The following is a 57,671-nucleotide window of genomic DNA, read 5'->3' as shown; positions in this document are numbered from 1 at the left end:
CAGTGCGGTAAAAAGTTCGCGGGGAGTGGCCGGCGACGAGTGAAGCGCGGAAGAGGCCGGTTTTTGAGTCATGTGAGCTACTTGTGATTATAAAAAACGTTGAAGCAGAACTGAATTAATAAGCGGAGCTGTTTGTCTGACGCCGGCGATCTGCCCAGCGGTAAATCTGCTCGAAGCCATCGACTAGTTGCTGCGGTTTATGGGGAGGCTGTATCAGCGCCACCACTTCGGCCGAGGGGCCGATCAGTGCAAAATGGCCGCTGTGGTCCACCAGTAAACCACCCTCCGTTTCACGCTGCACAAACACCGCTCCCAAACTGGTCGCCAGGGCGCGGGTTATGTCTATATCACCACTGTAACCGTGGAAATTTTCACCAAAGAAGCTCGTATAATTTTTTAGAACTTCAGGCGTGTCGTGTTCTGGGTCGGCGCTGATCAGCAGGTAACGGGGCTGGGGCAAGGCAGCAGGCAGCAACTTGTTGGTCTGGCGCAGGGCCGCCATGGCTACCGGACAGATGTCCGGGCAGTTGGTGTAGCCTACAAAAGCAAAGGTCCAATGACCGCGGAGATTTTCACGGGTAACGGTCTGGCCGTTTTCATCGGTGAGTTTAAATTCAATCACCGGCCGCGGCTGCTCGTACACATAGATATTGGCGCTGGCCAAGTCCGGTGGCTGTTCGACCGGTGCTGGCTCCGCCAGCCGATACCGCGCTATCGAAAGGCCGAATACAGCCACCACCGCCAGTACCAGCAGGATTAACGTTGTGCGAATCTGGCGGGTCATCGGGGCTCCATATTTAAGCGTCAGATAAAGGTATAGTGATCAACCAGTAACACGACAAACAGTGCCATCAGATAGGTGATGGAATATTTGAAGCTGTCCAGCGCTACGCGCCGATCGTCATCGCGCAGCAAGCGTATCGCATACTGCAAAAAGCGCGAGCCAAGCACAAGGGCGCCGACCAGATAAATCATGCCGGACATTCCAGTCACAAACGGTAGCAGGCTAACCGCAAGTAGAATAAGAGTGTACAGCAGGATGTGCAGTTCCGTGTAGTAATTACCGTGGGTCACCGGCAGCATGGGGATGCGGGCCTTGGCGTACTCTGCCTTACGATGAATCGCTAATGCCCAGAAATGTGGTGGCGTCCAGGCAAAAATAATCAGCACCAGCAGCAGCGCGTGGCCGTCTACCTGCCCGGTTACCGCGGTCCAACCCAGCAGCGGCGGCATGGCGCCGGGTAGCCCGCCAATCACAATATTCTGCGGCGTGGCCCGTTTCAGAAACAGCGTATACACGCCGGCATAACCCACCAGCGACGCCAGTGTCAGCCAGGCCGTCAGGCTGTTCACCAACAACATCAATATCGCCATACCGCTCAGCGCCAATACGCCTGCGAATAACAGTCCTTCAGCAGCAGAAATCCGCCCTGTGGCTACCGGACGCTTGTGAGTACGCGCCATAACAACGTCCACTTTCTGGTCCACCACGTGGTTAATCACCGCGGCCGCGCCAGCCAGTAACGCAATGCCAGCATTGCCAAACACCAGAACCTGCAAAGACGGCAGACCGGAAACCGCCAGCAGCATGCCAATGACCGACGTGAGAATCATCATCGCGACGATTTTGGGCTTGGTCAGCTCCAGATAGTCGCGCCAGTGCGCAGCGGTACGGTTACCGGCCGAATGGCCGACAGAATTGTCGACAGAGTTGCCTAAAGAATTGCCTAAAGAATTGCCAATAGCGTTGGCCGGTACCGGCAAGACGTTCGCTTGCTCACTCATGCCGTTATCTCCTGATGCTTTCCTGAATTCATCGAATTGTTTTTAGCGCCCGACAGCTGTGCCGGCAAGCCCTGGGACAACTGACGTTGATGCCAGATCAGCTGAATCACGCTCAGCAACAACAGCGCCCCGGTGGCGTTATGGGCCACGGCGACCGCCAGCGGAATGTAGAGAATCACATTAGCCAGGCCCAGCGCAATCTGTGCCAGCAGAACAACCGCTACCACAGCCACTGACTGGCTTAGGCCATTGCGCCGGCGCCGGGCCCACAGCAGCGCCAGTAGCACGCTGAAATAAACCAGCACAGCAGCGGCGCCCAGGCGATGGCTGACATGAATAGCCACCCGTCCCTCAGCGTTAAGCTGGCCTCCCAAATAATTGGGCCCAACGTGCTGGGTTATGTCAAAGCCGTGGGTAAAATCCATTCCCTGCGGCCACCACTGGCCTCCGCAGGTGGGTAAATCAGTACAGGCCACGGCGGCGTAGTTGGCGGCTGTCCAGGCACCCAAGGCAATCTGCATAATCACCAGCAGCAACCCGCCATAAAGCCAGGGGCGAAGCCCCGAGCCCGAACGGGCAGACTTCAACACGGCTGTTTGCGCCGACCCGCCCCGAACACGGCTGCGTAGCCTTAACACCAGCAACGCTAGCAAACTCAGGGTGGTAAAGCCTCCTAGCAAATGCAAAGCCACCACCTGGGGCCACAATTTCAGGGTAACGGTCCACATGCCAAACGCGCCTTGTAGCACAATAAAACCGGCTATAAACAGGGGCAGCTTTACCGGGACATTCAGTTTGCGCTGGCGTACGGCGTAAGCCGCCAGTCCGAACACCAGAAGGCCCAGCATGCCGGCTGCATAGCGGTGAATCATTTCGGGCCATCCTTTGGCAACATCCACCGGAGTTTCCGGAAAGCGCACATTGGCGATGGCAATGCTGGTTTCGCTTTGCGGCACCGTCAGAAAACCGTAGCAACCGGGCCAATCGGGACAGCCCAGGCCGGCGTGTACCAGCCGGGTCCAGGCGCCGAGCATGATCACCACCACGGCCAGCCCAACGGCCAGCACGGCCAAGCGCAACATCAGACGAGGTACCGTTATGGATTCGGCATTGTCGGCGTAATTTTTTGTCATCATCACCCGCCTTAGCCGATTCGCGAAATTTTCAGCAGATGTTTCAGGTCATCCAACACATCACCCCCCGGCACACTTGCCGGGTAGCGCATCATAATGTTGCCTAAGGGGTCTACCAGCAGCAGTTGTGGCGCCTGGGATGGCTCCACGCCCGGCGGCCATACGGGAGTTTGTGCCGGCAACGGCGTAAAACGCTCCATACGCTCAAAGTCTGCCGGCCAGCGCTGGGCCAGAGCCGGTGGCAGGCTTGTCAGGGCCGCACCACGGCTGACCCGTGTGGCGTATTTGCCGAGCGCAATGCTGGTTTGGCGTGTGGTGTACAGCAGTTGTTGGCAAACCTCTGTGCAGTTGTCCGCCACCACCAGCAGCAACCACGTGGCGCTGGTTTGCGTGGGGCCGAAACGGGCTGCCAGCGGCGTGCCCTGCGCGGTTTGCAACTGCAAATTGCTGAGCGGAACAAGGGGCGTCACCAGAGCACCGTTGTTGGTGTGCTCAGTCGGATTGAGCCAGCCGCCATAGAACATCGCACTGGCCAGAATAATCGGGCCAAAAACCACCGCCATGAGCAGCAGAGCCATGCGCCGCCCTTTGCGTATCTGCTGCGGGCTCATGGGCTTGGGCGAAGCTGTCTGGGAATTCTGCTGGGCCACCGTTGTTGTCATTATTGGCTCCTGAACGGGTCACGGCTGTTGGGGTTGATGTGTGGCTAATCTGCGGCTTTACGGTAACTAGCCACCACCGTCAATATAGTCAGCATTAGCGCCAACGCAAACCACTGGGTGGCGTAACCGTAATGGGTTGCGGCGGCCATTCGGTCTGGCGCCCAGTCGGCCCGCAATGCGCCCGGCTGGTTCTGGTCAGCCAGGCGCAAAATCAACCCGGGCAATTCTGGCACCACGTCTTGCGCCACCTCCGGAGGCAAGCTTTGCACTCGCCTTGGCCAACCACTGCCTGCCTGAACGGCCGCCAGCAACGGTGGTTGGGGAAAGTCTGCCAGGCGTCCGGAAATCTCTACCCGTTCTTGTGTTGCCGAGGTTTCCGGTAACTGCTGACGGGTACGCGGTGCAATTACCCAGCCGCGATTAACCACCAGCGCCGGCCCCTGAAGTGGATAGAACACCGTTAACACCTCGTATCCAGCCATGCCATCGCGGGTGCGATTGTCCAGCAGCCAGGTGGTGTCGCCGTATGATCCGTCAAGCTTCACAGGTCGACCCGCATCCAGGCCCTGCTCTACCAGCTGCGGCCAAGCCAGTTCGGACGTCTGCTGTTGCCACTGGCCCTGCTGTTGCTGTTTGAACTCGGCACGCTGCAATTGCCATACCCCCAAACCCAGCAACAGCGGTAAAAATAGCCCGCTAAACAGCATAAGACGCCAATCCCAGTGCCAGTAACGTCGTGAGCCCTGCGAATTACCCATGCTTTGCTATACTGAACAGACCGACTAACCAAACGGACCTGTACATGTTAAAAATACTCATTGTTGCCCTGCTACTGGCGGTGATCGTCAGCCTGTTCAGCGGCCTGTTTTTTCTGATACGCGACGGTGGAAAAACCAATCGCGTTATCAATTCCCTCGCGCTGCGCGTTGCCCTGAGCGTGCTGTTGCTGTTGGTCATTCTGTTGTCACTCTGGCAAGGCGGCTTAACGCTGAATCCTACACCCTAACTTCAGCTCTGACAAAGCAGATGAGCGATGTCAGATCACGTACACAAACACAAACAGCATCAGCCAAACTACGTCGACAAAGTGCCAGTACCAGGCCGCCGCCTCGAACCCGAAGTGATTGTCAGCGCTAAAATGACCTTTGCTAATGCGAATTAGCATCACAGTCAGCATGATGGTGCCCAAAATCACGTGAGCACCGTGGAACCCAGTCAACATAAAGAAGGTGCTGCCATAAATCCCGGACTGTAGGGTCAGGTTCAGCTCCTGATAGGCGTGCATGTATTCTTCGGCCTGAAAACCCACAAATGCCAGCGCCAGAACAATAGTGGCGCCCAGCCACAGCTTCAGTTTTTTACGGCTACCGGCCTTTAACGCATGATGGGCAACGGTAATGGTGAATGACGAACTCACCAATAAAATGGTGTTTATCAACGGCAAGCCCCAGGGCCCTATGATGCCCTTGGGCGCTGGGTACAAACTGGGGTCAGGCGTGTTAATCAGCGGCCAGGTCGCCTGAAACCCTTCCCACAACATATTCGAGCTACCGCGATCGCCCTCACCCCCCAACCAGGGAACGGCAAACACACGGGCGTAAAACAGTGCGCCAAAAAACGCCGCAAAAAACATGATTTCAGAAAAAATAAACCAGCTCATGCCCCAGCGAAAAGACCGGTCCATTTGTGGGCTGTGAAGGCCAGCACGACTTTCACGCACCACGCTGCCAAACCAGCCGAAAATCATATAAGCCATCAATAACAAGCCCACAGTAAAGATCATCCAGCCACTGCTGGTACTGCCACCCTGACCGCCGTCGACCATAATAGTGGCTGCGCCGAACAGCGTCGTACCCAGCCCAAACGTAGCAATAATCGGCCATTTGCTTTGATCCGGTACGTAATACTTCTGGTATTCCGACATGATTAACGCACCTCCGGTGGTGTGGAGAAGGTGTGGTAGGGCGCAGGTGAAGGCACCGTCCATTCCAGGCCCTCCGCGCCGTCCCAGGGATTGGCCGCCGCTGGCTCACCGCCGCCGCGGGCACATTTCACGACAATAAACAGGAACAGAAGCTGGGTAGCCCCGAACAGGAATGCGCCTATGCTTGACACCATGTTGAAATCGGCAAATTGCAGGGCGTAATCCGGAATTCGCCGCGGCATACCCGCCAGCCCCAAAAAGTGCATGGGGAAAAACGCCAGGTTCATACCCACGAACGACAACCAGAAATGGGTCTTGGCCAGGGTTTCGTCATACATGTAGCCGGTCCACTTGGGCAGCCAGAAGTACGCAGAAGCAAAGATGCCAAAGATTGCACCGGGCACCAGCACGTAGTGGAAATGCGCCACCACAAAGTAGGTGTCGTGGTATTGGAAATCGGCCGGAGCAATGGCCAGCATCAGCCCGGAAAACCCACCCACAGTGAACAAAATGATGAACGCGATGGCGAACAGCATCGGGGCCTCGAAGGTCATCGAACCACGGAACATGGTCGCCACCCAGTTAAACACCTTAACCCCGGTGGGTACCGCAATCAGCAAAGTGGCATACATAAAGAATAGCTGGCCGGCGACGGGAATACCCACCGTAAACATATGGTGGGCCCATACCAGGAACGACAGCAGCGCAATGGCGCACGTCGCGTACACCATAGAGGCATGGCCAAACAGCGGTTTACGGGAAAACGCCGGAACTATGTGAGAAATAGCGCCGAACGCCGGCAAAATCATAATGTACACCTCGGGGTGCCCGAAGAACCAGAATATATGCTGGAACAGCACCGGATCGCCGCCACCGGAGGCATCAAAGAAGCTGGTACCGAAGTTGATGTCCATCAGCATCATGGTCAACACGCCTGCCAGCACCGGCATAACCGCCAGCAAAAGAAACGCGGTAATCAGCCAGGTCCATACAAACAGAGGCATTTTCATCAGGGTCATGCCCGGCGCACGCATGTTCAGAATGGTGGAAATCACGTTGATGGCGCCCATAATCGACGACGCACCGGCAATGTGCAGGGCAAAGATAAAGTAAGTGGTGCTTGGAGGGCCGTAAGTGGTCGACAGAGGCGCGTAGAAGGTCCAGCCGAAGTTGGGGCCGCCGCCGTCCATAAACAAAGTGGATACCAGAATCAGGAAGGAGCAGGGCAGCAACCAAAAGCTCCAGTTGTTCATCCGCGGCAGCGCCATGTCCGGTGCACCGATCATCAGCGGTAACATCCAGTTAGCCAGGCCCACAAAGGCCGGCATCACCGCACCAAACACCATAATAAGGCCGTGCATGGTGGTTATCTGGTTGAAAAATTCCGGCTGTACGATTTGTAGTCCTGGCTGGAACAGTTCAGCGCGGATGACCATGGCCATGGTGCCGCCCAACAGAAACATACCAAAACTGAATATCAGGTACATGGTCCCGATATCTTTGTGGTTGGTCGTGAACAGCCAACGAGTCCAACCCTTGGCTGGGCCGTGATGATCGTGGTTCTGCCCTAAAGAATGCTCTGAGGTGTGAGCGTCTGCAACCGTACTCATAATATCTCCCGTAACCGCCGTTTCATTCTTGTAGGGGCCTGGGTTGGCAGCTTGGCGCCGCCAACGGGTCACTGTTGTTGCTGGTTTTTGTAATCAAAAATGTCCTTGGGCGTAACCATATCGCCCACGTTATTACCCCAGGCGTTACGCTCGTAGGTGATGATCGCCGCAATATCGACTTCGTTGAGCTGCTTGCCAAAGGCTTGCATGGCGGTACCGCGCTTGCCGTTGACCACAATATCGATATGGCCAGCTATGTCGCCGACGGCGATAGCACTGCCACGCAGCGCCGGAAACGACGGCGGCAAGCCGCTACCATCGGCCTGGTGGCAGGCGGCACAAGTGCTTTGATAACTTTTCTCACCGCGCTCCATCAGTTCGGGCATGGTCCATTCTTTCTGGGTCAATTCTTTTTCTTTCTCGGCCGCAGCGCGCTGCTCACCAATCCAGGTCTGGTATTCGGCCTGCGGCACTGCTTCCACCACAATGGGCATAAAGCCATGGCCTTTGCCGCACAGCTCGGTGCACTGGCCGCGATAAGTGCCCGGCGTATCCACCCGGATCCAGGCTTCGTTAATAAATCCGGGAATCGCGTCTTTTTTCAGACCAAATTCAGGCACCCACCAGGAGTGGATGACATCGTTTGCAGTCATCAGTAACCGCACCTTTTGGCCCACCGGCACTACCAACGGGTTGTCAACTTCCAGTAGGTAATTGTCACCTTTGGTCTGGCGGTTATTAATCTGGTCGCGGGGGGTGCTCAAACTGGAGAAATAACCGAACTCGTCGTCCAGGTAATCGTATTTCCATTTCCACTGATAACCGGTGATCTTGATGTCCACATCGGCTTCGGTGGTGTCATACATATCAATCAGCGTAGTGGTGGCCGGAATCGCCATAGCCACAAGAATAACCAAAGGAATGATGGTCCAAAGCACTTCCACCGTGGTGTTCTCGTGGAAGTTCGCGGGTTTGTGACCGCGAGACTTACGATGGGCGAAGATCGACCAGAACATGACGCCGAACACTACAACACCGATAACAACACAGATCCACAAAATGGTCATGTGCAAGCCGTAAATGTCGTTGCTGGTCTGGGTAACACCAGGGCTCATGTTCATGGTCCAGTCCGCCATGGACATCACCGGGAACAGAGCCAAGCCGCATAGGGCAAAAGCCCGTTTTGCGCACACACGCATATTGCGTCTCCACATGGATTATGATTGCCGGGTAAAAGACTGCTTTCGAATATCTCAAATACCAGTATAGACACGTATAACGAAAAAGCTAGCAAACAGCTGAAATTCAACAATGTTATGATACCAGCGTTTTACCGCCGTGACTATTCTGGATAGCCGTTTATGAAGCCCTTGCACCGTTTAACCCGCCTGGATCGCCGATTATGGGCGTTGGCGTGGCCGTTGATGCTCACCAATCTTACCGTGCCGATGCTTGGTCTGGTAGACACCGCCGTGCTGGGGCACCTGCCAGATCCGCAATATCTTGGCGCCGTGGCTGTAGGCGCCAACCTGTTCAGCATTCTGTACTGGACCTTCGGCTTTATGCGCATGGGCACCACCGGTTTGGCGGCTCAGGCCTGGGGTAAACGTGACGAGCACGAGCAGGTGGCACTGCTGTTGCGCTCGCTGTTGCTGGCGGTGGCCATCGGTCTGTTGCTGATTGCTTTTCAACAGCCATTGATACACACAGGCCTGGCGCTGATGAACCCCAGCGCCGGCGTGCTGGAACTGGCCTCCGAATACGCCGCCATACGCATCTGGAGCGCGCCGGCGGTGCTGTGCCAGTACACCTTGGTGGGCTGGCTGATTGGCACCCAGTATTCCCGCGGCCCAATGATCATGCTGGTGATGGCCAACGGCGTGAATCTGGTGCTAGACGTGCTGTTTGTGACCGGGTTCGGCTGGAACAGCCGCGGTGTGGCCATGGCCACGGTGATCGCGGAATACGGTGCGGCGCTGATTGGTTTGGCAATCGTGTTACGGCGCATGCCCGAAGGCCAGCGCATGACCCGCGCGCTGATCGGCACCCTTGCAGACTACCTGCGCATACTTCAGGTAAACCGTTTTATTATGGTGCGCACCATCGCCTTGCTGTTGGCGTTTGCCTTTTTTACCGCTCAAGGCGCGCGCCAGGGCGACGCTATTCTGGCCGCCAACGCGGTACTGTTTACTTTTCTGCTGGTTATTTCCAACGCTCTGGATGGCTTTGCAAACGCCGCTGAAGCTCTGATCGGCGAGGCCGTCGGCCGTGGCAACCGGCGCCAGTTCAAGCGGGTATTCGACACCGCCCTGCGCTGGTCGGTTTGGGGTGCCTTACTCCTGACAGCGCTTTTTGTGCTGGGTGGCCAGATGCTGATCGGGTTATTAACCAGCATCGAATCCGTGCAAATTAACGCCTGGCAGTATCTGCCCTGGGTGTGGCTGCTGCCTTTCACCGCGGTGTGGGGGTTTCTGTTTGACGGCGTTTTCATTGGTGCCACCCAAACCCGAGCCATGCAGAACACCATGCTGTTTGCCGCCCTGGGCGTGTATTTGCCGGTGTGGTGGCTGACCACCGGCTGGGGAAATCACGGGTTGTGGTTTGCGATGATCAGTCTGATGCTGGCGCGAGCCTTGAGTATGGGATTGGTATACCTGCATTTTAATCGTCAGGGGCGCTGGTTTCGTAGTAATGAAGGCCCATAACAGCTGCCCGCAGCCAGATTAAATTGTTGACGCCCTGGCCGGCAAGGCTGAAATAGTCGTCTACACTTTATTAACATCACAGGCTTCACCCTGCGCCTGACCAGGCCATTTGCCTGCACAACCCATATACCCGTGACCTGAACGGGAGGCGCCTTGCGATCCTTTTACGTATCGACACCGGCAACCGTGCACATGACTCCGAAAGCAGTTCTGGACATCATTGACACTGCAAGGTGCAGGGAAGCCCGCTCAGGCGCTTTTTTGCGCCACCTGCAGCTGCGTGCCCAGGCGCTGCCAACGTGCATCAGCTTTAACAGTCGAGCGCCGGCTAGCTGCCTGTTCCAATTTTCGGTGGAATACATCGAAACGGCCCCGCGGCTGATTCACGCGGTTGACACCTGCGCCCGCGACGCCGGCCACGAAGGTCTATTCACGCCCTTTCTAGACGCCGCCGCCCGTTTTTTCACCAACCCGTCTGTGCTTCTTAGCCACTATATAGGCCTTGACGGGCTTCTAATCAGCGCCTATCTGTGCCACCGCCTGATGGAAGATATGTACGAAAATAACCACAGCTTCCGCCGCAGCAAACTGGTGGATATGGAGGCCACACGGGCCAACCTGCTGGTACACGAACTCATTGGTGAGCCGTTCGCCAATGAGTTGGACGATGCCGTAGTCATCACCGTGTGGCAGATTGCCGGCAGCCCGGACTACTACGATCTTAACCTGGACCCGTTTGTGGCACAGGCCAACAACGCGGCCTGGGACTCAATGCGACAGTATTGGGAAAATCTGCTGGTGCGTAACCACATCCGCTTTACCCTGGGCAATCGCCGCCGGCGCTAGCCTCTTCGACATTCAGCATTTGTTATATCGCATACATTGCCTTGCGCCTGACGCCCAAGCCGTTAAGCTGTGCGTTGTTTTTTACCTGCCCCGGGGCCAAAACCATGCTTGCCAATACCGATCTTGGAAAACTCATTATCCGCCTCACTTTGGGCGGTCTGCTGCTGTTTCACGGCATCGATAAACTGATGAACGGTGTGGGCTTTATTGAAGCCCAGCTCGTCAGCCATAACCTGCCGGCGTTTCTGGCCTGGGGCGTGATTATTGGCGAAGTACTGGCCCCGTTGATGATTATTCTGGGTTTTCATACCCGCACCGGCGCCCTGTTGATTGTGGCAAACATGTTGGTGGCCCTGGCACTGGTGCACAGCCACCAGTTGATGCTGCTCAGCAGCAACGGCGGGCTGCACCTGGAACTGCAGTTTTTCTTTCTGATGAGTGCTGTAGCCGTGTTTTTCCTCGGCTCAGGCCGCTACACCCTGCGCAACTGAGTGCCAAACGAGGATTCCGTGTCTGCTGAAGCCCCGCTGGAACCTGGCCACTATTGCCACTTTAAAGGTAAAGGCTGGAGGGCTTGTCGATATGGAAGCAACTCGTGCTAACCTGCTGGTACACGCGTTATTTGGCAAACTTGGCCGTGCCTGACTCCACCCGGCCCCGGAAGATTCTGCTCAATCGAAAGGCTCTGCCCAATAGAAAGGTTCGTAGCCAAAATGAAAAAACAAACCGTTTTGCTGTTGGCCTGTTGTCTTCTACCGACTTCTTTACTGGCAGATGAATTGACGGTCAGGGTTCAGCTTGCTGATGGCGCAGCGCCGGTCGCGGGCGCCGTTGTGTATTTAAATGACGGCAGCAAGCCCTCTCCCGTGCGGTCAGAAGTGTCTCAGAAAAACCGCATGTTTCATCCCCACGTGTTGATTCTGCCTGTAGATTCTAGCGTGGACTTCCCCAATCAAGACAACACTCAGCATCACGTCTATTCTTTTTCGCCGGCGAAAACCTTTAATCTCGAACTCTATGCTGATAAGCCCGAAGCACCGGTTGTGTTTGATCAGCCCGGCATTGTCGAGCTTGGCTGTAATATTCACGACCATATGCAGGCTTTTATTGTTGTCGCCGACACCCGTGCCATCGGCCAAACCAATGAGCAGGGCGAGGTAACGATCACGCTAGACTTCGGCGACACTCAGGTACCCGGCTCGCTGAGCCTGAATATCTGGCACCCACGCCTACCAGACAACACCAGGCCGCTGGTTCGGGAAATTAATACTGCCAGCCTGACAAATCCCAGTATAGAAACCGTCAGCATTGAGCTTACGCCCGAGCCACGCATCGAGGGCCCGATGGATGATCTTCAAAAGCGATTTCAAGAACTTTGATGGGCGGGCGGACTAACCGCATAGGGTTTCGCGGTCGCCTGGTTACGGCCATGGTTGCTATGGTCGCCCTGGTAAGCCTGCTGATCGGCGCGCTGATGATGGTGTACCTGTTCGAAGACGAAAAACGCCGTGCCCTGGAACAACTCACGATTGCCGAGTGCCTGACCACCGAGGTGATTGAACGCCGCACCGACCTCGAGCTCTCCCGCCTGGATGTCGTTGTCCGCGACTTTGGTTTTCGTTCTGCCATTGCCAGCGGCGATCCCGCAACCCTGAGCAGCGCTCTGGAAAACCACAGCGGGCGCGTAGACGCAGACTTTGCGCTACTGCTGGATAGCCAGGGACAACTGCTGGCATCTACGCTGACACAAACGATACCCGGCATTACCGAAACGCAGCTGGCGACGGCGACGGCGCGTAAAAACGGTGCTGACCGTTCACTGCTGACCATTAGTCAGCGCGGCTATGAGGTGCTGGTCATTCCTGTAGAAGCACCCGGGTTAAGAGCATGGCTGGTTGCCGGTTTCGAGCTGGATCAGGAACTGGCAAATATCATCGCCCTGCTCAGCGGCAGTTCGGTTATTTTCCGAGCGAGCCCGAACGGCCCCGGCGGTTTCACTAACTTTGCCGCGTCCTCCGATATCGACAGCGCCTTCTTTTCTCCTATTTCTGCAAATAAATCAGATTCTTACGTTTCCGGATGGACACTAGCTATGAGTTTATGGCCGAAGCCGGCGCCGGCGTATTTATTAACCGGCAATGGCTGCTGGGCGCCGAGTACCGACAGAAGCCGGATAACATGAGCTTTGCCCGCGAAGACGACTGGAGGGACCTGTTTGTTGCCTGGGTACCGGACCGTAGGCTGGCCGTGACAGCAGCGTCCGTTAATCTGGGTGATGTCGCAGCCCTGAAAGATCAGCAGGGTGTTTATCTGTCTCTGCAGGGGAGTTTCTGATCATGCGCCTAGGCATAATGACAACCCTCTTCGCCGCTCTTGTTGTCTTGGCCAGCCTTGTTCTAACGGGCTGCCAAAGCTTTCACCGCGAACCCGACAACAGCCTCTATCTTCAGTTAGGCGAGCGCGCAGGCATTGCGGATGTGGTGGAGGATCTGCTGTATCTCATCGTGGATGACACGCGAATTAGTCATCAGTTCAAGGGCATAAACGTTGCGCAGTTTCATCGCCACCTGACAGACCAATTGTGTGAACTCAGTGGCGGCCCATGCGAGTATGCAGGGCGCGAGATGCGCGAATCACACGCGGCCATGGGGATTACAGACACCCAGTTTAATGCCCTGGTAGAGAACCTTATTCTCGCTATGGAAGAAAACGATGTGCCAACAGCGGCGCAGAACCGGCTGATTAAAAAACTGCTACCGATGTACCCGGATATCCGGCATCTTTGAAAGCCCGCAGTGAAAAAAAGTCACAAAAAGGGCTATAAAGACAAAGGCAGCAAAGACAAGTGCAACGAAAACGAGGCACGACACCCGCATGACTGAAAAAAAAACAGATATCCTTCCGGGCCGCTATCGGCACTACAAGGGCAAAGATTACGAAGTGATCGACATTGCCCGCCACAGCGAGACCGAGGAAAAATTGGTGGTCTACCGCTGCCTCTACGGCGATTACAGCCTTTGGGTGCGCCCCCTCAGCATGTTCCGCGAAACCGTAAACGTTGCAGGCGAGCAGCTTCCGCGTTTTGCTCGTATCGACCAACCCTAAACGTTACACAAGCCCTTTGACTAAGCTGGCAAATTACTGCACATTACCGCGTTTTCATAATCTCAGCCATCGCAAGAAGGCGAGATAACTCATTACGCGTACCCGGAGTTTGCCATGAATGCCGTTGTTGCTGCGGTGCTGATCATGCTTGGCCCGCATTCACGTTGTTGTTGCCCTGATAGTAGGCGCCGTTTCCGGCGGCCTGATTGCCGGAATGTCGCTGAACGACACCATTGATGCGTTCAACAATGGCCTGGGCGGAGGCGCCAAAGTGGCGCTGTCTTACGCTACCCTGGGCGCCTTTGCGGTTGCTATCGGTAAATCTGGTCTGGCCAACCTGCTGGCCGACAAAATCCTCGCCAAAGTCGGGCAAAGCAAAAGTAGCAGTACGGCTGTGAAAAGCGTGCGCTACATTATCATCGCCATTCTGGCGGCCATTGCGCTGTCGTCCCAGAACATCCTGCCGATTCACATTGCGTTTATTCCACTGGTGGTTCCGCCGCTGCTGTATGTCATGGCCAAGCTGAAAATGGACCGCCGTATGGTCGCGTGCGCACTTACCTTCGGCCTGATTACCCCGTACATGTTCATACCCGTAGGTTTTGGTGGTATTTACCTGAATGAAATTCTGATGGCTAAAATCAGCGCCAACGGTGGCGATATCGAAGGTCTGAGCGTCATGAAAGCCATGGCTCTGCCTGCCCTGGGTATGCTCTGTGGCCATCATTGCCTTGGTCGGCACTGTGGCGGGTGCATTGGGTGACGCGGGTTCGCCAGCTTCTGACTCGACACTCGGGCCCACCGCCGGCCTGAATGCCGACGGCCAGCACAATCACATATGGGATTCCGTAGTACCCACGTTCCTGCACTTCAACCTGCCCTTGCTTGGCTTTGGGTGGGTTGCCGCAATGGTTCTCTAAAGGTTGGGGGTTTGGGAGTTTTGCCTGTTGCAGCCTGCGAATTGTGGGGGCTGCGATGAGGGTGGTTGGAACAACTCGGTTATGCCCGCAGCTTAAGGACAGATTTCGGAACCCAGGGACAGATTTGAAATCTGTCCCTTTGAACTTGGGAACGGGAGACCGGGGACGGATTTGAAATCCGTCCCCTTTGCGGAAAAACTGGCTGTGTTATTTGCCAGCATATCTCCGCAGTCAAATGGGAAGGGTGTGGGGTGTCTTTTCTGTCGGGAAAAAGATGTCTGAGCGCAGCGAGTTGTTTTTCCCAGAAGAAAAGACACCCTCCACCCTCCACCCTCCACCGCAAAATCAGGCTACATAAGCTCCTGCCCAGCCACCTAATCCCCACCTTTAAAGAACACCACCTGCTTTACCGTATGGTCGTCTTCGTTTTTGCGCCTGTTCACGCGGGTTTGCAGTTCCGGGGCAGCCGGAGCTTCTATGTCAGAGATGCCATCGGTGAAACCACAGGCAATACATTCGCGGATTTGTTCGTCGGCGTCGTCGGTATACATGGTGATTTTGTCCATCTCCGCACAGCGGGGACAAACAGCGCCGGCGATGAAGCGTTTCGGGCTTGGCATTTTATAACTCCACATTAAATGGCCCTGCCGGCTTTGGCCGGCGGGGCGGGTTGCCTATGGTAGATGGAGTCAGGCGACTTGCGGGCTGATGCCGGTTTGCTGCAACAACGCGTCTACCTCGGGTTCGCGGCCGCGGAAGGCTTTGAACAGCTCCATGGGTTCTTGTGAACCGCCTTTCTCCAGAATATTTTGCAAGAACGACTTGCCGGTTTGCGGATCGAAAATGCCGTTTTGCTCGAACAACGAGAACGCGTCCGCCGCCAGCACTTCGGCCCATTTGTAGCTGTAATAGCCCGCTGCGTAACCACCGGCGAAGATGTGGGAAAAAGAGTTGGGGAAGCGATTAAACTCTGGTGATTCCACCACCGCAATTTTCCTACGAACCTGGCGGTGCATATCCAGCGGATTGGTTGGCGCTGTGTCGACGAACTCGGCGTGCAGGCGGAAATCGAACAGCGAGAATTCAAGCTGACGCACCAACCCCATGCCCGACTGGAAGTTCTTCGCGGCTAACAGCTTTTCCAACATATCCTGCGGTAGCGGCTCACCGGTTTCGTGGTGGGCCGCAATCAGCGCCAGCGATTCCGGGTTCCAGCACCAGTTTTCGAGGAACTGGCTTGGCAGTTCGACCGCGTCCCACGCCACACCATTAATGCCCGACACGTCCATTACCTCCACCTGGGTCAGCATGTGGTGCAGACCGTGGCCGAACTCGTGGAACAGGGTGGTGACCTCATCGTGGGTCAGCAGCGACGGCTTGCCGTTCACCGGTGGGGTGAAGTTGCAGGTCAGGAAAGCCACCGGCAGCTGCAGGGTGCCGCGCAGGTTACGCCAGCGTACCCGGCAATCCGCCATCCAGGCGCCGCCACGTTTGCCCTGGCGGGCAAACAGGTCTAGATAGAACCAGGCAATGGGCTCGCCGTTACGGCTGATGCAGTAGGCGGTGGCGTCTTCGTGCCAGGTTTCTACCTCTGGCTTGGCTTCAATCTGGATATCGAACAGCTTTTCTGTCACGCGGAACAGGCCAGGCACCACTTTATCCACCGGAAACCAGGGGCGCAGGGCTTCCGGGGAAATGTCGTAGCGCTGTTGGCGCAATTTTTCGCTGCAGTAACCAATATCCCAGGCCTGCAAGTCGTCCAGGCCATGTTCGTCTTTTGCAAAGGCCTTGAGCTCGGCGAATTCCTGCTCTGCCACCGGCTTGGCTTTGTTCGCCAGATCCGTCAAAAAGCCCAATACTTCATCGGTACCGCGGGCCATTTTTGTGACCAGAGAGCGCTCGGCAAAGTTATTAAAGCCCAGTAATTGTGCCAGGGCGTGGCGGCGTTTGAGTATTTCTGCCATTACCGGGGTGTTGTCCCAAGTGCCGGCGTCTGGCCCCATATCGGAAGCGCGGGTAACAAAGGCTTCATACACTTCACGGCGCAGCTCGCGATTGTCGCAGTAAGTCATTACCGGGTGGAAGCTGGGGAAATCCAGAGTAATGACATAACCATCCAGATCTTTCTGTTTGGCCGCCGCTTTAGCGCCTTCCAGCGCACTTTCAGGCACGCCGGTCAGCTCGCTTTTATCGGTGATTTGCTTGAACCAATGCTGGGTGGCGTCCAGAACGTTGTCGCTGAAGCTGTTGGACAGCTCCGAAAGCTCGCGGGCCAGATCGGCGTAGCGCTTTTTCTGATCATCGGGCAGATCAACGCCGCCCAGGTGAAAGTCCCGCAGGGTGTTTTCCACTGCTTTTTGCTGGGCTTCGCTGAGTTTGCTGAAATCATCGCGGGCTGCCAGCTTTTTGTAGGCCTCGCACAAAACCGCATTCTGGCTCAGCTCGGTGCTGTACTCGGTGAGCTTTTCCAGGCAGTTTTTGTACACTTTGCGCAGGTCGTCGTTGTTCATCACCGCGTTCAGGTGTGAGATTACCGACCAAGCGTTGCTCAGTTTGTTCTCAAGCGACTGCATGGGCTGCACCAGAGTGTCCCAGTCGGGTTCTTCGTTCTGCGCCAGGCTGTTAATTTTCATGCGATTTTCACTGAGAATCTGGTCGATCGCTCCTTCCATATGCTCAGTGCGCACGTGTTCAAATTTGGGTAGCAAGTCGTTGGTCAGTAGTGGATTATTCATCGTTCCCCTTCTCAGCGGTTCAAATGTCGGGTAATTTGAAACAAACATCTAAAGGACTATGTAATGGCGAATGTACGTTCTCACAAGGGTAGCACGCCACAATTTGGCGAGCGCACTTGGGTAGACCCCAGCGCAGTCGTGATTGGCGATGTGATTACCGGCGAAGATTGTTCAATATGGCCGATGACGGTGGTGCGCGGTGACATGCATAAAATCCGCATTGGTGCGCGCTGCAGTGTTCAAGATGGCTCGGTGCTGCACATCACTCACGCCAGTGATTTCAACCCCGGCGGTTGGCCGCTGATTATTGGTGACGACGTTACCATCGGCCACAAGGCTCTGCTGCATGGCTGTACTGTGGGCAGCCGGGTGCTGGTAGGCATGGACTGCATCATCATGGACGGTGCAGTGGTGGAAGACGAGGTGATTATCGGCGCGGGCTGCCTGGTACCCCCGGGCAAGCGTTTGGAGTCCGGCTACCTGTATGTGGGTTCGCCGTGCAAGCAGGCCAGGGCACTGACCGACAAGGAACGGAGCTTTTTTCCGTATACCGCCAGCAACTATGTAAAGCTCAAAGACGAGTATCTGGCTGAGGCAAGGGATTACCCGTACTGATAGAAATAGAAACGTTTAGAACCTGAAATAAAAAATACCGTTGTCAGCTCCCGCGCTCAGGGTAGAGTTTCCGCAGGAATTTGTTCTGCCGGAGTGTCGGTGCGGCATACCGGGTCGCGAATGGCAATTTCCACTCGCCGGTTCACGGCCCGGTTTTCCGGGCTGTTGTTGGGCACCAGCGGGTTGGTTTCAGCACGGCCGGCGGCCACCACCCGATCGGCAGGCACATCACGGCTCAGAACCAACTCGTGTACCACCGACACCGCCCGCGCCGCTGAAAGATCCCAGTTGGAACGGTAACGGCTGCTGGCGATGGGCCTGTCGTCTGTATAGCCGGCCATTGCTTTGTATTTCTCAAGGTCCATTTCAGCGAACGACAACAGCAGTATGAAAAACGTCAGCAGCAAAGTGGCCAGGTCGGCAAAGGTCACAATCCACGCTGGCGCACCGGCGGCGCCTGCTTTTTTGCGCTTGGGCAGGGTTGCAAGAGCTAGGCGGGCCAAGGCTCAGGCCCCCTGCTCGCGTTTCAGACTGTCGCGCTGCTCGGGGTTCAGGAACGATGACAGCAGTTCGGTCATTACCCGTGGATTTTCACCTTGCAGGATTTTTTGAATTGAAGTGGCAATCAGAAGTTGGTTGCGCATTTCGTCTTCGGCTTTTAACTGCAGTTTATCCGCCAGGGGCAAGGCGATCAGCTGGGCAATAAAAGCACCGTAAAGCGTGGTCAGCAGGGCGATCGCCATAGCCGGGCCAATAGAGGAAGGGTCATCAAGGGTATTGAGCATTTGCACCAAGCCTACCAGAGTGCCAAGCATTCCTATGGCCGGAGCCGATTCGCCGATGCCACGGAACACTCTTTCTGCTACCTCGTAACGTTCGGAGCATTGCTGGTCGGGTGGTTTTCAAGGCCCAAAATGCCTTCTTTACGCACCACCATGGCCAATATCACCACCAGCACCCCGGAAACCAGTCCTACCAGCGTCAGTATATCCATAGGTTAACCTTCGTTTTAACCATTTGCTTCGCTTGAGTTGCGCCTGGTTTCGTCTGATTTAGCCGTGTGTAAGCGCACGCAGACTGGCAATAACCGGAGCAGTTTGCGGCCGCACCCCGCGCCAAACTTCGAATGCTTCGGCCGCCTGCTCTACCAGCATGCCCAAGCCGTCATATACGCGCTTTGCCCCATTATCCAGCGCCCACTGGTTAAATGTCGTGTTTGTAGCAGAGTACATCATGTCGTAAATCACCGTATCAGCGCCGAGCAGCGTTGCAGACAGCGGCGGTAAATCGCCCTGCAGGCTAGCACTGGTGCCGTTGATGATGACATCAAAATCGCCGGCAATACTGTCGTACGCTTCGCTGCCAAGCCAGGTAATACCGGCAACGTCAGCAAAGAGCGCTGCCAGATTCTGCGCTTTGGCCGGCGTGCGGTTAGCAATCACCAGCGTGTGCGGCTGTTCAAGTAACAGTGGCACTAGAACACCGCGTACCGCGCCACCAGCACCCAATATCAAAACACGGGTGCCATTTAATGCCACTTGGTGATTGTGCAGCAAGTCTTGTACCAAGCCTGCGCCGTCGGTGTTGTCTGCCACCAACACGCCGTTGTCCTGGTACAGAGTGTTGGCCGCGCCAGCCTTGAGCGCGCGGGCGCTGTGCCGGCCAGCCATCTGCCAGGCCGCTTCCTTAAACGGTACAGTCACGTTCAGGCCTTTGCCGCCGCGCGCAAAAAACTCGGTTACGGTGTTTTCAAAACCGTCCAGGGGCGCCTGAATCGCCGTGTACTCCAGCGCTTCGCCGGTCTGGCTGGCAAACAGGCTGTGAATCCGCGGCGACTTACTATGGCTAATGGGATGACCAATCACTGCATACAGATCATTGTTCATTGTCGCCCCTTCAGGAAGCTGTGAGCCAGTCGCGGCCCGTCAGAAAGTGCTCCAGCAGGCGCGCTTCTTCACTACCGGGTGCCGGCGCCTGATTATAATCCCAGCGTACCAGAGGCGGCAGCGACATCAGAATGGATTCGGTGCGGCCGCCGGACTGAAGCCCGAACAGGGTGCCGCGGTCGTAAACCAGGTTGAACTCCACGTAGCGGCCACGGCGATAGAGCTGAAACTGACGCTGAGCGTCGCTGTAGGGCTGATTTTTGCGGGCCTGGACAATGGGTTCGTAAGCGTCAATGTAACTGTCGCCGATGGCGCGCATAAATTCGAAATCGCGGGCAAAGTCACCGGTGTTGTGATCGTCAAAAAACAGCCCGCCCACGCCGCGGGGCTCGTTGCGGTGTTTCAGAAAAAAGTACTCGTCGCACCAATGCTTGTAACGTGGGTACACGTCGTCACCAAAGGGCGCACAGGCGTTCGCGGCGGTGCGGTGCCAATGCTCGCAGTCTTCGTCAACGCCGTAATAGGGGGTTAAGTCATAGCCGCCGCCAAACCAGTACACCGGTTCAGCGTTTTCCGGCGTAGCGATAAAAAATCGCACGTTGGAGTGGGAGGTCGGCACGTGGGGGTTGTGGGGGTGCATCACCAGCGACACACCCATAGCTTGCCAGGGCGCGCCTGCCAGATGAGGGCGGTGGGCCGTCGCCGAAGGCGGCATGGTATTGCCCATCACGTGGGAAAAGTTCACACCGCCTTTTTCAAACACCTTGCCGCTGCCGATCACTCGGCTAATACCGCCGCCGCCTTCCATGCGATCCCAGGCGTCGTGAATAAATTCACCGCCACCGTCGGTCACGGCCAGGCGCTGGCAAATGGTGTCTTGCAGCTGTAACAGATAGTGTTTGACCGCCTGCGGGTCTGGTTGCTGTGGCATGTTTTCTCCTAACGTAGCTGCTGGCCGGTAACGATATCAATTATACGGCTGGGTTGGCGATTTCCACCCAGCGCACCGGGCACCACCCAGTCCAGCTGGCCATGAAAATAGCCCTGAACTTGCCAGGGTGAACGGGCCGGGGCACGGCCCGCGGGGTTGCACGAGGTGGAAACCAGCGGGCTGTCTACAGCGTTGCATAGGGCTTTGACCACCGGATACGCACTCACTCTTACCGCAATCGAGCTGTGCTCGCCACGTACCCATTCGGGCACCTGCTGGTGCACATCTGGTAACAGGCAGGTAACGGGACCAGGCCAATGCTGTCGGGCTCGCTGCTGAAGGTCTTGCGGCAGGGGGTTCAGCAAAAAAGCAATCTGTTCGACCGAAGCCGCCACCAGAATCATGCCTTTGTGCACGGGGCGCTGTTTCAGATCCAGAATGCGTTGCACCGCAACCTGGTTCCAAGGGTCACAGCCGAGACCCCAAACAGCTTCCGTTGGATAGGCGAGCACGCCGCCCTGGTGCAGAGTGCGGCGAGCGCAGTGTAATTGCCAGTCGGTCAGCGGGTGGTCTGTTGCCATAGGGGAGTCGAGCCTGAATAAATCACTGTTGGCACCGGGTTCAGGCAATGCGGACATATCCGCCGGGCGCCGCTGTGGCCAGACCCTGAAGTTCTAATAAAAGCAGGGACTGCATCAGTTGATCGGCGCTCAGCCCGGTGCGCGAACCCAGTACATCGGTTGATTGCGAATCATACCCTAAAGCCTCCAGCACGGCGACTTCACGGGTGTCCAGGCCCTCGGTGACAGCATTCTGGGCGCTGTTTGTATTTGCCCCCGGTGTGGTCGGCTCACTCCACCAGCCCCCCAGTTCCTGCAGGATGTCGGCCACGTTTTCTACCAGCGTAGCGCCCTGCCGAATCAGCTGGTGACAACCACGGGCTACCGGGCTGTGTACCGACCCCGGTATCGCGAACACGTCGCGGCCCTGCTCTGAAGCCAGCCGGGCGGTAATCAGCGAACCACTCTTGAAACCGGCCTCTACCACCAGAACACCCCGGCTCAAGCCGCTGATGATGCGATTACGCTGGGGGAAATGTGCGGGGCGAGCCTGGGTGCCCGGCGGGTACTCGGACACCAGCAGACCATTGGCAATCACCCGCTCCCCCAGACGCTGATGTTGGCGCGGATAGATTTTATCAAGCCCGCTGCCAATCACCGCCAAGGTAGGATGGCCGGCGTCCAGCGCACCGGCTTGGGCAGCACCGTCGATACCCAGCGCCAGGCCGCTGCTGACCAACAGATTGCATTCGCCAAGCGCAGCGGCAAAGCCACGGGCGTGGTCCAGCCCGGCGCGAGTGGCGTGGCGGCTGCCAATAATCGCCAGTTGGTCACGGCCGAGCAGGCTGGTATCGCCACGAATGTACAATAATAAAGGCGGGTTATGAATGTGGCGCAGCGGTAACGGATAGGCCGACGACTGCCAGTGCACAATGCCAATACCATTCCGCTCACAGGCGCTTTCTATAACTCGCAAAGCCACCAGTGCCGGGTGTGCAGCGTCATCACGGCGCCAGGCAGCAAGGGCTTCACAAGCCTCTGCTGGCAGGCCCATGGCTTTATGGCTGGCGCTGTCCAGGTTCAGCAGATCGGGCAGTTGCGGAACGTGCGCCGTTAACCGGCGCCGCACTCTTAGGCCAAAACCCGGCAGCTGGCTCAGAAACAACCATTGCCGGGCCCGCTCCGGGCTGTCATCACAAGTCTGCTCAACGTTGGGGTCAGCAGGGTAGGCGCCGGGCGGCGTATCGAACGAGAACAGGGGTACCTGGGGCATGGTATCTTCCTTGCGCGCAGAAAAAAGCCGGGCATTCCATGCCCGGCTCGGGGTTTTACAAGGCTATCAGGGGTTGGTTACCTGATCACCCACCGCCAGCGGCCGGCTGGCTTGCAGCATCAGGCCGTAGCTCATTTTTTCGTAAGCCTGGAACACCATTAGCAGGCCGGTGCGTTCGGACGGCAGCTCAATGGTTTCACCAGTGACCGGGTCGCGTACCAGATTGCCGCTTTGCAGCACGGCCATCACGTTACCCGGCTCTATGCCTTCACGCAGGCCCAGGTTAATAGCAACAACATCGTACTGGCCAATCTGGTTAACGCCGCCATCTACCGCCATCATCTGCCCGCTTACGGGTTTCGCCGGCGCGGTGGGCACAAAGCTGGTAGCAAGGGGTCGGCTGGCATTCACCAGCAAACGGTCACCAATGCGAATTTCTTCGTTGGACTGGCTCAGCAGCAGCGTCAACACATCACCGTTGGTGGCAGTAATCTTGGCGGTGCCAATACTGCGGGCTTCAAGGCCCAGAAATTCACCGGTTTTCGGATCGACAAATTCCTTACCACGGCGAAAAACGCCAACCGTGTTCGCCGGCTTCTGGCCGCGAGCGTAAACGCGATCGCCAGCGCCGGTAACAATTCGGCTGTCCTCACCTTCCAGCACGTAAGGCGCAGCCGCTATCTGTTCCGGGGTAACAATGCGGGTATCGGTTAAAAAGCTGGCGATGGCGTCCAGCGGTATGGCCGGGATCGGCGTATCAATGGCTTCGGAGCGCACTTGCGGCGACAGTTTGATCACACCGTCACCGTTGGCCATTTTCATGATTTTTGGCTGGCCATCAATGTACACCAACGCCAAGCGGTCACCGGGGTAAATTAAATGAGGGTTGGCTACCTGGGGGTTTACCTGCCAGATTTCCGGCCAGTACCAGGGGTTGTTCAAAAAGCGGGCGGAGATATCCCACAGGGTATCGCCCTTAACAACGGTATAACGTTCGGGATGATCCGACCGCAGCTCCGGTGCTGCTTGGGCCCAAGCGGTAAACAGCAGCGTTGTAGCTGCCAGAGCGTACAGCAGTTTCCTCATGGTTTAAGTCCTTGATCCCGTGCCTTGATGCTTAAATTCGGTCGGCTGGCGCCCGAAGTCCGGTTGGCTTTCGCCTGCTGTTTTTAGCTTAATCTGTTGTTATTCCCGTTACTATAGAAGATGCTCGGTTAATTGTAGTGTTATCTACTCACCGCCGGGGACTTTTAACGTTTGCCCACCCGTACAGGTATCTTTCATAGTTTTTCCCAATTGACTGATCAGTTTGTACTCAATCGCCAAATTGTTAGATAATATGGTCATAGAGCCAACACGCAAACGCCCCGGCCGGGTAAGTATGTCCCGCATCATAAACACCCCGGGGTTGAAAAGCGCAGTACAAGGTCGCATTTCAGACATCCTTTGTACGCGAACGAACGTTGGCATTCACTGTCCAAAGCAGGCATTTAAAAAAGTAACGCACTATGATTCTAGACATTCTTGAATACCCGGATCCACGTCTGCGAACTCTCGCCAAGCCGGTTACCACCGTAACTGACGAGATCCGCACCCTGATCGACGACATGTTCAAGACCATGTACGATGCGCCCGGCATCGGCCTCGCGGCGAGCCAGGTAAACGTGCACCAGCAGATCATCGTGATGGATCTGTCGGAGGACAACAGCGAACCCAGGGTGTTCATCAACCCTAAAATTGAGATACTCGACGGCGATCTGGAAGCCATGCAGGAAGGCTGCCTGTCGGTACCAGGATTTTATGAAGATGTTGAGCGCATTGAGCATTGCTTCATTAAAGCTCTGGATCGCAATGGCGAAGCTTTTGAAATAGAAGCTCGGGGGCTGCTGGCGGTGTGCATCCAGCACGAGATGGATCACCTGAACGGCAAACTGTTTGTGGATTACTTGAGTTCGCTAAAGCGTACACGCATCCGCAAGAAGCTGGAAAAGTTGCAGAAGAAGAGCGCTTAAAACGAGTGCCTGAGCCAGCATTTATCAAGGTGGTCTTGGTGCCACAACAGCCATAAAACTGATGACCGGGCCTTTGCGCCCGGTCTTTTCGTATTGAATGAATCAGAGAATTCGACGAAAAGTCCAACAGAGAGCCAAACACTGTGCGTATTGTTTTTGCCGGAACCCCTGATTTCGCCGCCACTGCCCTGAAAGCCCTACTTGCCGCCAAATACAACGTGGTGGGCGTGTATAGCCAGCCAGACCGGCCAGCAGGCCGTGGCCGCAAACTGCTCCCGGGGCCGGTAAAACAGGCGGCGCTGGACGCCGGCATCGCGGTTTTTCAGCCCGACAACTTCAAAATGGAAGACGCCCGCCAGCAGTTGGCCGACTTGCAACCAGACGTAATGATTGTTGCCGCTTATGGCTTGATTCTGCCAGCCTCGGTGCTGTCCATTCCGGTTCATGGCTGCCTGAACATTCACGCCTCCCTGTTACCCCGCTGGCGCGGCGCGGCGCCCATTCAGCGTGCTATCGCTGCAGGCGACCCTGAAAGCGGCATAACAATTATGCAGATGGATGAAGGCCTGGACACCGGCGCCATGGTGCTGAAAGTGTCTACACCCATTCACCCTGAAGACACCGGCGGCAGCCTGCACGACCGGCTGGCCGAACTGGGCGGCGAGGCCATTGTAGGCGCGCTGCAATTGCTGGAGCAGAACACGCTGAAACCGCAAGCACAGCAAAATGAACAGGCCTGTTACGCCCACAAGCTGACGAAGCCGGAAGGCCAGATTGACTGGCACGGCGATGCTCAGAGCATCGAACGGCTAATTCGCGCTTTTAATCCCTGGCCTGGTACCTTTACCGATCTGGGTGACCAGCGTATTCGCTTGCATCTGGCTCAGGCCCAGAAACATAAACAGGAGCAGAGCGGCAAAAAAGCCAGCCCCGGTACCGTTTTAGCGCGCCAACGTGAGGGCATTGATATCGCCTGCGGCGAAGGTGTTCTGCGGGTCAGCCAGGTGCAGCTGCCCGGCGCACGTGCGCAAAGCGTGAACGACCTGATAAACGGTGGCAAACAGATTCTACTGCCCGGCCAGGAGCTGCAATAACATGCAACCACACGCCCCTTTACGCGCCATTGCTGCCGAGGTTTTGCTGTCGGTAGAACAGGGCCAGTCGCTGTCGCAGTGCTTACCGCCTTCGCTGCTGCGCCTGCCACTGAATCTGCGGCCGCAGCTGCAGGCTTTGTGTTATGGCACCTGCCGCTGGTTTCACCGGCTTGATGACGAGCTTCAGGGGCGCATGAAGAAACCCTTGAAAAGCCACGACCGGGTGGTGCACCACCTGATGCTGGTAGCGCTGTTCCAGCTGCGCTTCAGCCAGCAGGCAACTTATGCGGTGCTGAACGAAACCGTAGAAGCCTGCCGCGCCATGGACAAACCCCACCTGACCGGCCTGGTGAACGGCGTACTGCGCAGCGCCGAACGTGAAGGCACCCCGGCGGCGGCCAAAGACACAAGCCGTTACAGCCATCCCAGCTGGATGATTGAAAAACTGCGCCATAACTGGCCCGATGACTGGCAGACCATTGTTGACGCCAACAACACCCAGGCGCCAATGACACTGCGGGTAAATGCGCGGCGTTTCAGCCGCGACGAATATCTGCAACTGCTGCTAGACGCCGGCATTGACGCCAGCGCCACGCGCTTTGCGCCACACGGCATTCAATTGGCACGGCCGGTACCGGTGGACGCACTGCCGTGGTTCGCCGAAGGCGCCGTCAGCGTGCAAGACGAAGCCGCCCAGCTGTGCACGACCCTGCTGGACCTGGCCCCGGGCCAGCGCATTCTGGACGCCTGCGCCGCCCCCGGTGGCAAAACCTGCGCCATACGGGAAAGCTGCCCCCAGGCAGCCGAAGTCGTCGCTATTGACGAGTCCGCCCAGCGCTTGCCGCGGGTGCAGGAAAACCTCGACCGACTGGATCTGCACGCCAGCCTGCTGCAAGCCGACGCCGCCGATATTGATCAATGGTGGGACGGCCAGCCGTTTAACCGCATATTGCTGGACGTACCCTGCAGCGCTAGCGGCGTGATTCGCCGCCACCCAGACATAAAATTGCTGCGGCGTGAATCCGACGTAGTACCGCTGGCGCAAATCCAGCTGGGTCTGTTGGCTGCCATGTGGCGCATACTGCAACCGGGCGGACGCCTTGTATACGCCACCTGCTCGGTGTTTCCACAGGAAAACCACCGCATTGTGCAGCGCTTCTGCAAACAGCAGACTGACGCTGAACTGATTACGATTGAGGCTCTGTGGGGCCGCTCCATGCCCGCCGGGCGCCAATTACTGCCACTGAACGACGGGCACGATGGCTTTTTCTACGCCGTTCTGGAGAAACCTGCGCTATGAACATTCTGATTCTTGGGGCCGGACAAGTCGGTGCTTCACTGGCGGAAAACCTCGCCAACGAAGCCAATGACATCACCATAATAGACAGCGATGGCGCGCGCCTGCGCGAACTGCAGGACCGACTCGACATCCGCACGGTGCAGGGAAAGGCCTCGTATCCGTCGGTGCTAAAACAAGCCAACGCCGAAGACGCCGACATGTTGATCGCGGTCACCAACAGCGATGAAACCAACATGGTGGCCTGCCAGATTGCCAGCATCATGTTCAAGACACCGACAAAAATCTGCCGGGTACGAGCCGCCTCCTATCTTGCCTATCAGGAACTGTTTTCTGGCAAACACAGTGAAAACCCCAACGGCTTCCCGATTGACGTATTGATCAGCCCGGAACAGCTGGTTACCCGCCACATCACCCGGCTCATTGAAAACCCCGGCGCCCTGCAGGTGCTGGAGTTTTCTAAAGGCCGCACCCAGCTGGTGGCTATTCGCGCCATTAAGGGCGGGCCGCTGGTGGGCCAGGAACTGGGTTACCTGCGCACCCATATGCCGCGCATTGAAACCCGGGTGGCCGCTATTTTCCGTAAAGACCGAGCCATCATGCCCAAGGGCGATACGGTGATTGAAGACGGCGACGAAGTGTTTTTCATTGCCGACGCCAACCACATCCGCTCGGTGATGAGCGAGCTGCAACCGCTGGAAAAACCCTACAAGCGCATTTTTATCTGCGGTGGCGGCAACATCGGCCAGCGCCTGGCGCAAACCCTGGAAGGCCGCTATCAGGTAAAACTGCTGGAGCGCAACCACGAGCGCTGCATCATGCTGTCGGAAAACCTGCGCAAAACCGTGGTGCTGGAAGGCAACGCAGCCGACAAAGACATACTGCTGGAAGAAAACATCGAGAACACCGACGTGTTCTGCGCCGTCACCAATGACGACGAAGCCAATATCATGGCCTCCTTGCTAGCCAAGCGCCTGGGCGCGCGCAAGGTACTCACCCTGATCAACAACCCGGATTATGTAGATCTGATTCAGGGCGGCGAGATAGACGTTGCCATATCGCCCCAGCAAACCACCATCGGCAGCCTTCTCACCCACGTTCGCCGCGGCGACATAGTGAACGTGCATTCGCTGCGCCGCGGCGCTGCCGAAGCCATTGAAGCCATTGCCCACGGCGACCACCGCTCGTCAAAAGTGGTCGGTCGGCGGCTAGACGAAATCAACCTGCCCCAGGGCACCACTATCGGAGCGATTGTGCGCCACAACGAGGTGCTGATCGCCCACGACCACCTGCGAGTGCAGCCAGACGATCACGTTATCCTGTTCCTGGTAGACAAGTCGCGAATCAACGAAGTGGAAAAACTGTTCCAGGTAGGGCTGACCTTTTTCTGATCTGCCTTTAGAAATGCTGGCGTGACCAGCGTATAATACCCCCCGTTTTCAGCGTGCCCATCAGCAAAACAGGGCGCCGGGGCACCACACACAGACTGAACAGCAGGCAATCGTCGTGACAGACAAGGTAACGAACACCCCTAGCCCACACATCAAGACCTTTCAAGGGCTGATCCTGGAGCTACAGACATTCTGGGCAAAGCACGGCTGCGTTATTCTGCAGCCGCTGGATATGGAAGTGGGCGCTGGCACCTTTCACCCCGCCACTTTCTTGCGCGCCATCGGCCCGGAAAGCTGGAACGCCGCCTATGTGCAACCTAGCCGCCGACCTACCGATGGCCGCTACGGCGAAAACCCCAACCGTCTGCAGCACTATTATCAGTTTCAGGTGGTGTTGAAGCCGTCACCAGACAACCTGCAGGAACTCTACCTGGATTCGCTGAAAGCACTGGGACTGGACCCGCTGGTTCACGACATCCGCTTTGTGGAAGACAACTGGGAATCGCCCACCCTGGGCGCCTGGGGTCTGGGCTGGGAAATCTGGCTGAATGGTATGGAAGTCACCCAGTTTACCTACTTTCAGCAGGTTGGCGGTCTGGAATGCTACCCGGTCACCGGCGAGCTGACCTACGGCCTTGAACGCATTGCCATGTACCTGCAAGGCGTAGACAGCGTGTACGACCTGGTATGGACCGAGGGCCCCAACGGCGTTGTAACCTACGGCGACGTGTTCCTCCAACAAGAGGTGGAAATGTCCACCTACAACTTCGAATACGCCGACACCGAATTCCTGTTCTACAGCTTTGACGTGTACGAGCGCGAAAGCGCCAAGCTCATTGAAGCCGGCCTGCCGCTGCCTGCTTACGAGCAAGTACTGAAAGCCTCCCACACCTTTAATCTGCTGGACGCCCGCCACGCTATTTCCGTAACCGAGCGTCAGCGTTACATTCTGCGGGTACGCACCTTGGCGCGGGCCGTGGCGCAGTCGTACTTCGACAGCCGCCGCAAAATCGGCTTCCCGCTGGCCAGCGACAGCATTCGCGCGGAAGTATTGGCTGCGGCCGAAGCCACCGAGGCCAAAGCCGCAAACAAGGTAGAAAGCGGGGCCGACAGCAAAGGTAAAAAGACAAAAAACGCGAAGCAGGCACAGCAGGAAAAAGGTAAGGCATGATGATGGCAACACAGGATTTTCTCGTTGAACTGGGCACCGAAGAACTGCCGCCAAAAGCCCTGAAGCCGCTGTCTGACGCGTTCACTCAAGGTATTGTCAGTGGCCTGCAAGCCGCTGGCATTGCATTTGGCGCGGTAGAACCTTTTGCGGCACCACGGCGCCTGGCCCTGCGCATTCGCGACCTGGCCCACGCCCAACCCGACAAGCCGGTGGAAAAGCGCGGCCCAGCCGTAAAAGCCGCGTTTGACGACGCCGGCAACCCGACCCGCGCACTGACCGGTTTTGCCACCTCGCTGGGCGTTACCCCCGACGAGCTCGACACCCTGGAAACCGACAAAGGCGCCTGGCTGGTGTTCCGCACCGTAGAGCAGGGCCGGACCACCGCCGAGCTGATGCCAGAGTTGATTGAACAGTCACTGGCCGCGCTGCCGATTCCCAAGCGCATGCGCTGGGGCGCCCACCGAATCGAATTTGTGCGCCCGGTGCACTGGCTGGTTATGCTGTATGGCAGCACGGTCATCGACCACCCGATTATGGGCCTGAAGCCCAGCAATAAAACCCGTGGCCACCGCTTCCACTGTCCGAAATCGCTGATTATTCCCACCCCGGCGGACTACGAAGTGGTGCTGCGCCAGGAAGGTTACGTGCTGGCTGATTTTGCCCAGCGCCGCGAACAGATTCGCAAGGGCGTGAACGCCCTGGCACAGCAACAGAACTGCGTTGCCGTGATTGATGAAGCCCTGCTGGACGAAGTGACCGCCCTGAACGAATGGCCGGTGCCGCTAATGGGCCGCTTTGAAGAGCGCTTCCTGAAAGTGCCTGCTGAAGCGCTTATTTCGTCCATGAAAGAACACCAGAAGTACTTCCATCTGGTGGATGACAACGGCCAGATGCAGCCATTTTTCATCACCGTCGCCAACCTGGAAAGCAAAGACCCGTCACAGGTAATTGCCGGTAACGAAAAAGTGATTCGCCCGCGCTTGTCCGACGCGGCGTTCTTTTACGAAACCGACCGCAAAAAGCGCCTGGACCAGCGCATTGATCGGCTCAAGCCCATCGTCTTTCAGGATAAACTGGGCAGCGTTTACGACAAATCTGTGCGCGTCGCCGCTTTGGCCGGCAAGATTGCCCAAGCGATTGGCAGCGACCCGGCACTGGCCGAACGTGCCGCCATGCTGGCAAAAACCGATCTGGTCACCGAAATGGTGCTGGAGTTTACCGATCTGCAAGGCATCATGGGCCAGTACTACGCCACCAATGACGGCGAACACGCCGACGTGGCCAGCGCTCTGAACGAGCAGTACATGCCGCGCTTTGCCAAAGACAACCTGCCCATCACCCTGACCGGCTGCGCCGTGGCCATTGCCGACCGGCTGGACTCCCTGGTCGGCCTGTTTGGCATCAACCAGCCACCGTCTGGCACCCGTGACCCGTTCGCCCTTCGCCGCGCTGCTTTGGGCGTGCTACGCATTATCATCGAGCGGCAGTTGCCTTTAGACCTGCAAACCTGCTGCGACTGGGCTGCGCAACAGTTCACGGACCTGCCAGCAGAAAACCCCGCCACCAGCGTGGTGGACTACATGCTGGAACGCTTCCGCGCCTATTATGACGAGCAGGGCATCAGCGCCGAAGTGTATCTGGCCGTTCACGCTCGCCGGCCCACCCGACCACTGGATTTCGACCGCCGGGTAAAAGCGGTAGAAGCCTTCCGCCGGCTACCCGAGGCCGGAGCACTGGCCGCCGCCAATAAACGGGTGTCCAACATTCTGGCCAAGCAGAGCGATAGCAAAGTGCACGACACAGTCGATGCCAGCCTGCTGCAAGACGCCGCCGAACACGCCCTGGCCGAACAGGTTAACCAGCAGACCGACACCGTGCTACCGCTGTTCGAAAAGGGTGACTACACAGCCGCTCTGCATTCGCTAGCCGATCTGCACCAACCGGTGGACCGTTTCTTCGATGAAGTGATGGTGATGGCAGACGACGAAGCCGTGCGTAATAATCGTTTGGCACTGCTGAACCGACTGCGCAATCTGTTCCTGCGGGTAGCGGATATTTCCCTGCTGCCCAGCGCCAGCTAACAGGATAGAGGTGAAATAGCACTGTGCTCATCATTCTGGACCGGGACGGGGTGATCAACCAGTACGAAGGCGGGTATATCTGCTCGCCGGACGACTGGCACCCCATTCCGGGCAGCATCAAAGCCATTGCCCGCCTGTGCAGCGCAGGGCATCGGATTGCCATTGCCACCAACCAGTCCGGTATTGCCCGCGGCTACTACGACCGCGATGCGCTAGACGCCATGCACCGCAAACTTGGCCGCCTGTTAAGGATTGCCGGCGGCCACATAGACTTCATTGCCTACTGTCCCCACCACCCCGATGAACACTGTGCGTGTCGCAAGCCCGAGCCGGGTCTGCTGCAGCAAATCCAACGACATTTCAATTTGAAAACACTGGCAGGTAGCGTGATGGTCGGCGACAGCCGAAAAGACCTGGAAGCCGGCGCCAGAAAAGGCTGCCAGCCGATTTTAGTGCGCACCGGCAACGGCCTGGACACCGAACAGGCGCTGCAAAGCCAGCCACTGGCGGAATCTGCCCAAGTACTCGTTTACAACAACCTGCGCAGCTTTACCGATGCGTTTTTATCCGGCAAAGGCTGGTAAAATAACGGCGTATCCGTATAATACTGGCCGTTGATCGGCGTGTGGCGCAGCTTGGTAGCGCACTTCGTTCGGGACGAAGGGGTCGCAGGTTCGAATCCTGCCACGCCGACCAGAATTCAACGACTTAGGGCACATCTTCGGGTGGGCCCTTTTTCGTTTCTGGCTGGGGACAGGTTGGGTACATAAACCCGCCACCGCCTTCTGATTCACAACAATTCATTCAAAGTCATTTCCAAAGTGCCGCATCTCCGCACCTTATTGTTCCCGCTAATTAGTGCCTATCCATAAATGGGTGTTTTTTGAAAAAACACCCATTTATGGATAGGCACTAGCTAGCGTATGATCTCGCTTCAAAAGCTGCCATTTTAGCTCAATGCCGACCTATACCGGCCAATGCGGTTGTTGCACGCGAACCAGCACTATATATTGATTGCTCATTATTTTGGGCGCTTTCCAATCGCCCAATCGCTTGTGGACGGCGCTATGCAGGAATAGGGGAACGAACCCATGATCGAACTGGACGACCGATGGTTGTCAGTCAGCGAAATCGCCAAGTATCTGGGGGTCAGCAACGATACGGTATACAGGTGGATTGACAAGCAAACGATGCCTGCTCACCGCGTAGGCCGGGCATGGAAGTTTAAGAAGGACGAAGTCGATGGATGGGTTCGCAATCGCGGCGCAAGCGATGGAAATAGCGCCAATGTCTAACGATAAACAGCTTGCCCGTTTTGGGTTTCGATTTGAGCGCGGCGGCACCCACAGCTCGCGAACCATGATGCTAGATGAATTGACAGCGCTACTGAGCTACGTTGATCGCTCAAAGGCAAAAAAGGCCGATTACCTGCACGCCATAGAAGCAGACAACTGCCTGGGCAAACGCTCCGGTAAAACTCGCCGCCTCACCTACAGACACTTAGCAGAGCTGTATTCTCTCGACACGAATCACCTGCTTTTTCGCGCCTTGCTTTATTTCTGGCAGCGCGATGAAGAAGGAAGACCAATGCTGGCGCTTTTAGCAACGTACGCCAGAGACTCCATTTTTCGCACCAGTGCGTCGTTGATTCTCAAAGCACCGAAAGGCTCAATCATCACCCGTGATTCGGTCGAAGAACGGTTAGACAGCCTGGAACCAGGCCGGTTCAGCAAAGCGACTCTGAAATCCACAGCCCAAAACATCAACTCCAGCTGGACTAAATCTGGCCACCTGACGGGGCGAAACAAGAAAACAAGAAGCCGGGCTACACCCACACCGGGCAGCGCCGCCTATGCATTGTTGCTAGGTTACTTAACCGGCGCCCGTGGGCAAGGTTTGTTCAGCACTGAATATACGAAGCTGCTGGACTGCTCCAAGGAGCAAGTCATTGAATTGGCCGAACAGGCCTCCCGCAGGGGATGGATAACCTATAAGCGGGTTGGGAATGTTATCGAGGTCTTGTTCCCCAGCCATATTAATCAGCAAGAACAGGAGTGGTTGCGTGAGCAGGGTTAAACGCCTGATTCAATCGTACGGACGGCACATTGCTATCCCCTGGCGAGATGACGCCGCAGCCGCTCAGCGGGTTATTTTCTGCGTCTATAACGAAAACGAAGAGCGATGGCTCAGAGCCAGGGTAGACGAATTTGAAATAGTCACCCGTCAGTCGGGACACGACTGGGCGTTGTTCGATCTGACTAACAGCTTCGCCGGCTGGCTAAGTACCCAACGGTATGCCAAGAGCTATTTCCAGAAACCACACCTGTTGGCCACTGTTCTGCCCAAATACCTCGACTACATCGTCAGCGATTTAGAGCGTGTTCTGAAAGAGAAGAATGCAGACAACAATACCGTAGTAGCTGTACAAGGTGTTGGCTCCCTGTTCGGATTTCTCAAGGTCAAAGACGTTGTAGATAAGCTGGCGCCCTTGGTACAGGGGCGGCTGCTAGTTTTGTTCCCCGGCAGTTATGAAAACAACAACTACCGGTTATTGGACGGTTACGACGGGTGGAACTATCTCGCAGTGCCGATAACCGCAGACAAGGATTAAGGAAAGAGGCTGTTCATGAAGAATCGTGAGATTTATCAGAAAGATCCGACCACCCGCAAATTGGTTAACGAAGGGGTGGCCACTGTTAACGATGACACCACCAGTCAGGCCCTGACGGTGCTCCGCTATGAGCTGGAAACCTTTGTCTGCGATGGCCAGTACGAAAAGGGCATGTCTCACATTCTGGAAACCTTCCTGAAGAACATCGATCAGGCACAGCAGCCAGCAGTATGGGTAAGCGGGTTCTACGGTTCCGGTAAATCCCATTTGGTTAAAATGCTGCGAACTCTGTGGGTCGATAGCCAGTTTGAAGACGGTGCTACTGCCCGGGGCATCGCTAACCTGCCCCAAGGGGTCCGCGACCATTTACAGGAACTAAGTACCCAAGCTAAACGCCATGGAGGCTTGCACGCCGCATCTGGAACCCTCGGTTCTGGGGCCAGCGGCAGCGTGCGACTGGCGCTGCTGCGCATTCTATTTAAGTCTGCAGGGCTGCCCGAGCAATATCCGGTCGCCCGCTTCGTGATGTGGCTGAAGCACGAGGGTATTTACGACCAGGTGCGCCAGAGCGTCGAGTCTACAGGTTACGAGTGGCAGGAAGAGTTGGATAACTTCTACGTGGCTGAAGGCCTGCATGAGGCTTTGGTTCAGGCCAAGCCCGCGCTGTTTTCGTCGCCCACATCCTGCGTGGAAACCCTGAATAACCTTCATCCGTTTGTCCAGGACATCTCCAGCGACGATATGCTCAAAGCAATCCGCCAGACACTAACCAAAGACGGTAAATTCCCGCTCACATTGATCGTTCTGGACGAGGTGCAGCAGTTTATCGGCGAAGACAGTCAGCGTTCCATCGCCGTACAAGAAGCCGTAGAGGCGTGCTGCAAAAACTTTGGCGGCAAATTGCTCTTCATCGGTACCGGCCAAACAGCCGTCACCGGCACCAGTAACCTGAAGAAACTCGAAGGCCGCTTCACCATCCGCGTTGAGCTGTCCGATGCCGATGTTGATGCGGTTATCCGGCAGGTCATCCTGGCCAAGAAGCCAGAAGCCAAGACACCTGTCGAACAAGTCCTGCAAACCAACTTAGGGGAAATCTCCCGACACTTGGCCGGCACAACCATCGGTCATCGCCAGGATGATTTGTCGTATTTCCCCCAAGACTACCCAATTCTACCGGTACGTCGGCGCTTCTGGGAAAACACCCTGAGAATACTGGACCAGACCGGTACCGACAGCCAGTTGCGCAACCAGCTCAGCATGATCCACAAAGTCATTAAGACCAACTTGGATGACCCACTCGGCCATGTGGTACCGGCGGACTATCTCTACTTCGACTCCGCCGACAAGTTGCTTCAGTCTCGTATCTTGCCCCGCAAGGTGCATGAAAAAACCATGAGTTGGATAAAGGGTTCGGAGGATCAGCGCCTGATGGCTCGTGCCTGCGGTCTGGTTTTCCTGATCAATAAATTGGGCGGACAAAACAACGAAATCGGCATCCGGGCTAACGTGGACTCCCTGGCGGACCTGCTCGTGAAGGACCTTTCCAATGGTAGCAGTAGCTTGCGTAGCAAACTGCCCGGGCTGTTGGACAACTGCGAGCTACTGATGAAAGTGGGTGAGGAATACCGCATCCAGACCGAAGAAAGTGCCGCCTGGACCGACGAATTTCTCAGCCAACGCTCAGCACTCTCTAACGAAGCGCATCGTATTCACGCGGAACGCGATGACCGAATCCGCCGTATGTTCGGCGATGTGGCTCGCAAGCTGTCATTGATGCAAGGTGAAGCCAAAGTTACCCGGGATATTTACCCGGTGTTTGATGCCCAACTGCCGAACGATGCCAGCCAGCGCATCTACGTTTGGATAAGGGATGGCTGGAGTGGTGATGAAAACTCCGTTCGGGCCGATGCCCGGCAGGCAGGCAACCAGTCTCCAACGATCTTTGTGTTTGTTCCCAAGCGTTCCGCAGACGACCTGCGCCACCACCTGATCGACTTCAAAGCGTCCAGTGCCACCCTGGATAAACGCGGCTCTCCTAATACCCCGGAAGGCACCGAAGCCAAAGCTGCCATGGAAACCATCAAACAAACAGCAGAGGGCAAAACCCGCGAGCTACTCAGTGAAGTCTTCTCCGGTGCCCGGGTATTTCAAGGCGGAGGTAACGAAATCCTCGGCAATAACTTGCAGGAGATGGTGCTAGAAGCGGCGAACAATGCCCTGCAGCGCCTGTATCCTAATTTCCATATTGCTGATCATAGTGGCTGGCAAAAGGCCTACGAGAAAGCCCAAAAGGGTGCGCCGGATGCCCTTAAAGCTGTGGGTGACGACGGTGATCCCGCAAAGAACCCAGTGTGCAAGACCATTCTGGGTTTTATTGCTGGCGGCAAAAAAGGGACAGATATTCGCGATAACTTTGAAGGCTCGGGTTATGGGTGGTCGCGCGATGCTGTAGATGGCGGCCTTCAGATACTGCTGGTAGCAGGGGTGATTCGCGCCCAGGATGATCGCGGGCAGGCAGTTGAACCTTCCGTACTAGAACGCAAAAGCATCGGCAAAGCCTTTTTCAAAGTCGAATCGGCCAATGTCACGACACCGCAGCGCATCCAGATCCGCAAACTGCTGCAGAAAGTCGGCGTATCAGCCAAACAGAGTGAAGAGCTGGCCCACGTGCCGCTGTTTTTGCAGAAGGTGTCTGAACTGGCCGACAAAGCCGGTGGCGAAGCGCCCAAGCTGGAACGCCCGGACACCCAGTTCCTGAATGATATTCGCCTGACCACCGGTAACGAACAACTATTGGCGCTCTATAACCGGCGGGATGAACTAGCTCAAAGTATTGAGAGCTGGGAAAGTCTTGCCGAACGGATCCAGCAGCGCTGGCCCAGCTGGGCTACCCTCAAGCTCCTCGTAAACCACGCCAATGGCCTGAGTGATGCCGATGTCTACCGTGCCCAAGTGGACACTATCGAACAACAACGGCAACTGCTGGAAGACCCGGACCCGATCACCCCGCTGGCGGCCAGCCTGACCCAAAGCCTGCGGGATGCCCTGAACACACTGAACCAGGACTACCAGGCCCGGCATAAGCAGGGCATGAAGCGCCTGGAGACGGATGCTAACTGGCAGCTGCTGGAACCAGAACAGCGCAATCAGTTGCTCTCCAGGCAGAAGCTGACCCTTGCCGACCAACCTAAAGTAGCTGTCCAGTCCACCGACGAGGTGCTGAACACCCTAGACCATTATTCACTGGCCACGTTCGCCGACCGGGTAGCCGCCCTGCCCAGCCGCTTTGATAACGTGGCGGTATCCGCCGCTGAGCTGTGTGAACCGGAAATCCAGTTTGTATCGGTACCACGACGTACCCTGAAAACCGAGTCAGACATTGATACCTGGGCTGAAGAGGTGAAAGACCAGCTCAAAAACGCACTGGTAAAGGGCCCGGTCTCGGTCAAATAACGGTCAATCAAAGAAAGAACTGTCTAAAAAAAGACCGCCAAAAAGAGGACTGCCAAAGCCATGCGAACCCTCGCCAATATTGAAGAACTGCTGCCAGAGCTGGACCATTGCATAGCCGACGATCTGGAGGACCAGGATCTCGACTTCAAACAGTGGGACACCAAAAGCCGTGACAAAGCGGTAAGAATTGTTGTCCAGATGGCCGTATGCATGGCGAACGGTGGTGGTGGCACGGTGGTGTTTGGTGTTGCAGATCGCATACAAGGGCGCAAGAACGCCATTCCGGGAGTGCCACCGGAAATCGATGCGAATATGTTAAAAAAAGCGGTATACGACCAAACCGATCCGAAAATCATGCCGGTGTTTGAAGAGCTGACCGTACTGGAAGGCACGGGCCGTGTTCTGTTGATGCAAATTTACTCTGGGTTGCCTCCTTACACCGACACAGCGGGTCGGGGCACAGTTCGGGTTGGCAAGGACTGCCAGCCATTAACCGGCACACTTCGCCGTAGAATCGCAGTGGAGACTGGTGAAACCGATTTAAGTGCCGAAATCATCAGTGCTACATTGCAACAGGTGCTCTCACCTACGGCCATGGAAACATTGAGAAACCTGGCCAGGCAGGAGAACGCTCCCGGTGATCTCCTTCACCTGGATGACCAGCGGCTGCTTCAGGCGCTGGGGACATTGCCTGATGGCAAACTGACCAAAGCGGCTATCTTGCTTGCTGGTAGTGAAGCTGCAATTCGCCAGTATTTGCCCGGTCATTACTGGTTGTTCCTGCATATGATATCCGACGTGGACTACGACTTGCGTGAAGATAAGGTCACCAGTATTCCCCAGGCTATCGAGCGACTGGAAGCATTACTGCACCCTTACAACCTGCTGACCACATCAAAGCAGGGGTTTTATCATTTCGAATACAGCCAGTATCCGAAAATCGCCGTGCGCGAAGCCCTGATGAATGCCTTTTGCCATGCGGATTATCGATTAGCCGGGCCGGTGATGACCAAGCTCTTCAACGACCGCATGGAAATCAGCAACAACGGCGGATTCATAGCAGGGATTACCTCAGACAATATTCTTCATCACCAGCCAGCCGCGCGGAATCCGCTGCTGGTGGAAGCACTGACCCGTTTGCGCCTAGTTAACCGCAGTAATCTGGGGGTTGCGCGCATGTTCAGTGCTTTTCTGATGGAGGGTAAGCGGCCACCCCTCATTCAGGAAATAGGTGAGTCGGTGACCGTGACACTGCTTGAATCGCCACTTGATGCCGATTTCCGAACGCTGGTGGCAGACGCATCGAAGCCACCGCTGAATGTCGATGAACTGATGGTGCTTCGTCATCTGTGGCGTAACCTGATAGCCGATGTGGGTGAACTAGCCTCTACCACTCAAATCACCAAAGCCCGTATAGAAAGTGTATGTAAAAGTCTGGCTCGCCGTAACCTCGCTGAACCTGCGAGTGAGGAGTCTTTTAGTCACTGGCGGCTAGCAACGAAAATCCGCAAAAAATACCCGCTCGTGACCACAGGAACGCCGAGAGAACAAATTCTGATGCTGCTCAGACTACACCCGAAGCAAGGCCTGGCCATCGCTGAAATTCTCGAAGAAATAGCAGTTGGCCGCAGTATGGCCAAACGGTTATTGGAAAAGTTACGTGAGGATGGCCTGACTCGTCTTGAGGGTAAGGGGCGCGCGTCACGCTGGTTTCCGGAGCAGGAATAAAGCAAGAATTGGCTCATGGGCCAATATTTGAGCCAATAAATTTACAATTGGCTCAAATGCTGCCGCTTGAGCCAATGCTGAACCAATTATTGAGGAAATAGAGTGAAGCCACTGAACAAAACCCTCAGACACCAACTGGAACGCGCCGTTAAAAACGCCCGCGACACCGCCGAAAAAGGCGCCCACGCAGCGCTGGGCCAGTTGGGGGTAGCTGACCCCACACCGGCCACGCACCTGAGCGATGCCGACCGGGAACTGCGTCGCCGCCTGCGCGCCCATGGCCGCCAGTTAGGGGATTCCCTGAATGGGGACAAAGTCCAGTGCATGGACCGGCTGGTGGAAGAGGTGGCCTACGAGCATTGGCACCGCATGTTGTTTGCTCGATTCCTGGCCGAAAACAATCTGCTTATGTACCCGGACCCAGACGAGCCGGTAGCCATTACCCTGGAAGAATGTGAAGACCTGGCCGACGACGAAGGCGCTGCCAACGGCTGGGAACTGGCCGCCCGCTATGCCGCCCAGATGCTACCGCAAATCTTCCGGCTGGATTCTCCAGTGTTCCAGCTCACTCTGCCGCCAGAGCACCAGCAAGCCCTGGAGCGAATGGTCTCTGGTTTGCCACAGGAAACCTTCACTGCCTCCGACAGCTTAGGCTGGGTGTACCAATTCTGGCAGGCCAACAACAAAGAGCGCATCAATAAATCGGAAGTAAAAATCGGCGCCCGGGAACTGCCCGCCGTTACCCAGCTGTTCACCGAGCCCTACATGGTCAGCTTTCTGCTTGATAACAGCCTCGGTGCTTGGTGGGCAGCCCGCAAGCTGACGGAAGATGACCTGAAAAACGCCCAAAGCGAAGAGGAACTCCGGCAGAAGGCAGCTATCCCCGGCGTACCGCTAGAATACCTGCGGTTCGTTAAAGTCCCCCCTATCCCAGCGGGAGAGGGGGGCGATGAGATCTGGGCTCCAGCCTCCGGTACCTTCGACGCTTGGCCAGAAAACCTTGCCGACCTGAAAACCTTGGACCCCTGCTGCGGCTCCGGCCATTTTCTGGTGGCCGCATTTCTGATGCTGGTGCCCATGCGGATGGAGCGTGATGACTTATCTGCTCAGGACGCCGTGGATGCGGTTCTGCGAGAGAACATTCATGGCCTCGAACTGGATCAACGTTGTGTGGAACTGGCCGCTTTTGCGTTGGCCCTGACCGCCTGGAACTACCCGGGTGCTGGCGGTTTCCGCCCCCTGCCGGAGTTGCACCTGGCCTGTACCGGCCTGTCCGTCAATGTTGCCAAAGAAGAATGGAAGCAGCTTGGCCTTGGCAAGCATAACCTCACCATTGCGCTGGATTGGATGCACGATACATTCAAGGACGCGCCGGTGCTGGGCAGCCTGCTTAACCCTGTCAAATCTGATGCCGCCAAACTGGTGAAGTGGGATGAATTGTCCGCCACCCTGAATCAGGCGCTTGAAACAGAGAAATCGAAACAGGACGAAAGCCAGCAGGAAGCTGCAGTAGTGGCTCAGGGACTGGCCAAAGCGGCTATGCTGTTGTCCGGGCAGTATCAATGGGTGATTACTAATGTGCCCTACCTGGCTCGTGGCAAACAGAGCGACCAGTTGCGAAATTACTGCGAGCGACACTACCCGGAAGCGAAAAATGATCTGGCGACAGTCTTCCTCGACCGTTGCTTGGAGTTATGCGCACAAGGCGGCACCTCCAGCATTGTGCTGCCACAGAACTGGTTGTTTCTGACCAGCTATAAAAAATTCCGCGAGAAGTTGCTGAATAACGACACTTGGCATTTGATTGCCCGGTTGGGGCCGGGTGCTTTCGAAACCATCAGTGGCGACGTGGTCAAGGCCATTCTGATTAACCTAAGCCAAGGCAATCACGCTCAGACATTTGGCGGACTGTTTGGTGAGGCGGAACAGACCAATCGGCTACGTGGTGTGGATGTTTCCGAGCAGCGCACAGCGGCGGAGAAAGCTGCGGAGTTGTTGACATCGGAAGTTAAGAGTGTCGCACAAGCTCAGCAACTGAAAAACCCAGATTCTATAGTGAGCACAAGTGACGGCACATTTTCTTCAGATATCCTTGAAAATCATGTCGATCGGACCGAAGGGTTAAGCACAGGGGACCTTCCACAGTTAAAAAACTTTTACTGGGAGATTCCATTCAATTGTGACGACTGGATGCCTTTTCGAAGCACTGTAAAACAAACAGTTCCGCATGGCGGAATCCAGGGAGCTGTCTACTGGTGCAATGGATTTGGCCCCATGAACAACATTGGTGGAGCGAGGATAACTGGACAAAAAGTTTGGGGGAAAGCAGGGGTATTAATCAGTCAAATGCAAATGCTGCCGACTACCCTTTACGATGGAGAAATTTTCGATGATAACTCTGCTGTTGTAATCCCAAAAAATGAGGCTGACCTGAAAGCGCTATGGGCCTTCTTGTCTTCAGAGGAATACGGAAGGGCGGTTCGTGAAATTGATCAATCTCTGAAGGTGACCAGTAACTCTTTGGTTAAAGTCCCTTTCGACCTTGATCGCTGGACTAAAGTCGCCGAAGAAAAATACCCTAGCGGCCTACCAAAACCTTACACCAACGACCCCACCCAATGGATCTCCCACGGCCATCCATGCGGTTCGGTTGTCTGGGACGAAGAGCAAAAATGGACTGCGCAAGGTTCCCTTCGAACCGATGATACCGTACTGCAAGTCGCTGTAGCCCGTCTACTCGGCTACCGCTGGCCAGCTGAACTAGATGGGGCAATGGAACTGGCCGACGAACAGCGCACTTGGGTAAAGCGTTGCGAAGCCCTGTTGCCCTTCGCCGATGACGACGGCATTGTCTGCATTCCCCCGGTGCGCGGTGAAGCCTCCGCCGCCGACCGCCTGCTCAACCTGCTGGCTGCCGCCTACGGCGAGGCTTGGTCCACCGATGTATTGACCGAACTCCTCAAACAGGCCGACCACGCTGGCAAAACCTTGGAAACCTGGCTCCGGGACAAGTTCTTCACCCAGCACTGCAAGCTGTTCCAAAATCGCCCCTTCATCTGGCAAATCTGGGACGGCTTGCCAGACGGCTTCTCGGCCTTGGTGAATTACCATAAGCTGGATCGCAAGAACCTGGAAACTCTGATCTACACCTACCTGGGTGACTGGATCAGCCGCCAAAAACAGGATATGAACAACGGCATCGACGGCGCCGAAGAACGCCTCGCCGCCGCTGAAGCCCTGAAGAAAAAGCTGGAACAGATCCTCGAAGGCGAAGCCCCTTACGACATTTTCGTGCGCTGGAAACCCATCAAACAACAACCCATCGGCTGGACCCCAGACCTCAACGACGGCGTGCGCTTAAACATCCGTCCCTTCATGACAGTAGCGGACGTAAAAAAGAAGGGCGCCGGCATCCTGCGCGACAAACCCAACATCAAATGGACCAAAGACCGCGGTAAAGACGTGGAATCTGCGCCTTGGTTTCACGCATTTGGCGGTGAGCGGATTAATGACCATCACCTGCCGATTGATAAGAAAAAAGCTGCTCGAAATTGAAAGAGGAATTTATGATGAATATTAACGCGTCAATTATAGACCAACGGTTGAGTGGTTTGATGGCAGACATCCGTGACCAAGCCAAAGAGCAACTCAATATCAATGATGACAGCCGCCTTAAATCCCTTGCATTCGTATATCTTTGTGTCAAAACCATGCTAGACCTTGATGCGGAAGATTCTTTTGACTGTCTGACTGAAGGTGGCGGTGATTTTGGTGTTGATGCTATTCACTTAACAGAAGAGGTCGACGGGGAGTTTTTCGTTACTATTTTACAAGGGAAATACAGTAGGAAACTTGAGGGGAATTCAAACTTCCCTGCAAATGGCATTGAAGACATGATTAATGCCATTCGCCATATATTTGACCCGAGGGCTGAGCTTGGAGCGATCAATAGTCGTCTCAAAGTTAAAGTAGAGGCGGCAAGGTCTTTGATACAAGACGGATACATACCCAGAGTACGCGCTATTGCCTGCAATAACGGTTTAAAATGGAAAGAGGAAGATGGTCAGCGGGCGATTGATAGGGCTGGGTTCGGAGACCAAGTTGAATGGGAGTACGTAAATCACGATGTCTTAGTAAGCATACTTCAACGAATAAAACCAGTAGATGAGACTATTCGTCTCACTGGTAAAGCTGTAGTTGAAGATATGAACTTTAGCCGTGTTTGTATAGGGCGAGTCCCTGTGACCGAAATTGCTACACTGATGAAGACGCATGGAGATCGGCTGTTGGAGCGTAATATCCGACGATATCTGGGACTGCATGGAAATAGAGTTAACGAAGGGATTCGAACCACGCTTTTGTCGAATAATCCGACAAACTTCTACTTTTTTAATAATGGACTAACGCTGGTTTGTAGTGACTTCGCATATAATGCCCTTCAGAGCTCCGACTTTCAGGTCAAAGTGGAAAACCTTCAAATTGTAAATGGAGGTCAAACGTGTATGACCATTTTCAAAACGCTGGAGCAAATGCAGGCTGAAGGAAAGCCACTGCCAAATGATGCATCGGTATTGGTGAGGATTTATAAGCTCCCCAAAGATAATCAAGATATTGTCCTTCAAATTACACACGCCACCAATAGCCAGAATCCAGTCGATCTGAAAGATCTTCGGTCCAATGATCAAAAACAAAAACAGCTTGAAGCGAGTATAAAAGAACTTGGTTACAACTATCGCCGAAAAAGAATGGACACGCCTGCAAAGTCAGCTAACATCACATCGGGAACGACAGCTGAAGCAGTGTTGGCTGTTTGGCGGCATGCTCCACATCAAGCCAAGTTTCTTACACGAGAACATTTCGGGAAGCTCTATGAAAGGATTTTTACACCTGATCTTAACGGAGCCCAAGTTGTTATCGCTGTTTTGCTTTATCGGATCGCTGAAAACCACAGAAAGCGCCCAGACGGGGACGATTTTCAACATGTACGCTATTCTTCTTGCTTTATTGCTATGCAAATGGGAAGACGGCTTCTGAGGGACGTAGGTGCAAAGTTAAGTGGGTTGGGTCACAGAAACTTTGCTGAGGCTAAGAGACTAATTGAAGACCAAGGAGAAAATTATTTTCTCGCAGCTTCCAAAGACGTTGAGAAGGCGCTTGAGTCATTGTATGGGACTGAAGAGATATCAATGCAACAACTATCAGCGACATTTCGGCGTGGAGATTTGATTAGTCGGCTGCTAGCCATGGAATTCTAATATGCGCCTTTCTGAATGTTTGAAGAATGCGCTTGCAGCAGCGGCGGTTTACAACCCAGACATCCAAGTTGCCCCCGCCTGCATCCTCTGGCCAGACCGCGACCACCAATGGGAAGCAGCCATTCCCGTTTTGCAGGCTGAAATGCCAGAACTGATGGTGTTGGGCGACTACGCACCGGAAAAGCGCACAGGCCCTGCTATATGGCTACGTTATGCCATTTCCGGGTTTGCTAAAGACATTGAATTACCGGAAGGCAAAGCACCAATTTTGTATTTGCCGGGTGTCAGCCGGCAGGACCTTCGAGCGGTGGAAAGTTGCCCGGATGAACTGAAGCCTCTGGCAGAGCTACAGTACCAGGGTGTGATTTGGTCTCAGGTGAACGCCAAGGACTGGACTATTCTGGCGTATCTGAAATCGGACCAAGGTGGCCTGGGCCTCGATGTGGCCCAAGATAACGAAAGCCGCCACGCTATGCAACTCGCGCTATATCGCTTATTAGATGAAGAGGTGGAGCTGCTCGAAGGTAAACGCCTTGATAAAGACTATTTCAACACGCTGCTGACCGGGGGTGATCCGACCCGGGATTTGTTGTTGTGGCTGGACCAGGGTGAGGCCTTTCAGACTGCCCGTGGTGAAAACGAATGGCAGGCCTTTGTTGCGGTGTGTCAGTCGCAGTTGGCATTTAACCCCCAGCAAGACGGCGCTCTGACTGGTTGTACCAAACTGGCGAACCATGAAGGGCCGTGGCAGGCGGTGTGGGATCGCTTCCGTGAAGCTCCAAACCGTTATCCTCACATACCGGATCAGATTCGCAAGTGTCAGCCGCCTACGTTCGATTTGTTCGCTGATGAGGCTGTAGCCGGTGGCTGGCCCCAGTGGAATCAAAGCCAGGAAGATCAACTGCGGCGGGATCTGCTGGCACTAAGCAACGTGCCAGCCCATAAAGCCGGAACGCAGTTGAAGGAGCTTGAGCAAGTTCATGGTGGCCGGCGTTCGCTGGTATGGGCGGAACTGGGCGAAGCGCCCCTGGCGTTAGCGTTGGAGCACTTGGCCTTAATGGCAGACCATGCTCAAACGGTACTAGCGGCCGGTACAGTGACAGATCTTGCCAACGGGTATGCAAGTACGGGCTGGAAAGTGGATGACAGCGTGATGCGTGCGCTAGCCGACGTGAACAGCTCAGAGGATCTCGCAGCAGTGACCACAGCAATCCGGTCCGTTTATCTGCCTTGGATGGAGGACTCGGCGCGTTACCTGCAAAAACATGTAGATGGTGCCAGCTATCCGGGCGGTTCTTACCAGAGCACGCCGCCTTTCCCGGCGACCCAGGGCGATTGTGTGCTTTTTGTGGATGGCTTGCGATTCGATACCGGAAAACGCCTGGCCGAACGATTGGACGCGGCTGGCCTGGAGATTGCGGAAACGATGGTTTGGACAGCGCTGCCAAGCGTGACCGCCACCGGCAAGGTGGCCGTTTCTCCAGTACGGGACAAAATCAAAGGCGACGATACCAGTGCTGATTTCGAGCCGGCTGTGGCCGCGACAGGCCAGTCTCTGAAGGGTGGCTATCACCACAAGAAGCTCCTTAAAGATGCGGGCTGGCGAGTACTGGATCGAACTGATAATGGCGATGGTGAGGGCTACGCCTGGTGTGAGTTCGGCGACATTGATCATGAAGGCCACGACCGGGGCTGGAAGCTGGCTAAACACTTGGACAACCTGCTTCAGGAAGTTCAAACCCGAATTACAGAGTTACTGGCCGCCGGCTGGAAGCGTGTAAGGGTGGTAACGGACCATGGCTGGCTGTTGTTGCCCGGGGGCTTGCCGAAAACGCAATTACCCAGCGTACTTGCCGACAGTAGGTGGGGCCGCTGTGCCGCCCTCAAACCGGGCGTGGAGACACAAGAGCGCTTGTTCCCCTGGTATTGGAACCCAAGCCATTATTTCGCCTTTGCTGATGGTGTGAGTTGTTATAAAAAGGGTGAAGAATACGCCCATGGAGGCCTGAGCCTGCAGGAATGCTTGACATTGCAACTGGTTGTGACCGGCGGCGCAGCATCCCAGGCGGCGATTGAGTTTACCGATGTGGTTTGGAAGGGCCTTCGCTGCACAGTGGCGGTGGAGGGCCAGTTCAAAGGATTGAAACTGGATGTGCGTACCCGTGCAGGGGAAGCGGCCAGCAGCGTGGTGCTAAGCGCCAAATCACTGAAAGAAAGCGGTAGCGTATCGGTTGTAGTGGAAGATGAAGATCTGGAAGGCAGGAACGCCGTGGTGGTGTTATTGGATCATAACGGGGCTCTGGTAGCTCAAACCGACACAAGGATTGGCGGGGGAGATGTCTGATGGAATTGGACAATATTGATAACAAAGCAGTAGCCGCTCTAGACGGTTATCTGGTGCGCAAAGACCTGGTACGAACGTTTAGCCGCCAGTTTCCGGTGCCGACCTATGTGGTGGAGTTTCTGCTAGGGCGTTACTGCGCGAGTACCGACCAGGAAGAGATCGATGAAGGCCTGGAGATTGTTCAGCGGCAGCTCAAGTCTCGCACGGTAAGGGCGGGCGAAGAGGAGCTGTTCAAAGCCCGCGCTAGAGAGAATGGTGAGGTTAAGATCATCGACCTGATCACCGCTCGCCTGGATGCCAAAACCGACAGTTATATTGCGACATTGCCAAGCCTGCGCCTGACCGATGTTCGTATTTCGCCGGAGCTGGTAAATGAGCATGAGCGCATGCTGACCGGCGGTTTCTACGCTGAACTAACCCTCAGCTACGACGCCGCTATTGCCCAGGAAAATAAGGGCCGGCCTTTTGGACTGGAGTCTTTGCGGGAGATTCAGCTCTCCAAGCGAGATGTTTTGGATACCTTGGCAGACGCCCGTAAGAGTTTCACCACAGATGAATGGAAAACCTTCCTGCTGCGCTCCGTCGGTATCGAGATTGAAGGGCTATCCAACCGACAGGTCGATGCCATGCTGTTGCGTATGGTGCCTTTTGTGGAACGCAACTATAACCTGGTGGAGCTTGGCCCACGGGGCACTGGTAAAAGTCATCTTTTCCAGCAGGTTTCACCCTATGCGCACTTGATTTCCGGCGGTAAGGCGACGGTCGCCAAGATGTTTGTGAACAACTCTAACGGTCAGCGCGGGCTGGTCTGTCAGTACGATGTCGTTTGTTTTGACGAGGTTTCCGGCATCTCCTTCGACCAGAAAGATGGCGTGAACATCATGAAAGGTTACATGGAATCCGGTGAGTTCAGCCGTGGCAAGGAAAGTATCCGCGCAGACGGCAGCATCGTGTTGGTAGGCAACTTCGAAGTGGATGTAGAACATCAGCAACGCATCGGTCATCTGTTTGGCCCCATGCCACCGGAAATGAAGGACGATACCGCCTTCATGGATCGTATTCATGCCTTTTTGCCGGGCTGGGATGTGCCTAAAATCAGCAAGGAACTGCTGACCAATCATTTCGGCCTGGTGAGTGACTTTCTTTCCGAATGCTGGAGCCAACTCCGCAATCAGAGCCGCCTCAATGTGATTCAGAACCGGGTGTTCTTCGGCGGAGCTTTATCCGGACGAGACACGAATGCGGTTAACAAGACCATCAGTGGGCTGCTGAAACTGTTGTATCCCGGCGAAGGCCAGGTTCCCGATGAGGATGTTGAGTGGGCGGTGCGGATCGCTATGGAAGCCCGGCGACGGGTGAAAGAGCAGCAAAAACGTATTGGCGCTGCGGAGTTTCGCAACACTCACTTCAGCTATGTGATGGGCGAGGACGGTGTGGAGAAATTTGTATCCACACCCGAGCTGCATAGTGAAAATAGCATCGGCGACGATCCGTTGGAACCTGGACAAGTGTGGACCATCTCTCCCGGAACCGGAGAAGAACACCCAGGCCTTTACCGGATCGAAGTTAATGAAGGGCCAGGGTCTGGTGTGAAAGTTCTCAATAAGCCCGTGCCGCCAGCATTCAAAGAAAGCGTTGGCTACGCCGAACAGAACCTCTATGCCCGGTCAGTTCAGTTGGTGGGTGATAAAGATCCCCGCCAGCACGAATTCACCGTTCAACTACGGGCGTTTGATGCTTCAAAATCCGGAGCCAAACTTGGTATGGCCTCACTGTTGGCGTTGAGCACTGCACTGGTTAAAAAAAGCGTTCGTGGTGGCCTGATCATTGTAGGCGAAATCAATTTGGGTGGCTCAGTAGAGCCTGTGCATAACCCAGTGACCATTGCCGAAATAGCCGTGGAGAAAGGTGCAACTGCTTTATTGATGCCTGTGGCCTGCCGGAGGCAGTTGTTCGATCTTTCCGACGAGATGGCTACGAAGATTGATATCCAATTCTACTCCGATGCCCGAGATGCTCTGATCAGGGCGATGGTGGAGTAAAGCGTGTAAAAAATCTCGGAAAAGCGCGCTATTTTGAGTTTACCGTCTTTTTCAGAAGGTTGTTGCACGGAATATCAGTAGTCCCCTGTACTGAGTATTCAGGCCTCAATTTAACTATGACGATCCGACGTATTTTAGATCGACGATATACGTTCATTCAATTCCAACGGCATTAAGCGTCACAATAGAGTACACCCTTAGGGGATGGTTTGATGTGACACGGAAAAGTGTCACTATTAGGTATAAACTTATTTTTGTGACAGTATCTTTTTTCTAACCACTCTAATGTGACAAAACACTATGCCCCTTATCGGATATGCACGCGTTAGCAGTGCAAGTCAGGATCTCGACATTCAAATCAGAAAACTGACCGACGCAGGCTGCGAAGTCATTCGATCCGAGACGGTGTCTGGCGCTTCGCGCGATGGGCGAGGCGAGCTAGAAACTGTGCTTGAGTTCTTGCGTCGAGGTGATGAGCTCGTCGTTCATCGCCTAGACCGTCTGGGTCGCTCTACCCGTGACGTGCTGAATTTGGTCCATGAGCTGGATGCCCGGGGCGCATCGTTGCGCATTCTTGAGCCCGATATCACGACGAAAGGTGCAATGGGTCGCATGATGATCACTGTCTTGGGCGTGGTCGCGGACATGGAACTGACGTTTATAAAGGAGAGGCAACTTGCCGGCATTGAGGCTGCAAAGCGAAAAGGGACTTATAAGGGCCGCCCAAAAATGGTCGACGAAGCCGAAATCTGCAAACGGATGGCAAGCGGAAGCACTAAGGCCCAGATTGCCAGGGACATGGGTGTATCACGAATGACGGTTTACCGTGCCTTACAAAAGTTGCCGTCTACTGAAAAGATTATGCGCAGCAAATGACCCCGGACATTATTTGTGTCTTACAGCCCCCCCAAGATGAGAGCGCCTGCTGCAGTTGAGGCGTTCTCAGATTTTTTCAGAGTGATGATGCGTCGTAAGACTTTAAGGACGCCTCGCTGCCAGGATATTGCTCAGAGATCTGAATCTTGGTCCCATTTTTCGTATAGGTGATCTCCGCATCGTATTGGCCGTTACGCCAACGCCCCCATTTGCCATCGACCCAACCGGCCCAAATTATTTCGTTACCATCAACCTTACACCGATACCGCCAGGTTGAGTTGTCCACGCTCCGGACATAACTCAATTCGAAAGGCTCAGATGCCTTGTCCACAGAGATGATTGATGGTGACTGAAAGAACATTGTGGCTACTGCGGCTTTGCAGATCTGGCCATCGGAAATTTTGCCGGCTTCTACCGTTGTAGTTGCCTGCACCTTAGTATCAGAAAGCTGATCATCGTTAGCAATGATCGCAGGTCTTTGCAGGCTGCTTATCGTGTAAATCGTGATTTTTTCTGTCCCAGTTTCCGGCAGGTAAGCCCTTGATAGAAGCTCCACTTCGTTTCGGTAATACGTAAATGAAACGCTTTCGCTGGCGCTGGTCCAGCTTGTGGTTTCGGCATCTGGTGATTTCCAGAGCACTTTGTTGCCTTCCAGTTTGCAGCTTTTCCGGTGGAGGCCTCTTTCTCCTAGATCAATTTCGACCACGGCTGGATCACCACTATTGATCACCTTCACGGCTTCCAGCGGGCTATTGAGCCCATTTGCTACTGATGCTCGGCAGGCCAGCGAAACGGGAATAGATTGATCCCCCCTGTATTCGAAGCGGGTTACGGGCTTATCTGATTGCTCAACATTATCACCCGTCGCAGCATTTCCGTTTTGTTTCCGGTTCTCCGCATCGGGACCGATCACGCCAAGAGCAGTGAGTACGATGAGCAAAACAAAAAAGCCACCTATGAACTTCAGGATTCTTAGGCCGCTGCCGGGCCGGCGCTTGTAATAGCGTTTTTTCGCTCCGCAATGGGGGCAGGTTTTCGCCGTGGTGCTTACCGAGCCCTGACATTCACCGCATTTAATCAGTGCCAAAAGTTTGCTCCCTTTCTTTTTGCAGACATGCAGCTTATCGAACTTGTTGTGCGATCCGTTTGTTCAGTGGGCCATTAGAGACACAGCGCTCTCGTAAAGTGCGCCTAGAAACTCAACAACACCGTTTGCGTGTGTGTAAAGCTTGGCCGTGCCGGCTAATAAAGGCTTTATACGGTGGCGGGGTGGTTTCTCTGCGCTTTCCAATCCCTGTGCATGATAGCAATAAATGCGTTGTGTTCGGGCGGGTCCTTCTGGCCCTATGTCTTTGTGCCAGTCGGGCGCTTGCCTTCCTAACATGAGCCGGGTCGGCTTTTACCTCCTAAGCCTCAAGCAAAACACTTACCGTGGTCGGAGTGTCAATGGTGCCGGCTTAGTGGCGACGGACTGAAAGTGCGAGTTAGGTACCGACCCTTAAATCAACCTGATCCTGGCCATTTTTTCGCCCTCGGGCGGCCTGCAGTTCGATTATTATGGTCCGCTCTCGAATCAAGTCGTGTTAAAGCTCAGCCAGGGCACCGAAGATATGGAACCCCAAGCGGCCACCGGAACTGGTGGGGTCGATGGATTCCGCTAGTGACTTTTAGTCAATCTATCACTCATTAAGATCCCAGACTATTTCAACCAAACCTTTCAGTGAGCGGGCCAGCCGGTCCAGTTTCCAGACCACCAGAACGGAGAATGTCGCCCTTTCGAAGAGTGATCAAGCACTGCAACAGCTCAGGTCGCTTCCAGAGCTTGCGGGTAAACTTTTCTTGAAACATCTGATTGCACCGGGCTTCCTCCAGAGCATCGAATTGGAAATCCGGATTTTTGCCTTGGGTACTGACACGCGCATATCCTATGATCATCAAACGAGCCTTTTCTGGTCATAGTTTTTTGTACGTGATTCTTGGACGCAAAAAAATAGGAAAATCGGTGTTTTTGAGGCTATGAAGCGGACGTCCAGAAAACGACCGTTTTATGGACGCCGGGAAAATAACAAGCCGGTTTTGCCACTTACCGTACTAATTTCCATTGGCCACTTAGAATATTACATATTGTTGCGGGAGTAGAAAAAACCTGGAACTTTTGTGCAAGTGTTTATCGGATGGGGGACTCCCTATCCGATGCCGTATCATAGCGAGTCTAAATAAGATGTCACCTCATCCAGTCCCTCTGCAGTCTGCATTAGTTCTCTTGGGCTGCAGTCGAATCGCCTATTGGTTGTCGTCATCCACTGCGACATCGCAGCGTTGTCGTTTCCAGTGATGGCAGATAAACGCTGGTAGATTCGGATTAATTGCAGGGCCCGAAGTCCTGTGCAGCTCGCAGGTTCAATTGCAACGGCTAAAAAAGCTATATCAACGCCTAAAATGGCCGCAAGCTGATTTTCGTTGATGTCTAAGACAACCGCCGCCCGCGAAATTGCTTTAGCCAGCACCTCAGACGGGTTCACAGTGCTTCCTGACATCACACTACTCCTTCTCCATATAGCCATCGAGATCAGTATAGAAAACCTGAGGACGCTGAAGCGCTCTCGCCATAAAAATAACACCGACCGTAAATCGTGAGATAGATATAACTCTTGGAACGCCAACCTTCTAAGCCCGAGTTCCCTAAGTTATCCGATTTGCCAGATGCTTATCACGCGATAAATAATTTTACCGTTTTGAACTGTTAAATGGCGGACTTTGAGGCAAACTTGCTGCCCCGATAGGGTTCTGGCACCCTAATTTGAGCGCTTAACCGTAAATCCGAGACGAGATTGCCAGACAAGGCTCAACGCGAATCTAGTAGGCCGGTCGTAATGTGTATTCGCTTCTTGAGCAATAATAAAGGTGATGTGCGTATTCCAGACCAAGGTTGCCACTGATTCCAGACGAAGCCTGCCACTGATTCCACGCGAAAGCTGCCACTGATTCCACGGCAAAGCTGCCACCCCGGCAGGCTGCCTGACTCACCCCATCGAAACCGTCCGGCGCGGGATAACTTAACGGTACTCTGAGTCTTTTCATCCGGAGAAGACCAGATGCCTGCGAAGAGGTTATCCATGCGTAAGATCAAAGAAGTCCTCCGCCTCAAATGGGAGCGAGGGCTGAGCAACCGACAGATTGCAGCGGCCTGCGGCGTCAGCCGCCCCACGGTCAGCGAGTATCTTCGGCCACAGCGACTTAACCGCCGGCGCCTTCATGGCCAGCGCAGAACTCGCCAAACAACAAATGCACGGCTTCGGCGGCATGCTCAGCATTGATGTAGTCGGCGGCGGCAAAGCCGCAGAATGTGTCGAAGACCACCTGCAAGTCTTCCTGCTAGCCGCAGCCTGGGCGGCGTCGAAAGCCTCGTCAGCCAGCCAATCGCCACCAGCCACTACCGCCTGACACCCGAAGACCGGGCACAAAGGGGAATCAGCGATGGCCTACTGCGATTGTCAGTGGGGCTTGAAGATGCGGGGGATTTGATTGCGGATCTGGAGCAGGCGCTGGATAGTTTAGCGGACTAGCTGAGGCACTCCCGGGGACGGATTTCAAATCCGTCCCCTCTAGATTTTCCTGGGGGACAGATTTCAAATCTGTCCCCTTATCGCTACAAGCGCCTGTTCACGCTTCGAGTGCTTCGAGTTGGATCAGAGGGCTGCCCGTCGCCCCTTGAGGCCCAAAACGGCACAGACGATTCCGATGAGCACCATCACGGCGATTACCCAGGTCGGCACGAAGAAGGTGTGGTAGACGTCCCAGCCGAACAGTTTCAGCAGTTCGGAGAACTGGGTCGTTGCCCCCACCAAGTGGCCACCGATGGTGCCGGTCGTGGCAAAGATTGAGATGCCGATCAACGCCAGCAGCAGCAGTACCCAGCGCCTGGCGCCGTCAAAGGCCGCGCTGCCCGCCCGCCAGACGAGCACGGTCAACATGGTGAAGACACCCAGTGACCAGAGCGCCGTGAGAATGTGGTTGCGAGCCAAGGGGCTGGAGGTGCTGGCTTCGATGGGCCAGACCAGGAGGCCGCTGGCGATGGCAACCAGGGCGGCCAGCAGGCTCAGTACCAGCACCGGCAACAGGGCAGCGCGGCTGAGTTCGGCCATCCGGCCGGGCAGCAGGGCGCCGATCAGGACCATCAGAGTGGCGAGTGCCCAGAAGCCCAGGGGGAAGTGAACAAGCATATGGTGCAAGCCGCTCATGATGGTTCTCCTTTGCGGTTGTTGGAGGTGTTGCGGAAGGCTGGGAGCAACCCGACCATCACGCCGAACATGGCGATCAGTCCGGCGATCAGGGTCAGGATCCACTGGCGGATGATGGCGTCGTTAAACTCCATCTCTACGCCGTAGATCGCCAGCTGACGTTCGCTGTGCCGGGCGCGAACCGGGGTACCCTCGGCGATGTCAGGTGCGCCCGCGTGGGCGCGGCTGACCAACAATGGCCAGTTTACCTGCCCGGGGTAGAAAAGGGTCACCTCCTTCCAGTCATCCGCCCAGTCTGGCGTCCTGCCCTGGAACGGAATAGCCGTAAGATCGGCATCACGCCCCAGGCCCAACGAGACGGGTAGCGAGACGAGGTGCCAGCGTCCCCCGGTAGCGTTTCGGTGTACCGAGAAGGCCGCCGCATAAAGCCCCTGGTCGCGTAGGATCTTGTCGTCCAGTGGATTGCCGGTATCCAGGCGGCGGGAGAGGGTCACATCCCAGTAGCCATCGTTCCAGCGCCCCTCACCTAGCACGGTGATGTCGCCCCGGGAGCCTTCTGTCTGTCGAACGAGCCGGCGTGGGATGACATCTCCGTTCTGCCAGTCGTGGTTGGGATCGAAGTCGATCGCGGTGTCCTCCGCCAGGAAGTAGGGACTGTCGAAGTCTACCCGGCCGGCCTCGATGTCCTCCCAGCGCAGGGCGGCCTGGCCGGCTACTTCCGGATCGAGCATCCACAGCGGTTGGCCGGCATCGCCATCCCAGTTGGTCGTGTAGGGGCTGCGTCCCGCGTCACCGGAGCGTTCCGCGCCGACCCACTGGTCATCGGAAAGGTTCAGCGGGTTGGAGCGATGGCCGCGCCAGTGCCAGAGGTCGAGAAAGTAGCCGGCTTCGCGCTGGGCCTGGAGAGTCTCCGGCGCCTGGCGGCTGGCCCAGTCACCAAGGTCGATGCGAGTGCCGGGCATCGACTTGGTAACCTCTTCCGGGGCCTCGTCAGTGAAGCCAGCGGCCCCAGCCCCGATGGTCATGTAGCCACCGTAGCGGGCGAAGTCTGGCACACTGCCGTCATCGAGCATCATCGCGACGCGATCTTCGTGGAGGCCGTCCGGGTTGGAGCCGGGCACTGCGCTGCCTTTTTTCACCCAGTCGCCATTCTCGTAGACCAGCACGTCATGGAGGATATGCGGGCGTTCGGAGGGCCAGCGGTAGCGGAAAAAGATGTGTGAGTCGCTATAGGCAGCCTGAACCTGCAACGGCATGGTCAGCTCATCGGGGATTGCGATATTGCGCTCCGGGTCGTCCTCAATCACCCCGCTACCCTGGGTGACCCAGGCGAGCCCGAGCGCTATGGGTAGCCCTAGTGCCAGCCAAGGGATGCCAGTCTTGTCTTGACGTGCCATATGTGCTTCTGAATCAGAGGGTGTGGCGAACTTTCAGTGTAGCCTCAAACCGGCGGAATAATATGACATAGGTCATGTCGGGACCTGAATCCCGACTGCTGGAGCGAGCGGCCTAGCGTGTAGTGGTGAACTAAATTTGGTCGCCGCAGCCGTCATTATCTCCGCAGGATGGAGTAGGATTAAATCCTATCTTAATGAGGGAGACCCGTCATGCGTCGCACAAACGGACCTGGAGTTTTCTATGAAGACTGGCCGAAAACGTGACCACTCCCCTGCGGCCCCTGTTTTCAGAGACCTCCAGGGTGCCTGGCGTTCTCAGGGTTACGGCAAAATACTGCTGATAGAGAGCGACCAATACACCCTGTTTGAAGAAACCACCATCAGTTGCCGGAAGCTTTATACAGGCGCCATCGCAGAGCTCAATCATTATTACGAAGATCTGGTAGTATCCGCAACTGAGCGGGCGTTCAGTGCCCATCGTGTTAGCGGCGTGGCGCGCATCGGCTTTCGGCGCCTCAAAGCATTACCGGCGAATGCCACTGCAACCCGGAACCATGCCTCGAAGGATCCGGAATACAACTTCAAAATCTTTTGGAGAACGTTCGACGAGCAGTACGCCTTGTTCGAACTGAAAAGCGTGGCCTGGGACCAAGCGTACCACACCTATCACCCGCAAATTAACGCGTGCAGCTCACGAGAAACCCTGTTTGCAACCATGGCAGCCATGCTGCGGCCGCTGAAGGATGGCCACATCCGTTTGAATACACCCTGGGGCCATTACAATGCCGGCGCTCACCCCGCACTTTACCAGCGGCTGACACAGGAGCTTGAAGATGCCAACGATGACCGGGAACTCGCAAGCTATCTGGGGGATCTGAAAGAATGGCTGCACGATGTGATCCACGAGGACTACCTCGGGAATGGCGTTAGCCATGGCGGCAACCGGCTACTGGTGTGGGGGCACCTCAATGACGCCGCCGATTACCTGAATATCCGGGCCATGGCGGGTCAAAGCGGCAAGACGGGTAGGCCCGCGGCCGACCTGAGCGTTGTTGACAGCGTGATGCAGAAGGTGCTGGCCGATATTGGCGAGCCCACCCAAGGAATCCTTTCCGACACCCTTGAGCGCCACCTGCCAAATGGCTGGCACCTGACGTTATCCAACGAAATCTACCGGGCCTACGATGGCCAGCTGTACGAAGATGTCAGTATCCCGCCCCATATCCGCCTGCAATATCTTGGTCGAAAGGGTCGTGAAGAAGGGAAAGATCCGATGCTGGAGCGGGTGCTTAGGCTCGTTGGCGGATAAGGGGCAATGGGGACAGATTTCAAATCTGTCCCCGGTCGCGCTCACATCTGCCCCTCTTGCACTACTAAGCAGCTCTTTTCCTGTTGCGGCGGGTTTGGTCGCCGAAGCCTGCTAAGAGCCCCATTACGCTGATATCCTCATCCAGCGCGTCCCAATGAATGCCATGTACACTCAATTCAAAACCTTGCCGGCTCACTGGGCCCGCGTGCAGAAGGCTTGGAAACCATGCCAAAGGTGCACCGATAGTTCGCGCATCCGACAGCATTACCCAAAGGTTGTCTTCATCAAACCAGACTTTTTCAGGCGAAATAGTCATGCCATGCATCCTTGTTGCCGGTTGCCAGGGACAGACTTTAAGTCTGTCCCTGGGGTCTGTTGACGTTTCATTACCTCGGCAACCATAAAAACCCACAAACCATGGCGACGCCGCTCTGATAGTTGCGTTTCAATTTGTCATAGCGCGTCGCCAGCCCACGAAAATGTGTCAAGCGTGCAAACGCATTTTCCACCAAATGACGGTGGCGATATAACGACCCATCCATATCCGCATTACCGATGACCGAATTTGACCTTCTTGGAATCACGGCGTTGGCACCTTTGTTTTTAATCTGTTCGCGAATCTTTCCACTGTCACCGAGTTCCATCGACCGAAACAAGAAGGTAAATCTCGCCACGGACA

General features: G+C 55.5%; 54 protein-coding genes, 1 tRNA gene and 5 pseudogenes (1 of these 60 running past the window's edge). 33 read left to right on the top strand and 27 right to left on the bottom strand.

Annotated elements, in window-relative coordinates:
- The 6 genes and pseudogenes from A3OI_RS0105280 to A3OI_RS0105255 form a co-directional block, all read right to left on the bottom strand.
- Window positions 1-72, bottom strand: a pseudogene (locus A3OI_RS0105280) (YbfB/YjiJ family MFS transporter); it reaches 981 nt to the left of the window's first position.
- Between the two features lie 43 nt (window positions 73-115).
- Window positions 116-784 (bottom strand): SCO family protein, encoded by a 669-nt coding sequence (locus A3OI_RS0105275; protein ID WP_018403271.1) that lies wholly within the window; start codon window positions 782-784, stop codon window positions 116-118.
- A 20-nt stretch (window positions 785-804) separates the two neighbouring features.
- Window positions 805-1,785 carry a heme o synthase gene (cyoE, locus tag A3OI_RS0105270; protein WP_018403270.1) on the bottom strand — a complete coding sequence of 327 codons (981 nt, stop codon included), beginning with the start codon at window positions 1,783-1,785 and terminating at the stop codon, window positions 805-807.
- Complete coding sequence (locus tag A3OI_RS0105265; RefSeq protein ID WP_018403269.1) at window positions 1,782-2,918, bottom strand: COX15/CtaA family protein; 1,137 nt, start codon at window positions 2,916-2,918, stop codon at window positions 1,782-1,784. Before A3OI_RS0105265 ends, cyoE begins: the two co-directional genes overlap by 4 nt.
- An 11-nt stretch (window positions 2,919-2,929) precedes the next feature.
- Window positions 2,930-3,580 (bottom strand): hypothetical protein, encoded by a 651-nt coding sequence (locus tag A3OI_RS0105260; RefSeq protein ID WP_007349322.1) that lies wholly within the window; start codon window positions 3,578-3,580, stop codon window positions 2,930-2,932.
- A 44-nt stretch (window positions 3,581-3,624) separates the two neighbouring features.
- Window positions 3,625-4,338: an SURF1 family protein gene (locus A3OI_RS0105255; protein ID WP_228702897.1), complete on the bottom strand. Its 714-nt coding sequence runs from the start codon at window positions 4,336-4,338 to the stop codon at window positions 3,625-3,627.
- A 44-nt stretch (window positions 4,339-4,382) separates the two neighbouring features.
- Here A3OI_RS0105255 and A3OI_RS0105250 point away from each other — a divergent pair, with 44 nt between their 5' ends.
- Window positions 4,383-4,586: a twin transmembrane helix small protein gene (locus A3OI_RS0105250; protein WP_007349324.1), complete on the top strand. Its 204-nt coding sequence runs from the start codon at window positions 4,383-4,385 to the stop codon at window positions 4,584-4,586.
- A gap of 30 nt (window positions 4,587-4,616) precedes the next feature.
- Here the strand turns inward: A3OI_RS0105250 and A3OI_RS0105245 are convergent, their stop codons facing one another.
- From A3OI_RS0105245 to coxB, 3 genes are all read right to left on the bottom strand, one after another.
- Window positions 4,617-5,504 carry a cytochrome c oxidase subunit 3 gene (locus A3OI_RS0105245; RefSeq protein WP_018403267.1) on the bottom strand — a complete coding sequence of 296 codons (888 nt, stop codon included), beginning with the start codon at window positions 5,502-5,504 and terminating at the stop codon, window positions 4,617-4,619.
- A 2-nt stretch (window positions 5,505-5,506) separates the two neighbouring features.
- A complete protein-coding gene (ctaD, locus tag A3OI_RS0105240) occupies window positions 5,507-7,114 on the bottom strand; it encodes a cytochrome c oxidase subunit I (protein ID WP_026224014.1) in 1,608 nt (535 codons plus the stop codon).
- Window positions 7,115-7,182: 68 nt separating this feature from the next.
- Window positions 7,183-8,313: a cytochrome c oxidase subunit II gene (gene coxB, locus A3OI_RS0105235; RefSeq protein WP_018403265.1), complete on the bottom strand. Its 1,131-nt coding sequence runs from the start codon at window positions 8,311-8,313 to the stop codon at window positions 7,183-7,185.
- A 162-nt stretch (window positions 8,314-8,475) separates the two neighbouring features.
- On the opposite strand from coxB, the gene A3OI_RS0105230 reads away from it, so the two are divergent.
- The 9 genes and pseudogenes from A3OI_RS0105230 to A3OI_RS19410 all read left to right on the top strand — a co-directional run bounded on the left by A3OI_RS0105230 (window position 8,476) and on the right by A3OI_RS19410 (window position 14,690).
- Window positions 8,476-9,819, top strand: coding sequence for an MATE family efflux transporter (locus A3OI_RS0105230; protein WP_018403264.1), 1,344 nt, complete (start codon window positions 8,476-8,478; stop codon window positions 9,817-9,819).
- Window positions 9,820-10,011: 192 nt separating this feature from the next.
- A complete protein-coding gene (locus A3OI_RS0105225; RefSeq protein ID WP_018403263.1) occupies window positions 10,012-10,665 on the top strand; it encodes a hypothetical protein in 654 nt (217 codons plus the stop codon).
- A gap of 104 nt (window positions 10,666-10,769) precedes the next feature.
- The gene (locus A3OI_RS0105220) at window positions 10,770-11,156 is read left to right on the top strand and encodes a DoxX family protein (RefSeq protein WP_007349330.1); all 387 of its coding nucleotides are present in this window, start codon (window positions 10,770-10,772) and stop codon (window positions 11,154-11,156) included.
- 222 nt (window positions 11,157-11,378) lie between these two features.
- Window positions 11,379-12,044, top strand: a complete 666-nt coding sequence (locus tag A3OI_RS0105215) for a methylamine utilization protein (protein ID WP_018403261.1) — start codon at window positions 11,379-11,381, stop codon at window positions 12,042-12,044.
- Window positions 12,044-12,847 (top strand): cache domain-containing protein, encoded by an 804-nt coding sequence (locus A3OI_RS0105210; protein WP_018403260.1) that lies wholly within the window; start codon window positions 12,044-12,046, stop codon window positions 12,845-12,847. Before A3OI_RS0105215 ends, A3OI_RS0105210 begins: the two co-directional genes overlap by 1 nt.
- The gene (locus A3OI_RS21695; RefSeq protein ID WP_228702896.1) at window positions 12,745-12,999 is read left to right on the top strand and encodes a DUF3034 family protein; all 255 of its coding nucleotides are present in this window, start codon (window positions 12,745-12,747) and stop codon (window positions 12,997-12,999) included. Before A3OI_RS0105210 ends, A3OI_RS21695 begins: the two co-directional genes overlap by 103 nt.
- 2 nt (window positions 13,000-13,001) lie before the next feature.
- The gene (locus tag A3OI_RS0105200; RefSeq protein WP_018403258.1) at window positions 13,002-13,451 is read left to right on the top strand and encodes a group I truncated hemoglobin; all 450 of its coding nucleotides are present in this window, start codon (window positions 13,002-13,004) and stop codon (window positions 13,449-13,451) included.
- Between the two features lie 88 nt (window positions 13,452-13,539).
- Entirely contained in the window at window positions 13,540-13,770 is a 231-nt protein-coding gene (locus A3OI_RS0105195) for a DUF1653 domain-containing protein (RefSeq protein ID WP_018403257.1), read from the top strand.
- Window positions 13,771-13,884: 114 nt separating this feature from the next.
- Window positions 13,885-14,690 (top strand): annotated as a pseudogene (locus A3OI_RS19410) (GntT/GntP/DsdX family permease).
- A 374-nt stretch (window positions 14,691-15,064) separates the two neighbouring features.
- Here A3OI_RS19410 and A3OI_RS0105185 read toward each other — a convergent pair.
- Together A3OI_RS0105185 and prlC are read right to left on the bottom strand one after the other, a co-directional pair.
- On the bottom strand, window positions 15,065-15,310 hold the full coding sequence (locus A3OI_RS0105185) for a YheV family putative zinc ribbon protein (RefSeq protein ID WP_018403255.1): 246 nt from the start codon (window positions 15,308-15,310) through the stop codon (window positions 15,065-15,067).
- A gap of 69 nt (window positions 15,311-15,379) precedes the next feature.
- Window positions 15,380-17,425 carry an oligopeptidase A gene (prlC, locus tag A3OI_RS0105180; RefSeq protein WP_018403254.1) on the bottom strand — a complete coding sequence of 682 codons (2,046 nt, stop codon included), beginning with the start codon at window positions 17,423-17,425 and terminating at the stop codon, window positions 15,380-15,382.
- A gap of 63 nt (window positions 17,426-17,488) precedes the next feature.
- On the opposite strand from prlC, the gene A3OI_RS0105175 reads away from it, so the two are divergent.
- Window positions 17,489-18,040: a gamma carbonic anhydrase family protein gene (locus A3OI_RS0105175; RefSeq protein WP_018403253.1), complete on the top strand. Its 552-nt coding sequence runs from the start codon at window positions 17,489-17,491 to the stop codon at window positions 18,038-18,040.
- Between the two features lie 56 nt (window positions 18,041-18,096).
- Here A3OI_RS0105175 and A3OI_RS0105170 read toward each other — a convergent pair whose 3' ends face one another.
- From A3OI_RS0105170 to A3OI_RS0105140, 8 genes are all read right to left on the bottom strand, one after another.
- Window positions 18,097-18,543: a flagellar motor protein MotB gene (locus tag A3OI_RS0105170; protein ID WP_018403252.1), complete on the bottom strand. Its 447-nt coding sequence runs from the start codon at window positions 18,541-18,543 to the stop codon at window positions 18,097-18,099.
- A gap of 3 nt (window positions 18,544-18,546) precedes the next feature.
- Window positions 18,547-18,894, bottom strand: a complete 348-nt coding sequence (locus A3OI_RS19405; RefSeq protein ID WP_018403251.1) for a motility protein A — start codon at window positions 18,892-18,894, stop codon at window positions 18,547-18,549.
- 8 nt (window positions 18,895-18,902) lie between these two features.
- Entirely contained in the window at window positions 18,903-19,034 is a 132-nt protein-coding gene (locus A3OI_RS24610) for a hypothetical protein (RefSeq protein ID WP_018403250.1), read from the bottom strand.
- A gap of 58 nt (window positions 19,035-19,092) precedes the next feature.
- A complete protein-coding gene (aroE, locus tag A3OI_RS0105160; RefSeq protein WP_018403249.1) occupies window positions 19,093-19,926 on the bottom strand; it encodes a shikimate dehydrogenase in 834 nt (277 codons plus the stop codon).
- 10 nt (window positions 19,927-19,936) lie between these two features.
- Window positions 19,937-20,857, bottom strand: coding sequence for an oxygen-dependent coproporphyrinogen oxidase (gene hemF, locus A3OI_RS0105155; protein WP_018403248.1), 921 nt, complete (start codon window positions 20,855-20,857; stop codon window positions 19,937-19,939).
- Between the two features lie 8 nt (window positions 20,858-20,865).
- A complete protein-coding gene (locus tag A3OI_RS0105150; RefSeq protein ID WP_018403247.1) occupies window positions 20,866-21,438 on the bottom strand; it encodes an L-threonylcarbamoyladenylate synthase in 573 nt (190 codons plus the stop codon).
- A gap of 40 nt (window positions 21,439-21,478) precedes the next feature.
- Window positions 21,479-22,690: a DNA-processing protein DprA gene (gene dprA, locus A3OI_RS0105145; protein WP_018403246.1), complete on the bottom strand. Its 1,212-nt coding sequence runs from the start codon at window positions 22,688-22,690 to the stop codon at window positions 21,479-21,481.
- 66 nt (window positions 22,691-22,756) lie between these two features.
- Window positions 22,757-23,776 carry a LysM peptidoglycan-binding domain-containing protein gene (locus tag A3OI_RS0105140; protein ID WP_018403245.1) on the bottom strand — a complete coding sequence of 340 codons (1,020 nt, stop codon included), beginning with the start codon at window positions 23,774-23,776 and terminating at the stop codon, window positions 22,757-22,759.
- 422 nt (window positions 23,777-24,198) lie between these two features.
- Here A3OI_RS0105140 and def point away from each other — a divergent pair, with 422 nt between their 5' ends.
- From def to A3OI_RS0105045, 18 genes are all read left to right on the top strand, one after another.
- A complete protein-coding gene (gene def, locus A3OI_RS0105130) occupies window positions 24,199-24,702 on the top strand; it encodes a peptide deformylase (protein WP_018403243.1) in 504 nt (167 codons plus the stop codon).
- 143 nt (window positions 24,703-24,845) lie between these two features.
- Window positions 24,846-25,796, top strand: coding sequence for a methionyl-tRNA formyltransferase (gene fmt, locus A3OI_RS0105125; protein WP_018403242.1), 951 nt, complete (start codon window positions 24,846-24,848; stop codon window positions 25,794-25,796).
- Window position 25,797: 1 nt separating this feature from the next.
- Window positions 25,798-27,096 carry a 16S rRNA (cytosine(967)-C(5))-methyltransferase RsmB gene (gene rsmB / locus A3OI_RS0105120; RefSeq protein ID WP_018403241.1) on the top strand — a complete coding sequence of 433 codons (1,299 nt, stop codon included), beginning with the start codon at window positions 25,798-25,800 and terminating at the stop codon, window positions 27,094-27,096.
- Complete coding sequence (gene trkA, locus A3OI_RS0105115) at window positions 27,093-28,484, top strand: Trk system potassium transporter TrkA (protein ID WP_018403240.1); 1,392 nt, start codon at window positions 27,093-27,095, stop codon at window positions 28,482-28,484. Before rsmB ends, trkA begins: the two co-directional genes overlap by 4 nt.
- A gap of 115 nt (window positions 28,485-28,599) precedes the next feature.
- Window positions 28,600-29,655, top strand: coding sequence for a glycine--tRNA ligase subunit alpha (gene glyQ, locus A3OI_RS0105110; protein WP_018403239.1), 1,056 nt, complete (start codon window positions 28,600-28,602; stop codon window positions 29,653-29,655).
- A 2-nt stretch (window positions 29,656-29,657) separates the two neighbouring features.
- Window positions 29,658-31,736 (top strand): glycine--tRNA ligase subunit beta, encoded by a 2,079-nt coding sequence (gene glyS / locus A3OI_RS0105105; protein ID WP_026224012.1) that lies wholly within the window; start codon window positions 29,658-29,660, stop codon window positions 31,734-31,736.
- A 23-nt stretch (window positions 31,737-31,759) separates the two neighbouring features.
- On the top strand, window positions 31,760-32,320 hold the full coding sequence (gmhB, locus tag A3OI_RS0105100) for a D-glycero-beta-D-manno-heptose 1,7-bisphosphate 7-phosphatase (RefSeq protein ID WP_018403237.1): 561 nt from the start codon (window positions 31,760-31,762) through the stop codon (window positions 32,318-32,320).
- Window positions 32,321-32,355: 35 nt separating this feature from the next.
- Window positions 32,356-32,432 (top strand) — tRNA-Pro (locus A3OI_RS0105095).
- A gap of 395 nt (window positions 32,433-32,827) precedes the next feature.
- Window positions 32,828-33,031, top strand: coding sequence for a helix-turn-helix domain-containing protein (locus A3OI_RS0105090; RefSeq protein WP_007349113.1), 204 nt, complete (start codon window positions 32,828-32,830; stop codon window positions 33,029-33,031).
- Window positions 33,024-33,812, top strand: a complete 789-nt coding sequence (locus tag A3OI_RS0105085) for a hypothetical protein (RefSeq protein WP_018403236.1) — start codon at window positions 33,024-33,026, stop codon at window positions 33,810-33,812. The genes A3OI_RS0105090 and A3OI_RS0105085 overlap by 8 nt, the downstream gene beginning before the upstream one ends.
- On the top strand, window positions 33,799-34,347 hold the full coding sequence (locus tag A3OI_RS0105080; protein ID WP_007349111.1) for a BREX protein BrxB domain-containing protein: 549 nt from the start codon (window positions 33,799-33,801) through the stop codon (window positions 34,345-34,347). The genes A3OI_RS0105085 and A3OI_RS0105080 overlap by 14 nt, the downstream gene beginning before the upstream one ends.
- 15 nt (window positions 34,348-34,362) lie before the next feature.
- On the top strand, window positions 34,363-37,800 hold the full coding sequence (gene brxC, locus A3OI_RS0105075; RefSeq protein ID WP_018403235.1) for a BREX system P-loop protein BrxC: 3,438 nt from the start codon (window positions 34,363-34,365) through the stop codon (window positions 37,798-37,800).
- Window positions 37,801-37,860: 60 nt separating this feature from the next.
- Window positions 37,861-39,528, top strand: coding sequence for an ATP-binding protein (locus tag A3OI_RS0105070; RefSeq protein WP_018403234.1), 1,668 nt, complete (start codon window positions 37,861-37,863; stop codon window positions 39,526-39,528).
- A 102-nt stretch (window positions 39,529-39,630) separates the two neighbouring features.
- The gene (locus A3OI_RS0105065; protein WP_018403233.1) at window positions 39,631-43,083 is read left to right on the top strand and encodes an Eco57I restriction-modification methylase domain-containing protein; all 3,453 of its coding nucleotides are present in this window, start codon (window positions 39,631-39,633) and stop codon (window positions 43,081-43,083) included.
- 11 nt (window positions 43,084-43,094) lie between these two features.
- Window positions 43,095-44,783 (top strand): AIPR family protein, encoded by a 1,689-nt coding sequence (locus A3OI_RS0105060; RefSeq protein ID WP_018403232.1) that lies wholly within the window; start codon window positions 43,095-43,097, stop codon window positions 44,781-44,783.
- A 1-nt stretch (window position 44,784) separates the two neighbouring features.
- Window positions 44,785-47,127, top strand: coding sequence for a BREX-1 system phosphatase PglZ type B (gene pglZ, locus A3OI_RS0105055; protein ID WP_018403231.1), 2,343 nt, complete (start codon window positions 44,785-44,787; stop codon window positions 47,125-47,127).
- On the top strand, window positions 47,127-49,169 hold the full coding sequence (gene brxL, locus A3OI_RS0105050; protein WP_018403230.1) for a protease Lon-related BREX system protein BrxL: 2,043 nt from the start codon (window positions 47,127-47,129) through the stop codon (window positions 49,167-49,169). Before pglZ ends, brxL begins: the two co-directional genes overlap by 1 nt.
- A 300-nt stretch (window positions 49,170-49,469) precedes the next feature.
- Complete coding sequence (locus tag A3OI_RS0105045) at window positions 49,470-50,045, top strand: recombinase family protein (protein WP_018403229.1); 576 nt, start codon at window positions 49,470-49,472, stop codon at window positions 50,043-50,045.
- A 76-nt stretch (window positions 50,046-50,121) separates the two neighbouring features.
- Here A3OI_RS0105045 and A3OI_RS0105040 read toward each other — a convergent pair whose 3' ends face one another.
- From A3OI_RS0105040 to A3OI_RS0105030, 4 genes and pseudogenes are all read right to left on the bottom strand, one after another.
- On the bottom strand, window positions 50,122-51,132 hold the full coding sequence (locus A3OI_RS0105040) for a hypothetical protein (RefSeq protein ID WP_018403228.1): 1,011 nt from the start codon (window positions 51,130-51,132) through the stop codon (window positions 50,122-50,124).
- A gap of 592 nt (window positions 51,133-51,724) precedes the next feature.
- Entirely contained in the window at window positions 51,725-51,799 is a 75-nt protein-coding gene (locus tag A3OI_RS24255) for a hypothetical protein (RefSeq protein ID WP_267283281.1), read from the bottom strand.
- A gap of 88 nt (window positions 51,800-51,887) precedes the next feature.
- Window positions 51,888-51,980 (bottom strand): annotated as a pseudogene (locus A3OI_RS24250) (recombinase family protein); the annotation flags it as partial.
- 266 nt (window positions 51,981-52,246) lie between these two features.
- Complete coding sequence (locus tag A3OI_RS0105030) at window positions 52,247-52,567, bottom strand: MbcA/ParS/Xre antitoxin family protein (RefSeq protein ID WP_177313685.1); 321 nt, start codon at window positions 52,565-52,567, stop codon at window positions 52,247-52,249.
- A 573-nt stretch (window positions 52,568-53,140) separates the two neighbouring features.
- Here A3OI_RS0105030 and A3OI_RS21685 point away from each other — a divergent pair.
- From A3OI_RS21685 to A3OI_RS23685, 3 genes and pseudogenes are all read left to right on the top strand, one after another.
- Window positions 53,141-53,272, top strand: a pseudogene (locus A3OI_RS21685) (helix-turn-helix domain-containing protein); the annotation flags it as partial.
- A gap of 28 nt (window positions 53,273-53,300) precedes the next feature.
- A complete protein-coding gene (locus A3OI_RS23690; RefSeq protein WP_026224009.1) occupies window positions 53,301-53,489 on the top strand; it encodes a hypothetical protein in 189 nt (62 codons plus the stop codon).
- Window positions 53,432-53,611 carry a PLP-dependent transferase gene (locus tag A3OI_RS23685; RefSeq protein ID WP_228702898.1) on the top strand — a complete coding sequence of 60 codons (180 nt, stop codon included), beginning with the start codon at window positions 53,432-53,434 and terminating at the stop codon, window positions 53,609-53,611. Before A3OI_RS23690 ends, A3OI_RS23685 begins: the two co-directional genes overlap by 58 nt.
- 123 nt (window positions 53,612-53,734) lie before the next feature.
- On the opposite strand, the gene A3OI_RS0105015 is transcribed toward A3OI_RS23685, so the two are convergent.
- Complete coding sequence (locus A3OI_RS0105015; RefSeq protein WP_018403225.1) at window positions 53,735-54,286, bottom strand: hypothetical protein; 552 nt, start codon at window positions 54,284-54,286, stop codon at window positions 53,735-53,737.
- On the bottom strand, window positions 54,283-55,683 hold the full coding sequence (locus tag A3OI_RS0105010) for an ethylbenzene dehydrogenase-related protein (protein ID WP_026224008.1): 1,401 nt from the start codon (window positions 55,681-55,683) through the stop codon (window positions 54,283-54,285). Before A3OI_RS0105010 ends, A3OI_RS0105015 begins: the two co-directional genes overlap by 4 nt.
- A 241-nt stretch (window positions 55,684-55,924) precedes the next feature.
- Here A3OI_RS0105010 and A3OI_RS0105005 point away from each other — a divergent pair, with 241 nt between their 5' ends.
- Window positions 55,925-56,992, top strand: a complete 1,068-nt coding sequence (locus A3OI_RS0105005; RefSeq protein WP_018403223.1) for a S41 family peptidase — start codon at window positions 55,925-55,927, stop codon at window positions 56,990-56,992.
- 64 nt (window positions 56,993-57,056) lie between these two features.
- Here A3OI_RS0105005 and A3OI_RS0105000 read toward each other — a convergent pair whose 3' ends face one another.
- Entirely contained in the window at window positions 57,057-57,308 is a 252-nt protein-coding gene (locus A3OI_RS0105000; RefSeq protein ID WP_018403222.1) for a DUF2442 domain-containing protein, read from the bottom strand.
- 70 nt (window positions 57,309-57,378) lie between these two features.
- Window positions 57,379-57,671: pseudogene (locus A3OI_RS0104995) on the bottom strand (IS5/IS1182 family transposase); the annotation flags it as partial.

The organism is Marinobacter gelidimuriae, from assembly GCF_000372805.1.
Taxonomy (GTDB): domain Bacteria; phylum Pseudomonadota; class Gammaproteobacteria; order Pseudomonadales; family Oleiphilaceae; genus Marinobacter; species Marinobacter gelidimuriae.
Note: the sequence above shows the minus strand (reverse complement) of the source record. Positions and strands in the feature narration are given on the sequence as shown.

Coding starts and splice junctions, on each gene's coding strand:
- A3OI_RS0105220 (WP_007349330.1), top strand. CDS start 10,770: ATGCTTGCCAATACCGATCTTGGAAAACTCATTATCCGCCTCACTTTG.
- glyS (WP_026224012.1), top strand. CDS start 29,658: ATGGCAACACAGGATTTTCTCGTTGAACTGGGCACCGAAGAACTGCCG.
- brxL (WP_018403230.1), top strand. CDS start 47,127: ATGGAATTGGACAATATTGATAACAAAGCAGTAGCCGCTCTAGACGGT.
- A3OI_RS0105245 (WP_018403267.1), bottom strand. CDS start 5,504: ATGTCGGAATACCAGAAGTATTACGTACCGGATCAAAGCAAATGGCCG.
- A3OI_RS0105230 (WP_018403264.1), top strand. CDS start 8,476: ATGAAGCCCTTGCACCGTTTAACCCGCCTGGATCGCCGATTATGGGCG.
- A3OI_RS0105005 (WP_018403223.1), top strand. CDS start 55,925: ATGAAGACTGGCCGAAAACGTGACCACTCCCCTGCGGCCCCTGTTTTC.
- A3OI_RS0105175 (WP_018403253.1), top strand. CDS start 17,489: ATGGCGAATGTACGTTCTCACAAGGGTAGCACGCCACAATTTGGCGAG.
- A3OI_RS0105010 (WP_026224008.1), bottom strand. CDS start 55,683: ATGGCACGTCAAGACAAGACTGGCATCCCTTGGCTGGCACTAGGGCTA.
- hemF (WP_018403248.1), bottom strand. CDS start 20,857: ATGCCACAGCAACCAGACCCGCAGGCGGTCAAACACTATCTGTTACAG.
- A3OI_RS0105200 (WP_018403258.1), top strand. CDS start 13,002: ATGCGCCTAGGCATAATGACAACCCTCTTCGCCGCTCTTGTTGTCTTG.
- A3OI_RS0105265 (WP_018403269.1), bottom strand. CDS start 2,918: ATGACAAAAAATTACGCCGACAATGCCGAATCCATAACGGTACCTCGT.
- cyoE (WP_018403270.1), bottom strand. CDS start 1,785: ATGAGTGAGCAAGCGAACGTCTTGCCGGTACCGGCCAACGCTATTGGC.
- A3OI_RS0105045 (WP_018403229.1), top strand. CDS start 49,470: ATGCCCCTTATCGGATATGCACGCGTTAGCAGTGCAAGTCAGGATCTC.
- A3OI_RS0105085 (WP_018403236.1), top strand. CDS start 33,024: ATGTCTAACGATAAACAGCTTGCCCGTTTTGGGTTTCGATTTGAGCGC.
- aroE (WP_018403249.1), bottom strand. CDS start 19,926: ATGAACAATGATCTGTATGCAGTGATTGGTCATCCCATTAGCCATAGT.
- A3OI_RS0105260 (WP_007349322.1), bottom strand. CDS start 3,580: ATGACAACAACGGTGGCCCAGCAGAATTCCCAGACAGCTTCGCCCAAG.
- A3OI_RS0105015 (WP_018403225.1), bottom strand. CDS start 54,286: ATGAGCGGCTTGCACCATATGCTTGTTCACTTCCCCCTGGGCTTCTGG.
- coxB (WP_018403265.1), bottom strand. CDS start 8,313: ATGCGTGTGTGCGCAAAACGGGCTTTTGCCCTATGCGGCTTGGCTCTG.
- A3OI_RS0105215 (WP_018403261.1), top strand. CDS start 11,379: ATGAAAAAACAAACCGTTTTGCTGTTGGCCTGTTGTCTTCTACCGACT.
- A3OI_RS0105000 (WP_018403222.1), bottom strand. CDS start 57,308: ATGACTATTTCGCCTGAAAAAGTCTGGTTTGATGAAGACAACCTTTGG.
- A3OI_RS23690 (WP_026224009.1), top strand. CDS start 53,301: ATGGCCAGCGCAGAACTCGCCAAACAACAAATGCACGGCTTCGGCGGC.
- trkA (WP_018403240.1), top strand. CDS start 27,093: ATGAACATTCTGATTCTTGGGGCCGGACAAGTCGGTGCTTCACTGGCG.
- dprA (WP_018403246.1), bottom strand. CDS start 22,690: ATGCCCCAGGTACCCCTGTTCTCGTTCGATACGCCGCCCGGCGCCTAC.
- def (WP_018403243.1), top strand. CDS start 24,199: ATGATTCTAGACATTCTTGAATACCCGGATCCACGTCTGCGAACTCTC.
- A3OI_RS0105255 (WP_228702897.1), bottom strand. CDS start 4,338: ATGGGTAATTCGCAGGGCTCACGACGTTACTGGCACTGGGATTGGCGT.
- A3OI_RS0105225 (WP_018403263.1), top strand. CDS start 10,012: ATGACTCCGAAAGCAGTTCTGGACATCATTGACACTGCAAGGTGCAGG.
- A3OI_RS0105210 (WP_018403260.1), top strand. CDS start 12,044: ATGGGCGGGCGGACTAACCGCATAGGGTTTCGCGGTCGCCTGGTTACG.
- A3OI_RS21695 (WP_228702896.1), top strand. CDS start 12,745: ATGGACACTAGCTATGAGTTTATGGCCGAAGCCGGCGCCGGCGTATTT.
- A3OI_RS0105250 (WP_007349324.1), top strand. CDS start 4,383: ATGTTAAAAATACTCATTGTTGCCCTGCTACTGGCGGTGATCGTCAGC.
- A3OI_RS0105070 (WP_018403234.1), top strand. CDS start 37,861: ATGCGAACCCTCGCCAATATTGAAGAACTGCTGCCAGAGCTGGACCAT.
- A3OI_RS0105150 (WP_018403247.1), bottom strand. CDS start 21,438: ATGGCAACAGACCACCCGCTGACCGACTGGCAATTACACTGCGCTCGC.
- A3OI_RS0105090 (WP_007349113.1), top strand. CDS start 32,828: ATGATCGAACTGGACGACCGATGGTTGTCAGTCAGCGAAATCGCCAAG.
- A3OI_RS24610 (WP_018403250.1), bottom strand. CDS start 19,034: ATGGATATACTGACGCTGGTAGGACTGGTTTCCGGGGTGCTGGTGGTG.
- prlC (WP_018403254.1), bottom strand. CDS start 17,425: ATGAATAATCCACTACTGACCAACGACTTGCTACCCAAATTTGAACAC.
- A3OI_RS0105140 (WP_018403245.1), bottom strand. CDS start 23,776: ATGAGGAAACTGCTGTACGCTCTGGCAGCTACAACGCTGCTGTTTACC.
- A3OI_RS0105185 (WP_018403255.1), bottom strand. CDS start 15,310: ATGCCAAGCCCGAAACGCTTCATCGCCGGCGCTGTTTGTCCCCGCTGT.
- rsmB (WP_018403241.1), top strand. CDS start 25,798: ATGCAACCACACGCCCCTTTACGCGCCATTGCTGCCGAGGTTTTGCTG.
- A3OI_RS0105060 (WP_018403232.1), top strand. CDS start 43,095: ATGATGAATATTAACGCGTCAATTATAGACCAACGGTTGAGTGGTTTG.
- pglZ (WP_018403231.1), top strand. CDS start 44,785: ATGCGCCTTTCTGAATGTTTGAAGAATGCGCTTGCAGCAGCGGCGGTT.
- brxC (WP_018403235.1), top strand. CDS start 34,363: ATGAAGAATCGTGAGATTTATCAGAAAGATCCGACCACCCGCAAATTG.
- A3OI_RS0105195 (WP_018403257.1), top strand. CDS start 13,540: ATGACTGAAAAAAAAACAGATATCCTTCCGGGCCGCTATCGGCACTAC.
- A3OI_RS0105275 (WP_018403271.1), bottom strand. CDS start 784: ATGACCCGCCAGATTCGCACAACGTTAATCCTGCTGGTACTGGCGGTG.
- ctaD (WP_026224014.1), bottom strand. CDS start 7,114: ATGAGTACGGTTGCAGACGCTCACACCTCAGAGCATTCTTTAGGGCAG.